Here is a 55,695-nt window from a genome sequence, read left to right as displayed (position 1 = left end):
CGAGCCGCGTCTTGTCGGCCGAGCCGAGGCGGGTCACCGGGATCCCGGTGGCACGTGAGACCACGGCGGCGATGTCACCTTCCGTGATCGAGGTGTCCGCGGACTCCGGCCGGGAGGCGCGGCTCGCGTCCGCCGACGAGGCGGCGGTGATCCGGGCCTCCAGTCCGACGATCTCGTCACGCAGGTCGGACGCTTCCTCGTAGTGCTCCTCGGCGACCGCGCGGTCCTTGCGGGCCGTCAGGTCGGCGACCTGCGCACGCAGTGCCTCGACGTCGACGTCGCCCGAGAGGGCGAGGCGGCGGCGTGCACCGGCCTGGTCGATGAGGTCGATGGCCTTGTCCGGCAGGTGCCGGTCGGTCACGTAGCGGTGCGAGAGTTCGACCGCCGCGCGGAGTGCCTCGGGCGTGTAGACGACGCCGTGGTGCTCCTCGTAGCGCGGGGCGAGGCCGGTCAGGATCGCGACGGCGTCCTCGACGTTCGGCTCCCCCACCGTGACGGGCTGGAACCGGCGCTCGAGCGCGGCGTCCTTCTCGATCCGGCGGTACTCGTTGAGCGTGGTCGCGCCGACCAGGTGCAGGTCGCCACGGGCGAGCCGGGGCTTGAGGATGTTGCCGGCGTCCATCGAGCCGCCCTCGCCGCCGCCACCGGCGCCGACGACGGTGTGGAGCTCGTCGACGAAGACGATGAGCTCGTCGGCGTGCGCCGCGATCTCGTCCATCGCCTTGGTGAGGCGCTCCTCGAAGTCGCCGCGGTAGCGGGTGCCGGAGAGCATGCCGGGCAGGTCGAGCGCGACGACCCGCTTGCCCTGCAGCAGGGCGGGGACGTCACCGTCGACGATGCGCTGGGCGAGGCCCTCGACGATCGCGGTCTTGCCGACGCCGGGCTCACCGATCAGCACCGGGTTGTTCTTGGTGCGACGGAGCAGGATCTCGACGGTCTGCTCGATCTCGTCGGCGCGGCCGATCACCGGGTCGACGTGCCCGTCACGGGCGCGCTGGGTGAGGTCGGTGCCGAACTGGTCGAGCGTCGGGGTGTCGCTGTCGGTGGCCTGATCGGCGCCGACGGCGTCGGGTGTTCCGGGCATGGGGCGCCCCTCTCGTGCTGCTGCCGCGGCCTGCTGGGCGTAGTCCTGCATGACCTGCGGGGTGATCCCGGCGCTGGCGAGCAGCTGACCGGTCACGGTCTCCTGGTCCATCACGAGCGCGAAGAAGACGTGCTCGGGGTCGGTGTAGGTGCTGCCGAAGCCCCGCGCGGCCTGCGTCGCCTCGACGAGGATGCGCTGGGCGGTGCCGGTCAGTGCCGGGCGGCCGGTCTGCTCGGCCAGCGCCTCGTGCGCCATCGGCAGGCGCTGCTCGATCTCCTCGGCGAGTCGCTGGGGGTCGACCCCGGCGGAACGCACGACGGCGTCGAACGGTTCGGTGCGGACGAGCACGTGCAGGATGTGCAGTGCGTCGATCTCGCGCTGCCCCTGCGCGACCGCGTACTCGGCGGTGTGCTGGAGCAGCTCGTGGGTCCGGCGGCTGAGCAGCCGGGTGATGTCGACCGGTCGACCGAACGCGCGGACGCGCTGCTGGTCACCGGTGCGCTGTGCCGCGAGCAGGCGGGCGAGGAACTCGTCGAACGAGTCGTTGCTACCGGTCGGGCCGAACGTCTCTGGCAAAGGGACCTCCTGGGGAACTTGAGTGCCTTCGACTCAATGCAACGCAGGAGGGCTCGGGTCATTCCCGGGTCCGGAAGAAACTTGCGGCGACTCGACTCAGGTCCGCGCGATGGCTGCGGAGACCGCCTCGGTGATCCGCGCGAGGTCCGTCGGCGCCACCTCGATGTCGAATCCGCGACGTCCGCCGGACACGAAGATGCTCGCGTACGACAGCGCCGACTCGTCGAGCACGGTGCGGAGCCGGGTCTTCTGGCCGACCGGGCTGATGCCGCCGACGACGTAGCCCGTGCGCTTCTCGGCGAGGGCCGGATCGGCCAGCGTCGCCTTCTTGCCCCCGACCGCGGCGGCGATCGCCTTGAGGTCGAGCCGGTTCGCCACCGGCACGATCGCGACGGCGAGGGTGCCGTCGACGGAGACGACCAGGGTCTTGAAGACCTGCTCCTCGCGCAGCCCGAGGGCGGCGGCCGCCTCTTCTCCGAAGTTGGTGGCGCTCTCGTGGTGCTCGTACACGTGCGGCGTGTACGGGACCCCGGCCGTCTCGAGCGCGACGGTCGCTGGGGTGCTCGGCGAACCTGCGGTCATGCCGTGATCCTCCCCCGCCGCACCTTCCGGTCCTCGACGGCACGCGGGCGTTACGCTGAACGGACCATGACCGCCGTCCTGCTGCTGCTCCGCGCCACCGCCGCGCTGGTGCTCGGCGACCCGGCCGCCGGGGTGCTGCCCCTGCTGGCGGTGGCGGCACTCGGGCTGACCGCGGTCGCCGTGACCGTCGTCTTCGCCCGGCTGCTCGTCGCGGTGCTCGCGGCCGTCCTCGGGGTCGGATCGGCAGCCGTGTCGGGTCGGTCGGCGGTCCCCGACCTGGTCACCCGGATCGGGTGGAGCCACCCCGACGCCGACGGACACGTCCGCTCACGGGCACCGGGGGTCGCGACCCCGGCCTGACCGCCGACCGGTGGTCGGGCCGCTCGCGCACCCCGCTGACCCACCACTGATCGGAACCGTCATGGACCTGTCCACCCTGCCCCTCGTCGGCCCGCTGCTGCACGGCGGCGCAGAGCTCGTCGCCGCCCTCACCGCGGCGCTCTCCCCCGTCGCCGGCTCGTTCGCCGCGGCGATCGCCGTCGTGCTCCTCACCCTGGCCGTCCGCCTGGTGCTCGTCCCGCTGTCCGTGCTGCAGGTGCGGGCCGAACGGGACCGCCGGCGCCTCGCACCCCGGCTCGCGGCACTCCGGAAGCGCCACGGCCGCGACACCCAGCGGCTGCAGCGAGCGGTGCAGCAGCTGTACACCGACGAGAAGGTCTCGCCGCTGGCCGGCTGCCTGCCCGTCCTGGCGCAGGCACCCGTGGTGTCGCTCGTCTACGCCCTGTTCACGCACGCCTCGATCGACGGCACCGCGAACGCCCTGCTGGAGGCGACGCTCGTCGGGGTCCCGCTCGGCCACTCGCTCGTCGTCACGCTCACGTCGCCGCTGTGGGTGCACGCCTGGGTGGTGCTGGTCCTGCTGGCGGTGCTGGCGGTCGTCGTCGAGCTCAGCCGCCGGTCGAACGCCCACTGGAACCCGATGCCGACGCCGGAACCGGGGGTCCCCGGGGCCGCCGCGACCGCCGCCGTGGGTCGGTACGTGCCGTTCATCACGGTCGTGTTCGCGGCGATCGCACCGCTCGCCGCCGCGCTCTACGTCGTGACGAGTGCGGCCTGGACCTTCGGCGAACGCGCCGTGCTGCGACGGGTGGTCCGCTAGCCGCCCTGGCCCTCCTGCTGCGGTCCCTGGTCGACCGGGTCGTACTCGGTGCCGCGGCCCTGCTCCTCGTCGGCGGTCGGCACGTGGCGTTCCGTGCCGGCACCGCCGGGGCTGGTCGCGACGTAGTCGGCCTCGCCGGACTGGGTGTCGTGGCTGAGCGGCTCGAGGGTCTCGGCGTCGGCGTCGTGCTGCGGCATGGGGTCGGTGCTCATGCACCACGCCTACTCCCTCGTTCTGGGTGCGCGCGCACGGCTGCGCGGTGCCACGATGGACCTGTCCACGCGACCGGCAGAGCGGGAGTGCGCATGGCCCACGACGACGTGGCAGCGGAACGGGCACGGCTCGAGGCCGTCGCCTGGGGAGCAGGATCGAGCCCGGCGGACGCTGCGCGCGCCCGGATCGCCCTGCAGGACCTGGAACGCGGACGGCGACCCCGCACGCGTGCGGTCGCGACGGCGCGGGATCCACTGCCGGGAGGCCCGGATCCGGCCCGCACGTCCCTCCCGTCCGCGACACGGTCGGGTCCAGAGCCCGCGTCCGCGCCCGAGCAGGTGCCCGCGGCCGGTCCCGTGTCCTTGCCCGCCAGCGGGGCTGCCCTGCCTGCTGCAGCCGAGGTGTCGGAGGTGACCGACGGCGGTGGGGGTGACCACTCCGATGACGGGACCGTCGAGGGCGGGGGTGAGCCGGGCCTCCAGGCCGTGCCCACCGCGCGGTCCCGGTGGCGTCGCTGGCTGTGGACGGAGCGTCCACGCGCGTGGATCGCGGGCGGTGCGGCTGCCGCGGTGGGCGTGGCGTTCGCGGCCGGAACACTCGTCGGGACCGCGCGCCCGGACGTCGCCGCGGCGCCGAGCGTCACGCCGACGGCGGGGACGGTGACGCTCGAGCAGCTGCTCGACGTCCCGCAGACGTACGCCGACCAGCTGCCGGGGCCGGTCGCGGCGCCGGTGAGTCTGCACACGACGCGACTGGTCTTCACGAACCGGGCGCTCGACGGCGGGACCGCCGAGACGCCCTGGAACGTCTGGGCCGGCATCGGGACGGACCGGTCGACGATCTGCCTGGTGGCGACGGCGGACCGCATCGAGTCGTCGACGGCGTGCTTCCCGCGGCAGGCGGCACTGCACGGATCGGTGTCGATGTCCGCGCAGTCCAGGAGCGGCACGCTGACGATCGAGCTGCGCGGCGGTGGAGTCCAGGGTCGGGTGACGAACGCGTACTGAGTGGCGGTGCTGTCCCTGTGACCGGAGCTGAGAGTTTCGTTGGAGCGCTCCGATGTATTTGCTGGAGGCCCTCGCGAGCGCCATTCCGTCGTGCAACACTGGAGCAGCGCACTCGTCGTGGAGTCGTACCCACATCATCCACATCCGCCAGCGAGCGCGCCCAGCAGACCCTCCCGGTCACCGCCGTCAGAACGATCGGCATCGTCGCGCGCTCCACCGTGCCTCGCAAGGAGGTCAGCAGCGTGTCCACCAACACCACCACCTCGGCCGTGTCGACCCACACGCGGCCGATCACCGTCACCACCCAGTCGATCGTCGGCATCGCCGTGCTCGGACTGGCCACGTTCTTCGCCATCACCACCGAGCTCATGCCCGTCGGGCTGCTCGGCACGATGAGCGCCGACCTCGGCGTGACCGAGGCCACCATGGGCATCGTCATCACCGTGTACGCCGCGGCCGTCGCACTCCTCGCGCTGCCGCTCACCGCGTTCACCGCGAAGCTGCCCCGCAAGACCGTGCTCGTCGCCACGCTCGTCGGCTACACCGTGTCGAACCTGATGGTCGCGCTCGCACCGTCCTTCGCGGTCGTCTGCGCCGGACGTGTCGTCGGCGGCATCGCGCACGCACTGTTCTTCTCGGTCGCCTCGGCGTACGCCACCCGGATCGTGCCGCCGCGGCTCGCCGGGCGGGCGATCGCCTTCGTGTACTCGGGCAGCTCGCTCGGGTTCGTGCTCGGCGTGCCCGTCGCGACCTGGGTCGCGCAGCACATCGGCTGGCGCCAGGCCGTGTTCTCCGTCGGTGTGGCCGCAGCGGCACTCGCGGTCGTCGCCCTGCTGTTCCTGCCCGCCGTCCGCGGTGCCTCGTCGCCGCACATCGGGTCGCCGAAGGCCTGGGCGCGCACCGGCCTGCTGTCCGTCGTGATCGCCGACATGCTCCTGTTCGGCGGGCACTACGTCGTCTACACCTACATCGGGCCGTACGCGATCGACGCCGGGCTCGACGCCGGCATGGTGAGCGGGGCGCTGCTCGTGCTCGGTGGCACCGGTGTCGTCGGGCTCTGGCTCGCCGGCATGTTCGTGGACCGTGCGCCCCGGCAGACGCTGATCGCCTCGGTCGCCGTGATGGCCGTGGCCTTCGCGACGATGCCGTTCGTGCACGGCTCCCTGATCGGGACGATGGTCGTCGCGGGGGTGTGGATGGCTGCGAACGGCACGACCGGCACGCTCTTCATGGCCGCGGCGATCCGTGCCGGAGGCGTCTCCCCCGACATCGCAGGCGCACTGGTCAACGGGGCGTCGAACATCGGCATCGCCGGTGGCGCAGCGTTCGGCGGGCAGGCACTCGGGATCGTCGGGCTGCAGTACCTGCCGTTCGCCGGCGGCGCGGTGCTGGTCGGGGCGCTCGGGGTCGTCGTGCTGGCGCGCCGCGGGTTCCCGGTGCACACGCACACGCAGGAGCACCTGTCGACCTCGTCCATCGAGGCCATCACGTCGTCGCTCGCGGTCGTCACCACGTCGGTGCCGGTCGTCGGGCGGGCGATCCAGACGGTCACCGGGTCGATCGGCGTCGTCACGGGTTCGGTGCGGCGCCCGCGGACGCGCTGAGGGCCGGCGCGGGCGGCGGCCGGTCGGCGCGGTCGGCGAGGTCGGCGCGGTGGGCAAGGTCGGCGCGTCGAGTGGTCGGTCGGCGCGGTGGGCGCGTCGAGTGGTCAGGACTTGCCGTTGGTGGGGCATCGGGGGCGCCTGAACTGTCGTCTGCGGGCTCGGCGGGCGACGGTTCGTGACCCCTCGGCGTACCCGGGCGGCGCGTTGTGCGACTGCGGCGGACGCGGGAGGTCGGCGCGTCGAGTGGTCAGGACTTGCCGTTGGCGGGGCGTCGGGGGCGCTTGAACTGTCGTCTGCGGGCGCGGCGGGCGACGGTTCGTGACTCCTCGGCGTACCCGGGCGGCGTGTTGTGCGACTGCGGCGGCGTGGGAGGTCGGCGCGTCGAGTGGTCAGGACTTGCCGTTGGTGGGGCGTCGGGGGCGCTTGGACTGTCGTCTGCGGGTTCGGCGGGCGGCGGTTCGTGACCCCTCGGCGTACGTGGGCGGCGTGTCGTGCGACCTCGGCGAACCCGCCCGCGAACGCCGCCGCTGCGCCCGCCGCGCCCGCCGCCCGGTCAGTCCTGCAGGTGGTCCGTACGGCGGCGGTTGCGCACCGCGCGGTAGGTCAGCAGCGCCGCACCGAGCAGCACGAGCACCCCGGCGGCGATGAGCCCCGGGCCGAGGTCCGCGCCCGTGGAGGCGAGCGGTCCACCGTCCCTCGCCTCGCCCTGGCCGGACACTGGTGCGGAGCCCGACCCGGCGGCGGGGTCGGTCGGAGTCGCCGAAGGCGCGCCGCTCGGCGACGGCGACGGCGCGGGAGCCGGAACCGGAGCCGGACTCGCTGCAGCCCGCACGACGAACGCCAGCGGCGTCGCAGCCCCCGACTCCGGGGTGACGACGGTCGCCGTCGGGGCCCCCTCGACGTCGACCGAGACGGCATACTCGGTCGTGGGTTCCAGTCCGGTCAGGTCGAACGCACCGTCGTCGTCCGTGACGACCGACACGGGATCGCCGGACTGCGGGTCCGTCGGAGCCGCGACGACCTCCACGTCGGGAACGGGTTCGCCGTTCGTGTCGACGACGGTGCCGGGCTGATCGGTCGTGACCTCGGCGGCGGGTGCTGCGGAGACGAACGGCAGGTCGGACGAAGAACGCTCGCCGGCGACGGCCGTCACACCGGTGTTCGACGTCGCCCCGGTCGCCCCCGGTTCGGGCCGTTCGGTCCGGACGGTGTACGTGCCCGCTGCGGTGGCGAAGACGTAGCGACCGTCGGCATCGGTCTGCGTCGCCGCGACCAGGGTGCCCTCGTCGTCGACGAGCTCGACGACGACTCCTGCGCGCACGGGTGAACCGTCGAGCGAGACCACGCCGGCGACCGTCGCGACGACCGCGGCCGGGGCGTCGATCTCGTCGGGGACCGCCGGTGCCGCGTCGTCGTCGCCGGTCGTGATGGTCACGGGCGGCTCGTCGGCGACCGACACGTCGAGCTCGATGTCCGCCGGCAGGTCCGAGCCGGTGTAGGCGCCGTCGCTGTTCGTCGTGGTGTCGAAGAGGACGCCCCCGGTGACCGGGTCGGTGATGACGACCTCGAGGTTCGAGACCGGTCGGCCGCCTTCGTCGACCACGGTGCCGATGACCGACGCGGTGTCCTCCGGCGACGTGAACGCGAAGTCGGCCTGCTGGTCCACGCCGCCCGGCGAGCCTGCCTGCGCGAGGGAGACCCTCGTGGGCTGGTCAGGACCCTCGGCGCCGTCCGGCGGGGTGATCTCGACGCGGTAGTTCGCGATGACCGGCAGCTGCGGGAGCGCGTAGGTGCCGTCGGCGTTGGTCGTCGTCGTGTACACGGTGCCGCGCGGAGCGGTGACGCGGACGATCGCGCCGGGGATCGGCGCTCCGTCGAGGGTCGCCGTGCCGGTGATCGCGGCGGTGCGGTTGGCGAACCAGGTCTGGTACACCGGGAACCCGCTGCGCTGCTGGTACGTGATCGTCAGGCTGGCGAGCGAGACGGTCGGCGTGAACCACGCCGTGGCGCCGGCGGTGTCGACGGCGCCGGTGTTCCCCGTCAGGGTCCGGGTGGCGGGGTCCCACGAGGGCAGGTCCTGCCCGGTGGTGCCGTCGGGGTCCGCGGTGCACGATGGCCCTCCGGCGACGGCGGCCGAGCACGAGTTGTAGGAGCTCTCGTAGCCGAGCTGCTCGGCGGTCGCGGCGCCGCCCCCGGAGAGGGTGGCCGAGATGGTCGCCCGGTCGGCGTCGACGTCGCCGAGCACGAACGACCAGCTCTGCGCGCCTGGCGTCGGCTCCGCGAACGTGTAGGTCGTCGTCGAGGCGCCGGACGTGGGTGAGTCGACGTTCGGCCGCTGGTTCATGTACGTCTGGCCGCGGCTCGTCCCGTAGACCTCGCCGGCCGGTGTCGCGGCGGACTGCCACGTCGATGCCCCGCTGACGACGGTCGACTGCCGGGAGTCGGACGTGAAGGTCGTCTCGGGGAACCCGGCCAGGGTCATCGTGCCGGTGTACGCCCGGCTCGCTCCGCTGAGGGTGAAGGTCCCCCAGTTGCCGACCGGCTCGGCCGATGCGCTGGTCACGCCGCCGATCGCGAATCCTGCGCCGAGTGCGAGGGCCGTCAGCCCACCTGTGACCGCGCTCCAGCGCCGCATGCGTACTCCCCTGCTGTCGGGCCGGAGAACCCGACACCCGCTCAGGCTATCCGGAGGACGCGGCTCGTGTCCGGTGTCCGACACGAGCAAGAGGGCCCCGCCGAGTGGTCACGACATACCGCGCGCCGATCGCCGGGTGGCCGAGAAGTGTCGCCTGGAGGCCCTCCGGACGACAGTTCGTGACCCCTCGACGAACACGAGCGGCGCGTCAGGAACCGCCAGCAGCGCGACCCAGCGCGACCAGGGCGTCGAGCGCCGCGACCTGCCCGGCCACCACCAGCTCCCGCGCCTCGTCGAGCCCGACCCACCGCGCGTCGTCCACCTCGGGCACCTCGACGAACCGCCCCGACCCGCGCGGCAGCTCGAGCCGCACGGTGTTGCTCCGCACGGTGTCGACCGAGAACTCCGACGCCCGTGCCGCGAAGACCCGCACCCGCTTGCCCGACGCCTGGCGGAACTCCCCCAGGTCGGTCAGGTCAGCGGCGGTCACCGGGGCGGGCACGCCGATCTCCTCGGCGAACTCGCGCAGCGCGGTGCCGAGCGGCTCCTCGCCCGCCTCGACCAGCCCCTTCGGGATCGACCAGGCACGCGGCCGGTTCCGCCAGAACGGCCCGCCCATGTGCGCGAGGAAGACCTCGGGCCCGGACGGACCGGTCCGGTGCAGCAACAGTCCGGCGCTCACGACCACGCCCCGAGACTACGCAGACCCGGCCGGGAGGCCCGGATCACCGCACACGCGCCGCGCACCACCCGACGTGCCCGGTTCCACCGCCGGTTCCCCTCGCCCTCGCCGGGAGTACCGTGTGGCGCACGGAGCGCCGTGTGACGCCCCCGGAGGACCTGCGATGGAGGAGGCCGATCGGGATGGACGAACGATGGACGACGGTGACGCTGGCCGCGGACGCCGCGATGCCGCACGACGAGGCGCTGCGGTGGATCGCCGCCCGCGCGGACAGCGGGATCGAGCGGATCCGGATCATCGGTGCCGACCCGGCGATCGAGGGACCCGGACCGGTCGCCGACCGCCTGGCCGAGGCCGCTCGCGCCGCCCTGCCCGGAGCCACCGTCGAGGTGCACCGGCACGCCGGGCCGTTCGCCAGTGCCCTGGTCGAGGAGTCCGACGGCGGTGACCTCCTGGTGATCGGGACCTTCCGGAGCCGACGGGGTTCGACCGCCGGCGGCGACCCGGCGCGCGTCGCGGTCCGCGCGGCCGTGCCGACCGTGATCGTCCCCGAGGGCCCGCACCCGATCGACGGCGACGTGGTGCTGGCCGTCGAGGAACCGATCGACGAACGGGCCGTCTCGATCGCCGTCGCCGAGGCGGTCCGGCTGCACCGACGACTGACGCTGCTCCGGGCGTGGGAGATGCCGGTGCTGACCCGGACCGGGCTCACCGACTTCGCCGAGGACCCCCTGCGGTGGCGCACCCGGAACGCCGAACTGCTGCAGCGCGTCACCGAGGACCTGACCGCGCGGTTCCCGGCGGTGCGGATCCGTCCGCTGCTCGTGGAGGGACACCCGGGGCACGCCATCGCATCGCGCACCCGGCGGGCGTCGCTCGTGGTGCTCGGACGGGGGCACGTGCGGGTGCTGTCCGGCGCACTGCTCCACGACGTCGTCCGTGAGACGGCGGCACCGGTCTGCGTCGTCCCACCGGCGGCCCACACGGACAGCGCGGGGTCCGGACGGGTCAGCCGGCGAGTTCCCGGATCGCGTCGGCCATCTGGTCGGTGAGGTACGCGACACCGCGGCCGTTCGGGTGGAGGGCGCCGGCCTTCAGGTCGATGCGTCGCAGGTCGCTCGAGCCGGTCAGGCTGACGCCGGCGACGTAGCGCTCGTCCCGCGGGGCGCAGGCCGAGTGGGCCTCGGTGCGTTCGAGGACGTCGACGAACCGGACCCCGGCGGCGTCGGCGGCGGATGCGGACACGGCGTCGAGCTCCTCCTGCACGCCGTGCAGGTACGCCACGTCGTCGTCGGTGAAGGGGAAGGTGTCCGAGGGGAACGACCCCGCGAGCGTGCCGAGGTCGAGCGCCGAGCGGAAGCAGCCCTTCGCCGGGGTGTGCTCGGTGTCCGGGAAGATCGCCGGGTACCCGAGGAACACGACGACGGCGTTCGGCGCGGCCCGTTGCACCGCTGCGAGGGTGTCGGCGATCCCGAGCGCGACCCGCGACTGGATCTTCACGCTGAGCTGGTCCTCACCGTCCTGCACGAGCGTGCTCTCGCACGACGGCGCGTCACGTCCGGAGAACACCGGGCCGTCGGCCGAGATCGCCAGGCACGACGCGGCCGTGCCGAACAGGTCCGCGTCGTTGCCGCCGATCGTCAGGGTCACGAGCCGGGTGCGCGACGACAGCGACTCGATCTGCGGGGGGACGCCCTTCAACTGGTGTCCGGTCGTGACGTCCTCGCTGGTGGCGCCCGCACATGTGACGTCGGTCAGGTCGAGGCCGAACCGTGCCGCGAGCCGGTGCGGGTAGTCGCGGGCCGACTGCACGCACGCGCTCGTGGGCAGCCGGGTCCGGTCGCCCAGGCCGTAGCCGGCGGAGTACGAGTCACCGAGGGCGACGTACTCGCTGCCCGGCGGGAGGTCGGCGAGCGGCTCGGTCGGGGCGTCCGGCACCGGGTAGGGCTGCGGGACGGGCCACATCGGCGCCGCCGACGCGGAGTCCACCGGCCCCGGCGCCGCGACACCGGCCACCACCAGCCCGACGACGGCGACCGCCGCCAGGGCGGCGAGCAGCGTCGTACGGGCGGTGCGGAGCAGTTGCGGCCTCCGGGCGGGTGCGGCGGATCGGTCGGTCGGATCGGGTCGGTCGGTGGGGCGGGACGGGCTCAGCGGCGTCCGAGTCGGCGTTCGCCACCGCTGCCGGTGCGGTACTCCAGCCCGTAGTGCTGGAACAGCTCCGGCTCGGTCGCGGCGTCGAGCTCGCCGTCGGTCGAGATCGACGGAGCGTCCTTGACGAGCTTCTTCGGGAACGTCACACGCAGGTGCTTCGGAGCGACGGTGGCGCCGAACAGCGGGACGAAGACGAGCTTCTGGAACCCGACCACGCCGGTGGTCAGGGCGCCGAACGCCGGCTCGGACGTGGCGGTGTCGTAGTAGATGCTCTCGAGCGTGCCGACCTTGTCGTCGGCCTCGTCGACGACCGGCAGACCGATCCAGTCACGGATGTTCGCGGCTTCGAACACGAAGGACTCCCTCCGAGCGTCCGGCAGGTCCGGGTGGCTCTCGCTCGACGCTACCGCCCGGCCGCCTGAGCGGTCACCCGGAGCCGGTCCACCGCGCCGAGCACGTCGTCCGCGGTCACGGCCAGGATCGCCGGGTCCGGGTCCTCGGCGAAGACGTCGCCGCGACGGACCGAGGCGTCGGTGAGCACGATGTGCGGGCCGGTCGCCGGGGGCCCCCACGCCTCGGGCGGCGCCGGGCCGAACAGCACGACCGACGGCACCCCGTAGGCGGTCGCCAGGTGCGCGGCGCCGGTGTCGACCGTGACGACCAGCCGCGCCGCGGCGATCACCGCGGCGAAGGCCTGCAGGTCCAGGGTGCCGGCCAGGACCGCCTCCGGCGCCAGGCCGGCTGCTTCGGCGACGGCACGGGCGCGCACGACGTCGTCCGAGCCTCCTGTCAGGACCACGTCGGCACCGCGCGCCCGGAGCCCGCGCACCACGTCGGCGAAGCGGTCCGTCGGCCAGTGCCGCGCACCGTGGAAGGCACCCACGTGCACGACGGCCGCGTCGGCGACCACCGGCGGATCGGCGGGGCGGTCGATGTGGACCTCGGTCGCGTCCGCGGGGATGCCGTGCCACGTGAGCAGGTCCGCCCAGCGGTCGCGCTCGTGCACGTCGTCCGGCCACTCCGGGCCCTCGTAGCCGTGGGTCGGGTCGGCGTGGCCGATGACCCGACGCGGGGCGAGCGCGGCGACGAGGTCCGAGGACTCCGGGCCGGCGCCGTGCAGGTTGACGGCGACGTCCACGGCACCGTGCGGCACCGCGATCGGGTGGTCGAGACCGTGCTGGGCCAGGTGGACGTCCACCGCCGGCACGAGTTCGACGACCGGCGCCAGCCACGCCGTGGTGGCCAGGGTGATGCGGTGGTCGGGGAACGCACGGCGGAGCGCGTGCAGTGCGGGGACGGCGACGAGCAGGTCGCCGAGCTTGATGGCCCGGAGGACGAGCAGTTCCGGGCGTCCGTCGAAGTCGGGCAGGTTCTCGAGGGCGGTCACCGCCGCGACGGTAGACCCGACACGCTGACGGTCCTGCCGGGACCGCGCTCCGCGGCTCTTCCTGGGGTGGTCCCCGGCCGCTGACCGGTAGTCACGGAGCATGGCCCTCGTACCGGACCGCGTCATCCGCGGCCTGCTCCTCGACCGCGACGACACCCTCGTGGTGGACGTCCCGTACAACGCCGATCCGCACCTGGTCGTCCCCGTTCCCGGTGCCCGCCGCGCCGTCGAACGGGCACGTGCCGCGGGGTTGCAGCTCGGCGTCGTCACGAACCAGTCGGTGATCGCGAAGGGCATGGCCACGCGCGAACAGGTCGACGCCACCAACGCCCGGGTCGACGAGCTCGTCGGCCCGTTCGACGTGTGGTGCGTCTGCCCGCACGACGCCGGTGACGACTGCGCCTGCCGGAAGCCCCGGCCCGGGATGGTCCTCGACGCCGCCGAGCGGCTCGGCATCCCGCCGGAGTCGATCGTCGTCGTCGGTGACATCGGCGCCGACGTGCAGGCCGCCCGGAACGCTGGCGCGCAGGGGATCCTCGTGCCCACCCCGCGCACCCGCCGCGAGGAGGTCGACGAGGCCGACACCGTCGCCGCGGACCTGGACGAGGCCGTCACCCTGGTGCTCGAGCACGTCGGCAGCGTGGCGGACCGGGCGTGAGCGCCGGTCCGCGCGTCCTCGTCGCCCGGCTCGACTCCTTCGGCGACGTCCTGGTCGCCGGCCCCGCGGTGCGCGCGGTGGCCGCCGGGGCCGCGCACGTGACGATGCTGTGCGGACCGCAGGGAGCGCCGGCCGCCGACCTGCTCCCCGGCATCGACCGGGTGCGGGTGTGGGCGGCACCGTGGGTCACCGAGACCGCGCGTCCGATCGACGACGCCCTGCTCGCCGAGTTCCGCGCGCTGGTCGCCGAGGAACAGCCCGACGAGGCCGTCGTCCTGACGTCCTTCCACCAGTCGCCCCTGCCCCTCGCGCTGCTCCTGCGCCTGGCCGGGGTCCCCCGGGTCTCCGGGGCCTCGGTCGACCACCCCGGGTCCCTGCTCGACGTGCGGCTGCGCCCCGGCGAGGACCTGCCCGAGGACCTCCCCGAGCCCGAGCGCGCGCTGCGGATCGCCGAGGCGGCCGGGTTCCGGCTGCCGCCGGACGACGACGGGAAGCTCGCGGTGCGTCACGACGCCGTCCTGCCCCCGCCCGTGGCCGGCCTCGACCGCTACGTCGTCGTCCACCCCGGAGCCAGCGTCCCGGCGCGGTCGTGGCCGGAGTCCCACCACCGTGCGCTGGTCGCCGCCTACGCCGAGCGCGGCGTCCCCGTCGTCGTCACCGGCTCCCCCGGCGAACGCGCTCTGACCGCCGCCGTGGCGGGCGACACCGGCATCGACCTCGGCGGCCGCACCAGCCCCGCCGAACTCGCGGCCGTCCTCGCCGGCGCCGAGGTCGTCGTCGTCGGGAACACCGGTCCGGCCCACCTCGCCGCCGCCGTCGGAGCGCCCATCGTGAGTCTGTTCTCGCCCGTCGTCCCCGCCGTGAAGTGGGCGCCGTACGCCCCGCTCGTCGAACTGCTCGGCGACCAAACCGCACCGTGCCGTCTCAGCCGCGCTCGCGAGTGCCCGGTCCCCGGCCACCCGTGCCTGTCCGGAGTGCGCATCGCGGACGTCCTGGAGGCCCACGAACGGCTCGTCCACCGCGTTTCGCGGACTGATCGGAGAAGTCTGCGGGGCGGCTCAGAAGGCGCTGCGTAGCGTGCGCCACTGCTTCTCCTGCTCCTTCTCCTGCTGCTCCGGCAGCGGCGGGGAGCGACCCCATCGACACCGACCGGAAGGCCCTGCATGCGGATCCTCGTGTGGCACGTGCACGGCGGCTGGATGGACGCCTTCGTCCGCGGCCCCCACGAGTACCTCATCCCGACCACCCCGGCCCGTGACGCCTGGGGACTCGGCCGCGGCGGGCGCGACTGGCCGGACTCCGCGATCGAGATCGACCCGGCCGACGTCGCCGAGGCCGAGGTCGACGTGGTGGTCCTGCAGCGCACCGAGGAGCTCGAGGAAGCCCGCCGTCTGCTCGGTGGCCGAGACGTACCGATCGTCTTCGTGGAGCACAACGCCCCCCGGGTCGACGTGCCGAACAGCCTGCACCCGATGCGCGACCGCGACGACCTGACGATCGCGCACGTGACGCACTGGAACGCCCTGATGTGGGACTGCGGCACCACCCGGACCACCGTCGTCGAGCACGGCGTCGTCGACCCCGGCCCGCTGTACACCGGTGCGCTCGAACGTCTCGGCGTCGTCATCAACGAACCCGTCCGGCGCAACCGTGTCGTCGGCACCGACCTGCTCCCCCGCTTCGCCGAGGTCGCCCCGGTCGACGTCTGGGGCATCGGCTCCGAACGACTGCCGGAGCTCGGCTTCGGCGACCGCGTGGTGGCGCTGGGCGACGTCAAGGCCGATCCCATGCACGCTGCGCTCGCCGAACGGCGGGCCTACGTGCACCCGAACCGCTGGACCTCGCTCGGCCTGTCGCTCATCGAGTCGATGCACATGGCCATGCCGGTCCTGGTGCTCGCGACGACGGACGCGGCCCGCACGGTGCCGGATGAGGCCGGGGCCATCGCGACGGACGTCGAGGAGCTGGTGCGGGCCTCCAGGCTGCTGCTGGAGGACCCGGACGAGGCGCGTCGACGGGGACTCGTGGCGCGGGAGGCCGTGCTCGCACGGCACGCGCTCGGTCGGTTCCTGGCCGACTGGGACGACCTGCTAGGCGACGCCGTCGCGCGCGGTGCGCGACGGAACCGTGCGGCGGGAGCCGCGCTCGAAGGGAGCCTGCGATGAAGATCGCCATGGTGTCCGAGCACGCGAGTCCGCTCGCCGTGCTCGGCGGGGTCGACGCCGGTGGGCAGAACGTCCACGTCGCCGAACTGTCCGGTGCTCTGGCCGACCGCGGCCACCACGTGACCGTCTACACGCGGCGCGACGACGCGTCGCAGCCGGTCCGTGTGCCCCTGCGTCCCGGGGTCGACGTCGTGCACGTCGACGCCGGTCCCGCGCGTACGGTGCCGAAGGACGAGCTGTTCCCGTTCATGGGGACGTTCGCGTCGGTGCTCGCCGCCGAGTGGTTCCTCGACCGTCCCGACGTGGTGCACGCGCACTTCTGGATGTCGGGTCACGCCGCCCTCGACGCGGTGACGCAGGTGCAGGCCCGGACCGGTGGGATGCGGATCCCGGTGGTGCAGACCTTCCACGCCCTGGGTGTCGTGAAGCGTCGGCACCAGGGTGCCGCGGACACCAGCCCGGCCGAGCGCGAGTGGGTCGAACCCGCCGTCGGCCGGAGCGTCGACCAGGTCGTCGCGACGTGCTCGGACGAGGCGTTCGAGCTCAAGGCCCTCGGCGTCCCGCTGCACCGCATCTCCGTGGTGCCGTGCGGGGTCGACGTGTCGCTCTTCCGTCCGGACGGCCCCGTCGAACAGCGCGACCGTCCGCTCCGGGTGCTCACCGCCTCACGACTCGTGCAGCGGAAGGGCGTCGGGACGACGATCGCCGCACTCGCCGCGCTCGTCGAACAGGGCCGTGACGTCGAGCTCGTCGTCGTGGGCGGTGCCGGTGTCGCCGGTGCCGACCTGGTGGACGACCCCGAGTACCAGCGCCTCGACTCCCTCGCCCGGTCACTCGGCGTGCGCGACCACGTGACGTTCCGCGGGCAGCTCGGGCAGCAGGACATGCCCGCCGTCTACCGCAGCGCCGACGTCGTCGTCTGCGCCCCCTGGTACGAGCCGTTCGGCATCGTGCCGCTCGAGGCGATGGCCTGCGGTCGCCCGGTGGTCGCGTCGAGCGTCGGCGGGCTCATCGACACCGTCGTCGAGGACGCCACCGGCCTGCACGTGCCGCCGCGCGACGAGACCGCGGTCGCCGAGGCCGTCGGCGCACTGCTCGACGACCCGGAGCGCCGCGAGGCGTACGGCCGTGCCGGTCGACAGCGCGCCGAGTCCCGCTACACGTGGCAGAAGGTCGCGGCCGACAGCGAGCGCGTCTACGAGCGCCTGCTCGCCGGCGCGACGTCGTCCGCCAGCACCACCGGGCCCGCCGTCGGCCGCTCGCGCACCACCCACGCCGGCCGGGTCACCCGCGCCGCGCAGTCGACGGAGAGGACCGCACGATGACCATCGACCAGCAGACCGGGCTCGAGGACCGCGCCGTCACCGACAGTGCCCGCGTCGTCGTCGACCACGTCGCGGCGTCGGTCCCCGTGATCGCCTCCCTCGTCGACCACAGGGACCACATCGCCGAGTGGGCGGACGACATCGCCGGCCGGCTCGTCGCCGGGCGTCGGCTGCTCGCCGCTGGCAACGGCGGCTCGGCCGCCGAGGCGCAGCACCTGACGTCCGAGCTCACCGGCCGCTTCGAGGGCGACCGACCGGCGTACTCGGCCATCTCGCTGCACGCCGAGACCTCGGCCGTCACCGCGATCGGGAACGACTACGGCTACGACCAGGTGTTCGCACGGCAGGTGTCGGCCCACGCCCGGGCCGGCGACGTCCTCGTCCTGCTGTCGACGAGCGGCAAGAGTCCGAACCTGCTGCGGGCCGCCGAGGCCGCTCGTGCCGTGGGTGCCCGTTCCCTCGCCCTGACCGGGTCCCGGCCGAACCCGCTCGCCGACCTGGTCGACGACGCGATCTGCATCGAGGGGCCGTCCGCCAACGTGCAGGAGGCGCAGCTCGTCCTGGTGCACGCGCTGTGCAAGGCGATGGAGCCGACGCTGCGTCGCGGGGGCCGTCGATGAGCGGGGCTGCTGACGCCGCTCAGCGTTCCGGCGCTGCCGGCGGCCGCGCCGCCGCCCCGCGCTTCCGCATCGCCGTCGTCGGGGACACCCTGCTCGACGTCGACGTGTCCGGCACGAGCGAGCGCCTGAGCCCGGACGCCCCCGTCCCCGTGGTGGACGTCGCCACCGACGACCGCCGAGCCGGTGGTGCCGGACTCGTCGCGACGATGCTCGCCCGCGACGGCCACGACGTCACCCTGGTCACCGTCCTGAGCGACGACGGCCGTGCGCAGGAGATCCGCGACCTGCTCCCCGACGTCACGATCGTCGCCGGGCCGTCCGGAGTCCCCACCCCCGTGAAGACCCGCGTGCGCGTCGTCGACCACGCCCTCGTCCGGATCGACGAGGGCTGCGCGACCCCGCCCGTGCCCGGAGCCACCGACGCGATGACCGCCGCACTCGACGGCGTCGACGCGATCGTCGTCGCCGACTACGGCCGCGGGGTCGCCGCTGCCCCGGCACTCCGTGACGCCCTCACCCGTGCGGCCGAGCACCTGCCGGTGGTGTGGGACCCGCACCCCAAGGGCGCCGCCCCCGTCCCCGGCACCACCGTCGCCACCCCGAACGCGGCCGAAGCACGACGCTTCACCGACGTCGAGGGACACGGTGTGCCCTTCGCCACCGTCGCCGCCGCCCGGCTCGTCGAACAGTGGCAGGCCGGTGCCGTCGCCGTGACGATGGGTGACCGCGGCGCGCTGCTCGCCGACGCGCAGGGCGACAGCCGCTTCGTGCCCGCTCCGTCCGTCAGCGCCGGGGACCCCTGCGGTGCCGGCGACCGGCTCGCCGCGGGCGTCGCCGTCGCCCTGGCATCCGGGGCGGACGTCCCCGATGCCGTCTCCGCCGGCGTGGTCGCGGCGTCCGAGTACCTGGCCGCCGGTGGCGTCACCGCGCTCTTCGCCGACGACGGCCCCGCGCCGCTCGCCGTCCCCGGGGCCGACCGGGACGCCATGCGCCTGGTGCACGACGTCCGCAGCGCCGGCGGCACCGTCGTCGCGACCGGAGGCTGCTTCGACCTGCTGCACGCCGGACACGCCCGCACCCTGTCGGCCGCCCGTGCACTCGGCGACTGCCTGGTCGTGTGCCTCAACTCGGACTCGTCGGTCCGCGCACTGAAGGGCCCCGACCGGCCCATCATGACCCAGGACGACCGGGTCGAGCTGCTCCTGGCGCTCGACTGCGTCGACGCCGTCGTGGTGTTCGACGAGTCCACCCCCGACGAGGCCCTTCGCCGCTTCCGCCCGGACGTCTGGGCGAAGGGCGGCGACTACACCGCGAGCGAACTGCCCGAGACGGCGACCCTCGCCGAGTGGGGTGGCCGCGTCGTCACCGTGCCGTTCCACCCGGGCCGCTCGACCACCCGGCTCGCCGCCGCGATCGAACGCGTCGGCTGAGCGTCCGCTCGCCGTTCCACACCGGCTCGACCACTTCCCGCACCACTACGCAAAGGACATCCATGCCCGTCCCCACCACCCCCATCGGCCGCGTCCTCGTCACCGGCGGCGCCTCCGGACTCGGCGCCGCCGTCGTGGCCGCCGTCGCCGAGGCCGGCGGCACCCCGATCGTCCTCGACCTGCGGATCGACGCCGTCCCCGAGGGCGTCGACGCCGTCGCCGTGGACGTCTCGGACACCGACGCCGTCGAGCAGGCGGTCCGTGACGCCGCCGAGCGTCACGGTGGCCTCGACGCCGTCGTCACCGCCGCGGGCATCGACACCCCCGCCCCGATCGACGCGATCTCGTCCGGCAAGTGGGAGCAGATCGTCGGCGTCAACCTGATCGGCACCGCCTCGACCGTGCGCGCCGCCCTGCCCGCCCTCGAGGCCACGCACGGCCGCGTCGTCACGATCTCCTCGTCGCTCGCCCTGCGCGGCGTCGGCGACGGCACCGCGTACTCGGCGTCGAAGTTCGGCGTCCGCGGGTTCTCGCAGGCGCTGGCCGCCGAGACCGCCGGTCGCATCGGCGTGACCAACATCATCCCCGCCGGGATGCGGACGAACTTCTTCGCCGACCGGACCGAGCAGTACAAGCCCGGCCCGGACGCGCAGCTCATCGAGCCGGAGTACGTCGCGAACTCGATCATCTTCGCGCTCTCGCAGCCGGCCGGCTGCGAGATCCGCGAGCTGTCGATCATGCCGGCGACGGAGCCGAGCTGGCCGTAGCCGCTCGCCGCTAACGGACGGGAGGCGCGGTGCCGGCTGGCACCGCGCCTCCCGTCCGTCAGCGTGTGCCGTGCGCGGCGCACGCTGTGCTCTGGTGCGAGCTTCCGCACGCCGTGCGGGGCCGACGCGTCGCACGGAGTGTCGAACCTCGCATCGGGCGCTCGTGGCGCGGCACGGGGCGGCCTGGAGGCGCGTGCCGGGCCGGCACCGCGCCTCCCGTCCGTCAGCCGGTCGCGTCCACGGCGCGGCGCGCGTCGCGTCGGACCGTGCGGAGCAGGTCCTCGACGTCGGCGAGGACGGCCTCCGGCTCGACCTGGTCGACGTAGGACGGGTCGTGCTCACACCGTTCGGCGGTCCAGCCGACCTGGGTGACGTCCGCGCCGCAGACCGGGCACTGGGTCACGAAGGACAGGTGCACCCGGTGCCGACCGCGGTCGAAGGGCCCGGCGTTGATCACGTTGCCGAACCAGAACACCCCGACCGTCGGGGTGCCGACGGCGACGGCGAGGTGCCGTGGACCGGAGTCGTCGCCGACCATGACGTCGGCCGCGGCGAGGACGTCGGGGAGTTCACGCAGCGGCAGTGACGCGGTGAGGTCGTGGACGCGCTCCTGCAGCTCCTGCGGCAGCGACGCGACGATGGCGGACGACGCCGGGACGTCGGAGTCGTCACCCACGAGCACCACGTCGTCACCGGCGGCGAGTCGGGCGCGGGCGACCTCGGCGAAGCGCGAGGGGCTCCAGCGGCGACGCGGGTCGGTGGCGCCGGGGTGGATCGCGACGAGTCGTCCCCGGACCCCGAGGCGCTGCCGGACCGCGGCACGCGCGGCCTCGGAGACGTGCAGTCGGGGGTCGAGGGTGACCGGTTCGGCGCCGGCCAGCGAGGCCACCTCGAGCGCCCGGACGACCTCGTGCTGGTAGTAGACGTAACGGACCCAGCGCTCCAGGACCTCGGCGTCCTCGGTGGCGGTGCCCACGGTGTGGCGGGCGCCGAGCCGGAGCAGGAACGGGTTCGAGTTGCGACCGCCGCCGTGCACCTGCACCGCGAGGTCGAAGCGCCCGTGCAGCCGGTCGAAGAAGTCCTGCTCGGTCGGTGCGCCGTCGCCGGAGTCCCGGACGCCGGGCACGACGGGGAGCTCCTCGAAGGCGTGGACGGCCTCGGTGCGACCCTCGAGCACCGGCCGCGCCGACGGTGCCCCGAGCAGCGTGATCCTCGCTCCGGGGTACGCGGCGGCCAGGGCCTCGACCGCCGGGAGGGCGAACATCAGGTCGCCCAGTCCCCCGCCGCGGAGCACCGCGATCTCGCTGACACCGTCGAACCGTTCTCCGCCCACACCGATTTGTTGCACAGCTCCACGTCTACCGGTCGGACCCGTCCGGACGCCCAGCAGCGCCCCCGGATGGACGAGAAGCGCGATGCCGTGACCGCACACAGCGGAGCACGAGCACCGTGTGAGGCCCCGCCCGCCTCCGGAAGGACCCCATGACGATCGCACCCCCCGCCGCCGACGACCTCGTGGTGACCGACCCCGTGAACGGATCGATCGCGTCCACCGTGCGCCGCTCGACCGAGGACGACGTCCGCAACGCCGTCGCCCGCGCCCGTGCCGCTGCCGGCGCCTGGGCCCGGACCGCACCGGCCGAGCGCGGTGCACTGCTGCACGCCGCGGCCGAGCACCTCCGTGCGCACGCGCAGGAGCTGGCGGACCTGAACACCCGCGAGACCGGCAAGGTGCCCGGCGACGCACTCGGTGGGGTCGAGGCCGGCATCGGCACGCTCGTGCAGTACGCCGAGCTCGGGCCGGTGCACCGGGGTGAGGCCCTGCGCGGGCAGTTCGGTGCCGCCGACTGGTCGGTGCCGCACCCGCGTGGCGTGGTGCTCGCCCTGACGCCGTGGAACGACCCGGTCGCCGTGGCCTGCGGGATCCTCGGCGCAGCGATCGTCACGGGCAACACCGTCGTGCACAAGGGCAGCGAACGGTGCCCGGCGACGTTCTCCCGACTCAACGCGCTCCTCGCCGAGGTCCTGCCGGACGGCGTGCTCATCGGCGTCGACGGCGACGCGACCACCGGCGAGCAGCTCCTGGCGCAGGAGGGCATCGACGTCTACGCGCACGTCGGCTCGACCGCGACCGGCGACCGCCTGAGCGAGGTGGCCGCGACCACCCGCGCCCACGTCATCCGCGAGAACGGCGGCAACGACCCGGTCGTCGTCGACGCGGACGTCGACCCGGAGTGGGCCGCCGCACAGGTCGCCCTCGGTGCCTTCGCGAACACCGGCCAGATCTGCACCAGTGTCGAGCGGGTGTACGTCCACCAGGACGTCGCCGAGCCCTTCGTCGCCGCGCTCGTCGCCGAGGCGGAGCGCCGCACGGCCGCACCCGCGGCCGAGTTCGGGCCGCTCGTGGACGACCGGCTGCGCGAGCTCGTGCAGAGCCACGTGGACGACGCGATCGCCCGCGGTGCCTCCGCCCGGACCGGTGGCGTCACGCCCGGGGGTCTCGGCTCGTTCTACCCGGCGACCGTCCTGACCGACTGCACGGACGAGATGCTCGTGCTGACCGAGGAGACCTTCGGCCCGATCGCCCCGGTGCGCGTCGTGTCGGACTTCGCGGAGGGCCTCCGGCTCGCCGCGGCCGACCGCTACGGCCTCGCCGCCACCGTGCTGACGAACGACACCGCGCACGCGCTCCGTGCCGCGGCCGAGCTGCCCGTCGGCACCGTCAAGGTGAACGCCGTGTTCGGTGGCGCTCCTGGCGGCAGTGCCCAGCCCCGCGGTGCCTCGGGTGCCGGGTTCGGGTACGGCCCGCACCTGCTCGACGAGATGACGACGACGACGGTGGTGCACCTCGAGGCAGCCCCGCCGCGGCGCACCGTGGAGCCGGAACGCGATGGCACCGGCCCCGCAGCCGCCGCCGGCGCCACCGCGGGCAGCGCTGACACCGTGGGAGGCTCCCGATGACCGCCGACGTCCGGCTGGTCCGTGACCTCGTCGCCACGATCGACGACCGCGAACCCCTCGTCGTCGTCATCGGCGACTGCATCCTCGACCGCTGGACCGTCGGCGAGGCCGAGCGGGTCTCCCGCGAGGCCCCGGCCCCCGTCGTCCGCGTCACCGAGACCATCGCGGTGCCGGGCGGCGCGGCGAACACGGCCGTGAACGCCCGCGCCCTCGGCGCCCGGGTCCGCATGGTGGGCCTCATCGGTGACGACGAGGCCGGTGACGTCCTGCGCCAGCGGCTCGAGGCAGCCGGCGTCGACACGTCGTTCCTGGTCGAGATCCCCGGGGCCCGCACCACGACGAAGTCGCGCGTGGTCGGCGGTGACCGCGTCGTGGTCCGGGTGGACGAGCTGGCCGCGACCCCGACCGCCGAGCACGGCGAACGCCTCGCCCGCTCGGTGGCCCGCGCCATCCGGTGCGCCGACGCCGCCGTCGTGTGCGACTACGGCCTGGGTGTCCAGGCAGAGGACGTCGTGCCGATGCTCGACCGTGACCGTCCCGGCGCCGTCGTGGTCGACGCGCACGACCTGACCCGCTGGGCCGCGCTGCACCCCGACCTCGTCACGCCGAACGCCGGTGAGACCGCGGCCCTGCTCGGCACGGAGCTCGGTACCGGTGCCGACCGCGTCGGCACCGTCGTCGCGGCCCGTGCCGACGTCCTCGCCCGCAGCGGTGCCCGTGCCGCGGTGGTCACGCTCGACCGTGACGGCACCGTGCTGCTCGAGCCGGGGTCCGACCAGGGGTTCCGCACGCGTGCGACGCCCGCCTCGGAGCAGCAGGCCTCCGGCGCCGGTGACACCTTCTGCGCCGCTGCGACCGTCGCCCTCGCCGTGCAGGCCCCCCTGCGCGACGCCGTCGCCGTCGCCCAGGCCGCTGCCGACGTCGTCGTCCGCGAGGCCGGCACGTCCGTCTGCACCGCCGCGGCCCTGCTCGACTCGGTGACCGCTCCGGCGGCGACCGTCGTCGACCACGACGAGCTCGCCACCGCGGTCGAGGCCGCACGGCAGGCCGGCCGCCGCGTCGTCTTCACGAACGGCTGCTTCGACGTCGTGCACCGCGGACACACCACCTACCTGCGGCAGGCCCGTGACCTGGGCGACCTGCTCGTCGTCGCCCTGAACGACGACGACTCGGTGCGTCGGCTGAAGGGCCCGGAGCGGCCGATCAACCCGGCCGAGGACCGCGCCGGCGTGCTCGCCGCGTTGGCCTGCGTCGACCTGGTCACGGTGTTCGCGACGGACACCCCCATCCCGCTCATCGAACGGCTGCGCCCCGAGGTCTACGTCAAGGGCGGCGACTACTCCCCCGAGATGCTGACCGAGACCGAGGTCGTACGCGGCTACGGCGGCGAGGTCGTCATGGTCGACTACGTGCCCGAGCACTCCACCAGCGCCGTCGTGCGCCGGATCCGCGAAGCCGCTGCGCGGTCCGAACCGGACCCGGCACCGTGACCGCCCGCTGGTCCGGGTCCTGGGCGAAGGCCCCCGATCCAGCGGACACGGGCACGGTCGACGTCGACGTGCTCATCCCGACCGTCGGCAGGCCGGCCGAGCTCGCCACGACGCTGGCCGGGCTCGCCGCCCAGACCGACGTCGACCTGCGCGTCGTGCTGAGCGACCAGTCCGCGGACGGGGACGCCGCCAGCGCGCCGGCGGTCGCCGCGATGCTGCGCGTCCTGGAGGCGCAGGGCCGGCCCGTCACGCTCCTCACCCACCCGGAACGGCGTGGCCTTGCAGAGCACCGGCAGTTCCTGCTCGACCACGCCGAGGCAGCCGCGGTGCTGTTCCTCGACGACGACGTCTGGCTCGAGCCGGGGTCGATCGCGCGGCTGCTCGACGCGCTGCGCACCCTGGGCTGCGGGTTCGTCGGCAGCGCCGTGCAGGGGTTGTCCTACCTGCAGGACCGCCGTCCGCACGAGACCTCGGTGTTCGAGCGGTGGGACGGCCCCGTCGTGCCCGAGGTGGTGCGCCGCGGGACCCCCGGCTTCGACCGCTGGTCCCTGCACAACGCCGCGAACCCGACGCACGTCGCCGCCGACCTCGACCTGCACCCCGGCGAGTGGGTGCCCTACCGCGTCGCGTGGGTCGGTGCCTGCGCGCTGTACGACCGTCGTGCGCTCGAGGAGGTCGGGGGCTTCCGGTTCTGGGACACCCTGCCACCCGAGCACGCCGGCGAGGACGTCGTCGCGCAGTGGCGGGTGATGGAACGCTTCGGCGGTGCGGGCATCATGCCCTCGGGAGCCGTGCACCTGGAGGCCCCGACCACCGTCGTCGACCGCCGGGTGGACGCACCTGACGTGGTGTTCGCGGACGGGAACGTCATACCGCGGTAGGGGGTGGTCGAGACCGCCGCGGGATGGCAGCCGCGCGCCGGCTCCGTAGCGTCGTCCTCGTCGACGAGTTCCGTCGGCGGGAGGGAGCACCCCGTGTTCGACCAGATCACCCCGCTCGTCGTCGAGCTGGCCGCGAGTCCGCTCGTCTACGTCGTCCTCTTCGCCCTGTGCCTGGTGGACGGCTTCTTCCCGCCGGTGCCGAGCGAGTCCGCCCTGGTCGCGATCGCCGCCATCGCCGCGACGTCCGGACAGCCCGTCCTCGCCGTGGTGCTCGTCGTCGCCGCCCTCGGAGCGATCGCGGGCGACTCGATCGCGTACTGGATCGGGCGCCGGATCGGGTTCGCCCGGCTGACCCGATCGAAGCGACCACGGATCGCGGCGGCCTTCGCGTTCGCCGAGCGGCAGATGCAGCGCCGGTCCGCCAGCCTCATCCTGACCGGGCGCTTCATCCCGGTCGGCCGGGTCGCCGTCAACACCACGGCCGGCGCGACCGGCCTGCCCTACCGCCGGTTCCTCGCGATCAGCGCGATCGCGGGGCTGGCGTGGTCGGCGGTGTCGATCGGCATCGCCCTCGCCGCGTCGAGCGTGCTGCACGAACCGATCGTCGCGGCCCTGGTGTCGATGGTGGTCGCCGCCGCGCTCGGGATCGCGGTCGACCGGGTGCTCGGTACCATCAGCCGCAGGCGTGACGCCCGCGAGGCCCGCGCCGCAGCCACACCCGACACCGCACGAGCCGACGCCGCGCCCGGACTCACCGATGCCGCGCCCGCCACCGCCCCCGCACCCTGCCTCGCCCGAACCGGAGAGATCGCCCGCCCGTGACCGTCGTCCCGAAGCCCCGCCCCAGCTGGGTCCGGCCTGCCGTGCAGATCGGCTTCGTCCTCGTCGTGGTGTCCCTGTTCGCCGTCGCGGCACCCGTGACCGCGGTGTTCTACGGCGTCCCCGTGCCGCTCGCGATGCTCGTGACCGCCGTGTTGTCAGCGAGCGTCGGCCTCGCACCGCTCGTCCCCCGCACGGCGTCGGTCGCGCACCTCGCCGCCCTCGCCGGCCTCGGGATCCTGACGGCACCCGGCACCGTCGGCCCCTGGCCGGTCTCGGTCACGAGCATCATCGGGCTGAGCGTGCTGCTCGTGGTCTTGGGCGTCCGCACCACCTGGCGGCTCACCGCGGTGGTCTGGGTCGCGGCGACGCTGCTCACCCTGCTGCTCATCGGCGTGACGCCCGACCGGTGGGGGCAGGTCGACGTCTGGGCGACGAGCTTCGTGGTGAGTGCCGGCGACACCCTCGTCGTGGCTGCCGCGGCGGTCGTCATCGGGCAGCGCCGGACCGTGCGCGAGGAGCTCGCCGCCGCCCGCCGCGACACCGAGCTCGAGCAGGCCCGACGGCGGAGCGTCGAGGAGCGCTCCCGGATCGCCCGTGAGCTCCACGACGTGGTCGCCCACAGCATGTCCGTCGTGCACATGCAGGCCGAGTCCGCCCCGTACCGCGTCGCGGACCTGCCGCCGGAGGCCCGCACCGAGTTCGCGGCCATCGCCGAGACCTCGCGCACGGCACTGCGGGAGATGCGGCAGCTCCTCGGCACCCTGCGTGGCGACGCCGACGCCGAGCGCGCACCGCAGCCGCGGCTCGCCGACCTGCCCGCGCTGGCGAACGCCACCCGCGCGGCCGGCATCCCCGTCGACCTCCGACTCGACCAGGGGATCGTCGACGACGTCGACCGGCTCGCACAGCTCACCGTGTACCGGGTCGTGCAGGAGGCGCTCGGCAACGTGGCCCGGCACGCGCCCGGCGCGACCACCGTCGTGACGGTCGGGAGGCACGGGTCGGCCCTCACGGTCGAGGTCGCCAACACCGCGCCACCGGTCGGCAGCGTGCCCGGTGCGCCGCCGGACGACGGTGGCTTCGGCCTGGCGGGGATGCGCGAGCGCGTCGCCGCGCTCCGCGGCACGATCGATCACGGGCCGGACCCGGCCGGCGGCTTCCGTGTCGCCGTGCGTCTGCCCACCCAGCCCGCCGCGACCACGTCGCAGCCGACGGCCGACGGAGGAAGCCGATGACGCGGGTGATGGTGGTGGACGACCAGCAGATGTTCCGTGTCGGACTGCGGGCGATCCTCCAGGCCCAGGACGACGTCGAGGTCGTCGGCGAGGCCGCGAACGGTGCCGAAGCGGTCGTGATGGCGATCCGACTCCGGCCGGACGTGATCCTGATGGACGTCCGGATGCCGGAGCTCGACGGGATCGAGGCGACCCGGCGGATCACCGCGGCACCCGCGGAGTCGCCCGTCCGCGTGGTGATGCTCACGACGTTCGACATCGACGACTACGTGTTCGACGCGCTGCGTGCCGGGGCGAGCGGGTTCCTGCTCAAGGACGCGAGCGCCGAGGAGCTCGTGCAGGCCGTCCGGACCGTCGCAGCCGGCGACTCCCTGCTCGCACCGAGGGTGACCCGGCACCTCGTCGAGGCCTTCGTCGCCGGCCCGCAGCCGGCGGCCGCGCGGACCGAGGTGCTCGACGTGCTGACCGACCGGGAGCGTGACGTGTTCCTGCTGATGGCGCGGGGGCGGTCGAACGGGGAGATCGCGGTGGAGCTGTTCATCGCGGAGCAGACCGTGAAGACCCACGTCGGCCGCGTCCTGGCGAAACTGCAGCTGCGGGACCGGGTGCACGCCGTCGTGCTGGCCTACGAGAGCGGGCTGGTCATGCCGTCCGCGTGAGGTGCGGGCCCGAGACGCGACCACAGACGGACGGGAGGCCCGGTGCCAGCTGGCACCGGGCCTCCCGCCAGAGGTGTGGTCGCGACTCAGGCGGCGAGGTGCGCCTGCAGGAACCAGCGGTCCTTGGTCAGCGCACGCTCGATCTCGATCGCGACGTCCTGGCTGTTGAGGTCGACCTCGTCGAGGCCGTCGACCGCACGGCGGACCTGCAGCAGCGCGGCGTCGATCTGGGCGATCACCTCGGTGATGGTGACGTCCGAGTTCTGGAAGCCCTGCGACAGCGGCGGCAGGGTGGTGTTCGCGGCGACGGTCGCGATGCGCGAGTCGACCGGCAGGCCGAGGGCGACGATGCGCTCCGCAGCCTTGTCCGCGTAGTCCTGCGCGTGCTCGACGATCTCGTCGAGGAGTTCGTGCACGCCGACGAAGTTGCGGCCACGGACGTGCCAGTGCGCCTGCTTGCCGTTGACGACGAGCGCCTCGAGGTCGATGACGACGGGGGCGAGGAACTGGGCGACCCCGGCTGCGAGCTCCGGCGTGGTCGAGAACGGGGACGTGGTGCTGGGGGTGGTGGTGCTGCTCTGCGTGGTCATGTCGTTTCCTCCTCCGTCGTGGCTACACCCGCGTGCCTGGCCCTGTCCGGACCGACGCGGTGCTGCCGATGGTCACAACCATGCCCGCCTCTTTTGCATGCCGCAAGGAAGAGCAGGCTGCCCTTACCCGCCGTACTCGACCTGGACCTGCTGGCCGGCGTCGGTGAGTTCGAGCTGCACCATGGACCGTGCGCGCTCGATCCACGGGCTGTCCGCACACCCGATCCACACCGAGGTGCGGGGCTCGCAGCCCGTCACGCACCACTCGGCGGCCCACCCGGTCAGGGCGTGGGCGAGGGCTTCGCCGTGGTCCGCGAAGACCAGCGGGGCGACGGCCGAGCTGCGGGCGCTCCGGACCAGCCAGGTCACGGTGACGCGCGGCGGGGCCGGCAGGATGCGGATCTGCTCGTCGAGGGCGACCTCGACGAAGACCTGCCCGTACGCGTTCTCGGGGAGTTCCTCGAGCTGGCGGTGGATCTCGACGAGGTCCTCGGCACCGCCCGCGATGAGGATGCGTTCGCTGGGCTGTCGCCGGGTCCGTGCCATGTGGCAACGGTAAGGGAAGCCTTACCTCATCACAAGGGGGAACGACCGGTTCCGGCGATGTCCACAGCGGGCACACTGAGTTCGTGCGACAGGAACCGCCACATCCACGACAGGGCGACCGTGTTCGTCAGCCCCGGGACGCCCTGGGCGATCTGGGTCGCGACGCCGTCGCTGTACGCGGCGAGCTGCAGCGCGACGGTGTCGGCGTCCACCGTGTCCCCGTGCCCGTCCCGTTCGCCGGCCCCGTCCGCGGTGGCCCCGAACACCCCGGCGTCCACCCCGCGCCGGATCACCCGCACCAGGCACGCCTCCCAGACGCGGATGCGTTCGGCGTACTCGGCGGCGACCTCGGGCCGCCGGACCACCGCGGTCCAGTAGTCGGACCAGATCCGCCAGTGCTGCCGGACCTGCTCGGTGTCGCCGAACAGCGGGGCCACGAGCATCCGCAGCCCCACCAGCACGTCGGGTTCGGCGTCGACGGCCGCGACGATGGCGCCGTAGAAGCGCTCGGTCTCGAGCACCACGACCTCGTTGAGGATCTCCGCGACGCTGCCGAAGTGGTAGGTCACGGTGCCGACGGAGACGCCGGCCTCGGCCGCGATGTCGCGCAGTCCGGTGGCACCGACGCCGTTCCGGACGATCACCGCGCGGGCGGCCTCGACGATCATCGCGCGTCGGACCTCCGGGCGCTGCCGGACGCGTGCGGCCGCGGTCATGCCGAGGTCCGCGGGACGTCCTCGACGAAGGTCCTCTCGGTGACGAGCACCTCGGGTTCGTCGGGTCCGCCATCGCGGGCCCAGGCGCGCACCGTGTTGACGACGTGGAAGGTGTCGGCGTCGGCGCTGACCTCGGACGTCGTCTCGAGGCGCGCGGCCCACTCCGGCTTCGTCAGCCCGATCGCCCAGCGGGAACTCGCCCGTGCGCTGGTCGGGTCGTCGGAGCGGATCCGGTACGTCTCGCGGGCGTCCTCGGTGAACACGAGGCCGTCCGGGTAGACGCGCCCGCCGCCGTACCCGGGGTCGACGTCGAGCGTCCACTCCCCCGTCTCGACGTCGTGCGTCACCGTGCGCTGCGGCAGCGGGTCGGCCGGCGCCACGGGTTCGATCACGAGGGGCTCGGACCGTTCGGGCCCGGCGAAGGCCACCCCGTCGTCGGTCGACCGGGTCCAGGTGGGCAGGGTGACGCTCGAGGCGGTCGGGTCGATCGTCACGGTGGCCTCGACACCGTGCGGCCACACCCACGGCCAGTAGGACGACGAGACCGCGATGCGCAGCCGGTGTCCGGCGGCGAACCGGTGTCCGGTCGAGACCAGGCGCACGGGCAGGTCGGCAGGCGTCCCGGGCACGAGCACGTCGTCGCGGTCCATCCCGTCGCGCTTGGCGGCGTTCAGCACCCCGCGCGTGACGAGCGTCGACGAGCCGTCCGGTGCGACGTCGCAGAGCCGGACGGTCAGGGTGGCCCGGGGTTGGTCGCTCGTGACGGACAACCGCACGAGCACGTTGCCGAGCAGGTCGAACGCCTTGCCGACGGGCAGGTCGAAGGTGACCGAACGGCCGTCCTCGGCGCGCTGGTCCGGCGGCAGGTCGGTGGCGTTGCCGAACGGGAAGAAACGCCCGGCGTCCACCCCGGTGTGCTGCGGCGACCGCACGACGACCGGTCCGAGGTCACCGCCCCGCAGTGCGGCGAGGGGCAGGACGCGCTCGTGGGTCGCGGCGGAGGGCCACGCCTCGGCACCGATCCAGCGACCGCGACGATCGGCGTAGTACGGCGCGGGGGCTTCGCCCTCGTTGATCCAGGCCCGCAGTGCGGGGTCGTCGTCGACGCCGGTGTCGACCCCGCGCAGCCAGCGGTCCCACCACCGCAGGGTCTCCTGCAGGAACCCGATCGACGGCCCCGGCGCGAGCCCGCGGTCCGGGTACTGGTGCGACCACGGGCCGATGATGCCCTTCACGGGGGCGCCGACGTGGTCGACGAGCCGGAGCACGGCGTCCCGGTAGGGGTCCGCCCAGCCGCCGACGGCGAGCACCGCGGCGCGGATGCCGTCGTAGTCCTCGGCGGCGCTGCCGTGCCGCCAGTAGTCGTCGCGTTCCTGGTGCGCCAGCCACACCGGCGTCAGCGGGCGGTTCGCCTCGAGGCGTTCCCGCCAGCGGTCGATCCACCCGGCGCCGACGACCTCGGGCCGGGGCGGCCGGGAGTTGAAGGCGAACATGGTCGCGCCCCAGGCCGCCATGTCGATGCCGAGCACGGCGCCGCCGACGTAGTGCACGTCGTTGTCGTACCGGTCGTCCGTCGAGCACACCGTCACGATGGCCTTGAGCGCGACGGGTGCCCGGGCCGCGAGCTGCAGCGCGCTGAAGCCGCCCCACGAGATGCCGAACATGCCGACGGCGCCCGTCGACCACGGTTGCTCGGCGAGCCAGGCGATCACGGCCTCGCCGTCGAGCAGCTCCTGCTCGCTGTACTCGTCGTCGAAGAACCCGTCGGACGACCCGGTGCCGCGGATGTCGACCCGCACCGAGGCGTACCCGTGCTGGGCGTACCAGGGGTGCCGCTCCGAGTCGCGCGGTGCGGTCCAGTCGTCGAGCCGGTACGGCAGGTACTCGAGCAGCACCGGCGTCGGACCGCCCGGCCCACCCGGCTGCGTCGGCGACTGCGACGGTGCCCAGATCCGGGCGTGCAGCCGCACGCCGTCGGGCATCGGGATCCACTCGTCGCGGACCGTCACGCCCGCGGGCAGCGAGCCGGGGTCGCCGATGGCGGTGAAGGTGGCGGCGGCGGTGCCGTGGTCGGTGCCGTCGTCGGTCGTCATGCGTCCTCCCAGTTGCGGGTGCGGTGTCCGTCGCCGTGGTCGGTCCAGCCGTCGGTGTGCCGCCAGCGCGGCACCCCGTCACCGACGTCGGGCAGGGTCGTGCTGCCGGGTTCGAGCGTCGCCGCGAGCAGCGTCGACGTGTACGGGTGGTTCGGGCCGGTGAACACCCGCTCGGTCGGTCCGATCTCGACGATGCGGCCACCGGTCATCACCGCGACCCGGTCGGCCACGCCCCGGACCACGGCGAGGTCGTGGCTGATGAACAGGCAGGCGAGGCCCCGCTCGCGCTGCAGGTCGGCGAGCAGCGCGAGGATCCCCGCCTGCACCTGCACGTCGAGCGCGGTGGTGATCTCGTCGGCGATCACGAGCGACGGCTCCGCGGCCAGTGCGCGGGCGATCCCGACGCGCTGGCGCTGCCCACCGGACAGCTGCGCGGGCAGTCGGTCGGCGAACTCCGGCCCGAGCCCGACCTGGCTGAGCAGGGCACCCACGCGCTCCCGCGAGGACGAGCCGCTGAACAACCGCAGCGGCCGCGCGACGGCCGCGCCCACGGTGCGCCGCGGGTTGAGCGACGTGTCCGCGTTCTGGAAGACGAGCTGCACGGCGCGCCGCAGGTCGGGCGCCCGTCCGGCGATCGGCTCGCGCAGGTCGCCGCGGGTCGTGCCGTCGTCGTACGTGAACGTCCCCGACTCGGCCGGCACCAGTCCGGCCAGCGCCGTCGCGAGCGTCGACTTGCCGCTGCCGGACTCGCCCACGACGGCGAGCGTCTCGTGCGCGGCGATCGTGAACGAGACGCCGTCGACGGCGGCCGGCAGACCGCGGCCGTAACGGATCACCAGGTCGTCCGCGGTCACCACGGGGCGGGCGGCGCGCTCGGGAGGTGCGGTGCGGGTGGCCGTGGAGCCGACCGTCCCGGGGACGGACGGGTCCAGGGCGTCGCGATCCCTCCCTCCAGGCCGTCGTCCGTCCGGCACCGCGGCCAGCAGGGCACGCGTGTACTCGTGCTGCGGAGCGGCGAAGAGCGCCGCCGTGGCGGCGTGCTCGACGACCTCGCCGTCGCGCATCACGGCGATCTCGTCCGCCATGGCGGACACCACCCCGAGGTCGTGGCTGACGAGCAGGACGGCCATGCCGAGCTGCCGACCGAGGTCGGCGACCAGGTCGAGGACCGCGGCCTGCGTGACGACGTCCAGGGCGGTGGTCGGTTCGTCGAGGACGAGCACGCGCGGCCGGGCAGCGACGGCCATCGCGATGGCGATGCGCTGCTGCTGCCCGCCGGACAACTGGTGCGGGTACCGGCGGACGATCGCGTCGGGGTCCGGCAGCCGGACCAGCCGGACCAGCTCGGCGACCCGTTCGGGGCCGTCGGGCTCGCCGTGGGCGCGGAGGGCCTCGCGGATCTGCTCACCGACGCGCATCGACGGGGTGAGTGCCTGCCCGGCGTTCTGGGCGACGACCGAGGCGGTGCCGCCGCGGAGCGCCCGGCGGCCGGCCGGCGACAGGGCGAAGACGTCGGCCCCGTCGACACGGACCGTCCCGGCGTCGATCGCCGACCCGGCGCGCAGGTGTGCCAGGAGCGTCCGCGCGACGGTGGACTTGCCGCTGCCGGACTCGCCGACCAGGCCCAGGGTGCGACCTGCCTCGATCGTGAACGAGACACCCCGGACGACGGGGACGCGTCGCTTGCCGGCGGCGTACGAGATGGACAGGTCGTCGACGCGGACGATCGCGTCGGGCACGGTCGTCGTCGGGGCGGACGTCGTGCCGGTGTCGGTGCGGGTCATGCGCTGACTCCCTGCTTCGCACGGTCGACACCGAGCGACTTGCTCAGCCCGTCGGCCGCGAGGTTCAGTCCGATCACCAGCGTGGCGAGTGCCACGATCGGGGCGAGCGTGCCGAGCGGCACCACGGTGAGCGCGGTGCGGTTCTCCTGCACCATCAGGCCCCAGTCCGGGGTCGGTGGATTCGCGCCGAAGCCCAGGAAGGACAGCGACGCGACGAGCAGCACGATCCACGAGGCCCGCATCGCGTACTCGACGAGCACGACGTCCAGCACGTTCGGCAGGATCTCGCGGAACACGATCGACAGCGGCCGCTCCCCCCGGGCGCGGGCCGCGGTGACGTAGTCCTGGGTGATCACGGTGCGGGCGGCGCCGCGGACGACCCGGGTCACCGCGGGGGCGTAGACGACCGTGACGGCGAGGACGATGACCCAGAGGCCGGCGTCGAAGACCGTCACGACGACCAGGAGCGCCAGGATCGACGGCACGCTGAGCAGGGCGTCGACGACGCGCATGACGACCTCGTCGAACCAGTTGTCGGCGTAGGCCGTGACGCAGCCGAGCACGGTGCCGACCGCGACGGCGATCGTGGTGGCGAGGAAGGTCACGGACAGCGCGTAGCGACCGCCGTTCAGGGTGCGGGAGAGCACGTCACGGCCGTACTGGTCGGTGCCGAGCCAGTGCGTCCACGTCGGACCGGCGAGCACGTCGCCGGCGTTCGTGGCGACCGGGTCGTGACCGGCGATGACCGGCGCGAGCAGGGCGAGGACGACGTGCAGGGCGATGAGGCCGAGGCCGATGCTCAGCGCCGTCGACCCGCGCAGGGGTGCGAGCGCGCCGGCGAGCACGTCGCGTCGGGCGCTGCGGCGGGGTGCGGTGGCGGTCATGCGGCGGCCTTCCTGGTGCTGCGGGCGCCGCGGGTGCGCGTGCGCGGTCGTCGCTGGCGGGTCCGCAGCTTCGGGTCGAGTGCGAGCGCGACGAGGTCGGCGGCCAGGTTGCACACGACGTAGATCAGGGCGCTCAGCAGGGCGATCGCCTCGATGGTGGGCAGGTCGCGGTTGAACACCGACTCGAGCATGAGCTTGCCCATCCCCGGGTAGTTGAAGACGTTCTCGACCACCACGACACCGCCGAGCAGCCACGCGACGTTGAGCGCGACGACGTTCAGCGTCGGGAGCAGGGCGCTCGGGACCGCGTGCTTCCAGACCACCCGGCGCATCGTCAGGCCCTTGAGCTCGGCCGTCGTGACGAACTCCGACGCCATCACGTCGATGGTCGACGAGCGGGCCGTCCGCACGATGTAGGCGGCCATCGCGAGGGTCAGCACGATGATCGGCAACCAGATGGTGGGCAGCAGCTCGGCGACGGGGGCGTCGCTCCCCCGCAGCACGACGGCGGGGAAGACCGGCAGGCCGATCGCGAACAGCAGCACCAGGACGGTGGCGACCATGAACTCCGGCACGCTCATCACGACCAGGCTGACGATCGAGATGACCCTGTCGCTCGGACGGCCGCGGCGGACACCGGCGACGACCCCGAGCGTCAGGGACACCGTGACGCCGACGAGCATCGCGGGCACGGCGACGAGCATGCTGTTCCGGAAGGCCGTGAACAGCGTCGGGGCGACCGGTTCGCCGCTGACGAGCGAGGTGCCGAAGTCGCCGTGCACCGCGCCGCCGAGCCACTGCAGGTAGCGGAGCCAGACGTTCTGGTCGAGGCCGAGGGTCTCGCGCAGCTGCTTGACGGCGTCGGGGGTGGCGTTCTGCCCGAGCAGCTGCTGGGCGACGTCGCCGGGGAGCGCCTGCACCGCGAGGAACACGAAGAGCGAGGCGAGCACCACGGTCAGCACGGCGATGCCGACCCGGCGGAGGACGGGGACGAGGACGTCCGACGGCGTGTTCGTGGTCGTCATCGGCGCAGTCCGATCCGCAGGTAGTCGAACTCGAAGCCGTACTCCGAGTAGTTCACGACGTCGCGGGACAACCCCACGAGCCGGTCGCCGAACATCGGCGTCATGTCGGCGCCGTCCTCGACGACGAGCCGCTGGGCGTCCTGGTACAGGGTGAGCCGCTTGGCGTCGTCCATCTCGGCGCGGGCGTCGTCGAGCAGCCCGTCGAAGGTCTCGTTCGACCAGGCGCTCTCGTTGTACGACGACCCCGAGCGGAAGATCTGGTTGAGCAGCTGGTCGATCGGCCGCCCCGTGAACCAGTAGCTCACCATGAGCGGCTTCTGCATCCAGATCTGCGTGTAGTACGAGTCCGAGCTCGCGTTGCGGACAGTCAGACGGATCCCCGCGTCGGCGACGGCGTCGCGGTAGGCGACGGCCATCGGGGTGAACACCGACTCGTAGCTCGACGTGTAGATCGCGGCGCGGAAGTCCTCACGCCCGGCCTGCTTGAGCAGCGCCCGGGCCTTGTCCGGGTCGTACTCGCGGTGGTCGTCGACGAACGCGGCGAGCTGCGGCGGCACGGGGTTGTCCCAGCCTGCCGAACCGGTGCCCTGCAGCGCGGTGTCGACGATCTTCCGGGGGTCGTAGGCGAGCTTCATCGCCTGGCGCACCCGCGGGTCGCTGAACTCGTCGCTCGTGGCGAGCATCGGGATCGTGTACCACTGGGCGTTCTTCGACCGGGCGACGGTGGCGCGGTCGGACGCCGAGACCACCCGGGCCGTCGCGAAGTCCAGGTTCGTCTGCGAGATCAGGTCGATCTGCCCGGCGAGCAGGGCGTTCACCCGCGCGGTGGTGTCCTGGATCGAGTAGAAGTCGATGCCGTCGAGCGCCGGGCGGCCGGCGAAGTGGTCCGGGAACGCCTCGACGCTGCCGGCACCGGCGGGGGTGAACGACGACAACCGGAACGGCCCCGTCCCGATCCCGGTGCGGCCGATGTCGGCGATGGCGTCGGCCGGCACGATGTAGCACTGGTAGGCGGTGAGCAGCGACGGGAACTCGGCGTTCGGCTTCGTCAGCGAGAAGCGCAGCGTGTACGGGTCGACGGCGCGCATCGAGTCGGCGTCCATGACCTCGCCGAGCACGCCGGCCTGCGGGCTGCCGGTCCTCTCGTCGAGGATGTGTCGGATGCTCGCGACGGCGTCGTCGGCGGTGAACCGGGACCCGTCGTGGAAGGTCACCCCCCGGCGGAGCGCGAAGGTCCACTCGGTGCCGTCGGTGTTCGCGGACCACTCCTCGGCCAGGTCCGGCACCGGGGTGCCCTGCTGGTCGAGCTTGACGAGCCGGTTGTACAGCGCGCCGAGGTACTCGTAGGCCGACAGCGAGCTCGCGGAGTCGAGGGTCTCGGCGGCGGACGCCGCGGGCCGTGCGATGCGTAGGCGACCACCGCGACGGGCGACGCCGGTGGCCGCGGCCTCGGGGATCGTGGGGGTGCCGGCGGACGCGCCGGAGCTGCATCCGGCGAGCGTGAGCAGGCCGAGGCCGGCCAGGCCGGCGGCGCCGGTGATGAGCGCCCGACGGCTCGGACCGTGGGCATTGCGGGGTTCGGGGACGATGGGCTGCATTCGGGGTGACCCCTCCTGTAATCGTTCCGGTGAACGATAGAGGTCCCGAGCCGATCCCCCAAGCCCGCTCCCGACGCACGGGCCACCACCGCGTCCGACCCGATCCGCGAGCCCGCGCGGATCCGCCGCCGCGCACGACCGTTCCGTCCACACGTGGAACGTTTACCAACCCGTTACACGGGCGCGCCCGGTTCGCGGCATGATCGGGAACGCACCGACGTCCGACGAGGAGGACCATGGCCACGTTCACCCGCGGGTTCGGCGGTCGACGCGACGACCGCGACGACACCCGCATCCCGCCCGGTCAGACCCTGGTCCGCGACTGGCCCGTCCTGTCCGCCGGAGCGACGCCCGACATCGAGCCGACCGACTGGGCCTTCTCGATCCGCACCGAGTCCGGCCTGCACCAGTGGACCTGGGACGAGGTGCGCGCGCTCGGCGTCGAGGACGTCACCGTCGACATCCACTGCGTCACGCACTGGACCAAGCTCGACATGCCCTGGCGGGGTGTCCCGCTCGACCGCCTGTTCGAGGACGTCGAGACCGAACTCGACTACTGCATGGTGCACAGCTACGGCGGTTACACGACCAACGTCCCGCTCGACGAGCTGCTCGACGGCAAGTCCTGGATCGCGTTCGAGGCCGACGGCGAGCCCCTGACGCCCGAGCACGGCGGGCCCGCCCGCCTGCTGGTGCCCCACCTGTACTTCTGGAAGAGCGCCAAGTGGGTGCGCGGCATCGTCATGCAGTCCGACGACGAGCCCGGCTTCTGGGAGAACGCGGGCTACAACCTGCACGGCGACCCGTGGAAGGAAGAGCGGTACTGGTGACGCTCCCCGACACCGGCCTGGAGGCACGGATCACCCCCGTCGCTCGTCCCGCCACGCGCAGGCGACCGGCCTGGCACGCCGCCACCGTCGCGTCGGTCGGCCGCGAGACGACGAACGCGCGCCGGATCGTCCTCGACGTCCCCACCTGGCCGGGCAACGACCCCGGGCAGCACCTGGACCTGCGGCTGACCGCCGAGGACGGCTACCAGGCACAGCGCTCGTACTCCATCGCATCGGCCGGCCCCGCGACCGACGTCGTGCTCGCGGTCGACCGGGTGGACGGTGGCGAGGTCTCGCCGTTCCTCGTCGACGCCGTCGAGGTCGGCGACGCGCTCGAGGTCCACGGCCCCCTGGGCGGCTGGTTCGTCTGGCGGCCGGGCGAGTCCAGCCGTCCGGTCCAGCTCATCGCCGGCGGCTCCGGCATCGTGCCGCTCGTCGCGATGGTGGCCGCCCACGCCGAGGCGGACGACCCAGCACCCTTCCGGCTCCTCGCGGCCGTCCGCACACCGGACGACGTGTTCTTCCGTGCGGAACTCGACCAGGCGCTCGCGAGCCGGGCACCGCTCGAGGTGACCCACGTGTACAGCCGCACCGCGCCTCCAGGCTCGTCCGTGCCGGCCGGCCGGCTGACGCGGGACGCGCTGGCTGCCGCGGTGTTCCCGCCGGACGCGGGTGCCGTGGTCTACGTGTGCGGGTCGACGCCGTTCGTCGAGCAGGTGCTGCGCTGGCTCACCGAGCTCGGACACGACACGAGTGACGTCCGCGCAGAACGGTTCGGGGGCAACTGATGGTCGTCGTGGACGGCAACGCGCTGGCCGGGACGCTGGCCGACAGCCTCGGTCCGGAGCCGACCGGCGTCACTCTGCGCTGCGCGGGGTGCGGTTCGCTCGGGGTGCTCGGGCAGACCACCGTCTACCGCACCGCGATGGGGTCGGTGGCGCGCTGCCGCGGGTGCGACACGGTGCTCGTCACGGTCGTCGAGTCCGGAGCCAGGCGGTGGGTGGGGTTGCCCGGCGCACGCACGATGTCGGCGGCAGTACCGGACGGCATCGAGTAACACAAGGCTCGAGCGGCGGGTCGTGCGGGTTCCTTGCGGGTTCCCGCAACCCTGGATCCGGTTCCCACCCGAACGGGGGACGGCTCCGGATACATCCTCGGAACTGCACCGGGCCACCCACCCGGCGCGTACCAGTGGGGGCAGGGTCGCCTCCGCGCCCGGTGGGCGCGGGTACCCGAAGCCTGCGCCCGCCGGGGCCCCACCCCTTCGTCGCCAGGCCGCCCGGGAACGACGGAACCCCCGCCGCTCTGGCGAGCGATCGGGGGTTCCGGTGGTGCTTCGTTGCTTTGTTCTCGTGTTCTTGGTCGTGTGAGACCCGAGCGGATGACGAGATTCGAACTCGCGACCCTCACCTTGGCAAGGTGATGCGCTACCACTGCGCCACATCCGCATTCCACACGCCGTGCCGGCCGTGCGGAGACGACTCTACCCGATGACTGGCGGCATCACCGGTTCCGGTCCGGTTCCGGGCGTGTCCGGCGCGGCGCGGGCCGTCCGTCAGGTCGACGGAGTTCTATCGGACCATGAGCTACGTGCACGACAATCCCGGCGGGGCCGAGGCCCACGGCGTCGACCTGGTCGACGGCGACGCCCCCGCGATCCGGATCCTGGTGCACGGCGACCTGCCGACCACGATCGAGCACGAGGGCCGCACCTGGCTCGCGACGGGCGACGCCCACGACGCGGGCGACGACGACACCCCGCCGATCGCGATCTACCGCCCGGTCTGAGCCGGCGGGTCCGGCTGGGCTGACCGATCCGGGTGCGCCGGGTGCGCCGGGCCGTGTGCCAGGTGCGCCAGGTCGTGTGCCAGGTGCGCCAGGCCGTGTGCCGGGTACGCCGGGCCGTCAGTGGCCGCGGACGTCACCCGTCAGGATCGCGTGCTCGACACCCGCTGACAGCTCGTCGTGCAGGGCGTCCGCGAAGAACTCGCCGGCACCCAGGCTGATGAGGTGCGCGACCGCGGCCTCCGCGGCCGGGAACCCGGGCTCCCACTCGTCGTGCAGGAACGCGCGGACGTGTCCGGACTCGTGCACGACGACCACGCCGATGTGCTCGTGCCGGGTGCCGTCCTCGAGGACGGCGTCGAAGACGATGGGCTCCGTGTCCTCACCGAGCTCCTCGAGCAGGACGGTGCCGGTGCCCGGCCACTCCGTCCGGTACGGCGGCAGGTCGGGTGCGTGCAGGTGACCGGCGAGCTCGTCCGACGCCGACTCGATGTGCCCGGTGGACAGGTACTCGTCGACGACGTCGTGGATGCGGGCGTGCAGGTCCGGCTCGTACTGCCACCAGCGCTGGTGCACGGTGCGGAGCCACTCCTGGGTCGCGGCGTCGGCCGAGGCCGAGATCCCCACGAGCTGCGGTGCGGTCCCCGGTGACCCGACGACCTCGAGCTGTTCGTCGTGCGTCTCGACCGTGATCGACCCGGTGGTCTCGTCCGGGTGCACGCCGTGGACGTCCTCGGGCGCGGCGGCCCAGATGCTGGCGGGGAGCTTCGGCGGCAGGTCGAACGGCACCGCGATCGCCGGCTGCGTCATCGCGTGGTCGATCGCATCGCCGAGGTGCACCTCGTCCGACCGGGACCCCATCACGATGCCACCGGCCGGCGGCACGAGCGACAGGCGTTCCAGGTCGTCAGGCGCAGCGTTCATCGACGTGAGCACCGCGGTGTCGGCCCACTGCACGAACGCGCCGACTGACCGGTCGTCCTCGCCGAACGGCACGTCCCACACCGTCGGGTCCGTGAGCACCCACGATGCGGTGCGACCGGCCGGTCCGTGGCGGACGGCGTCGACGATCGCCGGCACCAGCCCGGGCAGCCCCTGGTACGCGGGACGGACCGTGAGCCGGTCGACGGCGAGCAGGTCGGGCTTGCCGAGCATCTCGGCGGCGTGGGTCTGCAGCGAGAAGAACGTCTCCCCCGTCGCGTCCTGCGCGGCGACGGCGGACGCGAAGGACCCGGCGACGTCGGAGACCTGGTAGCCGAGCACCAGCGCCTCGAGCGACTCCGGAGCACGGCTCGTGAACGCGGTGACCTCGGCGACGGAGACCGCCTCGGTCTCGTCGTCGTCGGTGATCGGGACGCGGACGTCGATCACCCACCGGTCGACGTCCTGCCCGGGGTAGGCGTCACCGTCCTCGTCCGAGATCGTGATGTGCACCAGGCGCAGGGAACCGTCCCAGGCGTCGTGGACGTGCTGGGCGATGGCGGCATCGGGGTCGTCGTTCACGGACGCAACGGTACCGGTGCGCCCGGCATGAGCGCGCCGGTGTGCCTCGCCGCGACGGTCGCCGCTCAGATCAGGGCGCGGGCGGCGAGCACGACGGCCGTTCCCCCGACGGTCAGCGCCGCGAGCACCGACAGCACCACCGCGACGGTGTCCCGCCGGGCCGGGGCACTCGAGCGGACGGCACCGGTGACGAGCTGCTGAGCCGCGGCCAGGGACGCTGCGCTCCCGAGCGGCCGGTCGTCCTGGTCGAACGCCAGGAACCGCTCACGGACGTGCAGCACGAGCCCCAGGCTGGTCCCGTGGTCGCGCGCCACCCACGACTTCGGTCCCTGTTGCTCCCAGCGGACGGCGGTGTGCATCGTCCGGACTCACGCTCGGTGGACGACGACGGGGCAGGTGGCGTGTTGCGCGCACTCCTGGCTGACCGAGCCGATGAGCAGCCCGCGGAACCCTCCGAGCCCGCGGTTGCCGAGCACGAGGAACGCTGCGTCGCGACCGGCTTCGATGAGGACCTCCGCCGTGGGTCCCTCGGCCGTCTCGCTGGTGACCTGGACGTCGTCGCCGACCAGGTCCGCCGCGACGTCGAGCGCCCTCGCCGCCGTTGCCGTCGCGTCCGCGTCCGGTGACCAGTGGTCGAACGGGGGTTCGTCACGGTTCAGTGCCGTCGGCCACTCCCAGCTCGTGACGGTGCGGACGGGGGAACCAAGGCGTCCGGCCACGGTCAGCGCGAACCGGAGCGCGTCCCAGGACTCCCCCGATCCGTCGACCCCGACCACGATGGTCCCCGACCCGGTGACGGGCCGCGTCGGGTTCCGGTGGATCATGACCGGGCAGGGGGCGTGCTGCATGCAGGCCGTGCTCACCGAACCGAGGAGCAGCCCGCGGAACCCTCCCCGACCCCGACTGCCGACCACGAGGAGAGCCGCGCCGGACGCCGAGTCGACCAGGACCTGCGCGGCGCCGCCTTCGACGCTGCGGGTCGTGACCGTGCCGGCGTCCAGCCGTTCCCGCCCGATCTGCTCCTCCGCGTGCCCACGGATCTCCTCGGCATCGTGCAACGGCGACCAGCTCGACCCGGTCGGTGGCGCACTCCAGCTCGTCGGCCACCGCCACGTGGTCACGACGTCCACCGATGCCCCGACCCGGTCCGCCATCGTCAACGCGGCGTCCAGTGCTCCGACGGAGGCGTCGGAGCCGTCGTAGCCGACGACGATCCGGTTGCGTCCTCGTTCTGCCATCACGTTCGGTCCTTCGTTCTCGATGTGCTCGATGTGCTCGGTGGGCGTCCTGCACCGCGTCCTGCACGGCGTCGTCACGGCGTCGTCGCGGCTCGGAGGGTCATGGTCGCGGTGTGCTCTCGGCCGTCACGGACGAAGGTGACGGCGAACCTGTCGCCGCTCGCGTTGGTCGCCTCCAGGAAGGTGACCGTCTCCGGATGGAGTACGTCGACGCCCTCGATGGCGGTGATCACGTCCCCGACGGCGATGCCCGCACGGTCGGCGGCGCCGCGCGCGGTGACCTCGGTGACCTGCAGACCCGGACTGACGACGCCGGTCTGCTGTCGGACGACCACGGGCACCGTCTGCATCCCGAGGGTCGGGTGGGCGACCTCGCCGTCGCCGCGGAGCGCCTCGGCGATCGGCCTGGCCACGGCTGCCGGGACGGCGAAGCCGATGCCGATGCTGCCGCTGCCCTCGCCGTTCGTGGTCGGGACGGTCGCGATGGCCGTGTTGATGCCGACGAGACGCCCGTCGCAGTCCACGAGTGCACCTCCGGAGTTGCCGGGGTTGATCGACGCGTCCGTCTGGATCGCACCGGTCAACAGCGTGGTGCCGGTGCCGTCCGCCGTCGGCACCGGGACGCTGCGCCCGAGTGCGCTGACGACCCCCGTGGTGACCGATCCTGACAGCCCCAGCGGAGCGCCGAGTGCGACCACGGGTTCGCCGACGACGAGCCGGTTGGAGTCGCCCCAGTCGAGCGCCGGCAGCCGGCGGTCCGGTTCGGTGCGCAGGACCGCGAGGTCGGTCCGCGGATCACGACCGACGATCTCGGCGGGGAGTTCCGTCCCGTCGTCGAGACGCACCGTGATGCGTCCACCGCTTCCCTCCGCGATGACGTGGTCGTTGGTCAGCACGATCCCGGACGGGTCGATGACCTCGCCGCTGCCCGAGCCCTCGCCGCTCGCGGAACTGACCTCGATGGTCACGACGCTCGGTAGCACCCGTCGAGCGACGTCCGCGGCGTTGCAGACCGCCGCGGTGGTCGTGCGTCCGGCCCCCGTCTGTTCCGTCCTCGCCTCGTTCCGCGACCCGATCCAGCCGGCGAGGGCGCCGACGGCGAGCACGGCGACCACACTCGCTCCGAAGAAGAGCCAGGAACGGGCCCGGCCGGGTTCGGCACCGGACCGTGGAGCGCTCATGCGGGCAACGGGTCGCGCAGGAGCGGACACGTCATGCAGTGACCACCCCCTCGTCCGCGTCCGAGCTCGGCCCCCCGGATGGTGCGGACCTCGACACCGGCCCGGGAGAGCAGGTCGTTGGTCAATGTGTTCCGGTCGTAGGCGCAGACCACACCCGGTTCGAGTGCGACGACGTTGTTCGCACTGTCCCACTGCTGTCGTTCCGCGGCGTACTCGTCACCGCCGGTGTCCACCACGCGGAGGCCGTCGATGTGCATCGCGGCAGCGACCACGTCGAGGAACGGTTCCGTCTCCTCGACGACGTGCACCGATCCCGTCCGGCCGGGCAGCAGGGTGAACGGTTTGATGTGGTCGACGATCTGCCGGTAGACGGTCACGACGTCGACGTCCGCGAAGGTGAGGACGGTGTCGAGGTGCATCGCTGCCCGGAGCTTCGGCATCCCGGCGACGATCACCCGTTCCGCCTCGCCCCGGTCGAACAGAGCAGCGGCGACCTGCGTGATCGCCTGCCGTGACGTCCGTTCGCTCATGCCGATCAGCACGACTCCGTTTCCGACCGGCAGGACGTCGCCACCCTCGAAGGTCGCGAGCCCCCAGTCCTGCTCGGGGTCGCCCCACACCACGTGGTCGAGCGCCGGGGCGAAGGCCGGGTGGAAGGAGTAGATCGCCTTCATCAGCAGCGTCTCGTCGTGTCGAGCGGGCCAGTACAGGGGGTTGAGCGTCACAGCGCCGTTGATCCAGCAGGTGGTGTCGCGGGTGTAGAGCATGTTCGGCAACGGCGGCATGAGGTAGTCCGCAGCCGAGGCGTTCCCGTGCAGGCGCAGGTAGTCGGGACGACCGTCCGGCTCCAGGTCCTCGACGTTCAGCCCCCCGATGAGCACCTCGGCCAGGCCCTTGTCGGTGTACCCGCTGAGGTGCTGCAACGTGGCGTCGACGAGGAGCGGACCGACCTCGTTGGGCGTGATCTTGCGCTCGAGGAGCCAGTCCCGGGCCCCCGGGACGCCGAGGGTCTCCTCGAGGACACGGTGGAGTTCCAGCACCTCGACGCCCTGGCCCTCGAGGTCGCGGACGAACGCACGGTGGTCCTCCTGCGCGTTCTCCACCCACAGGACGTCGTCGAAGAGCAGTGCGTCGTTGTTGCTCGGGGTCAGTCGCGCGTGTGCCAATCCCGGCTCGCACACCAGGACCCTCCGCAGCCTGCCCACCTCGGAGAACGCGCCGAACGCGGGGGCGGCGGACGTCTCGTCGCCGGTGGTGGTGGTCTCCGTGGTCATGGGGGTTCCCTTCTCAGAGTGTGATGGAGCCGGTGCTGAGCCCGATGATCGCCGCGACCGCACCGACCACCGACAAGACGCAGAGGACCCGTTCGGCGGTCGTGAACACGCGGAGTGCGCGCTCCCGACGTGCGATCACGTAGAGGATCGTCGCGGGTGCGTAGATCAAGAACGACAGGAGCAGGTACTGGGGGCCGGCCGCCACGACGAGGAACACCGTGTAGACGACCGCGACGACGGCTGCGACGAGCTGCCTCCGGGTGAGACCGCCGACCGCTCCGGCGGGTTCGACCCCGCCGTGCGCGCGCCGCGACCAGCGGGGGATGCCGAACTGCACGGCGTACAGGGCGGAGAGGAAGTACGGGATCAGCGACAGCGAGCTGCAGAGCTCGAGCATGGACGTCAGCGCGTCGTCGGAGAACATCGTGACCACCAGGAAGACCTGGATGAGGCCACTGGTGAACAGCAGCGCCATCCACGGCGTGCCGTGACGGTTCACGCGGGTCAGGAACCGGGGTGCGTCCTCCTGCCGAGCGGCCTGGAACAGCACCTCGCTCGACATCAGGGTCCACGCCAGGTACGCACCGAGGACCGAGACGACGAGTCCGACGTTGATCAGCACGGCTCCCCACGGACCCACGATCGCGCCGAACACACCGGCCATCGACGGCTGCCGCAACCCCCGCAGCTCGGCGGCGGGCAGCGCGGCGAACGAGACCAGCGTGACGAGCGCGAAGACGGCGAGGACCCCGAGGAACCCGCTGAGCGTCGCCCGCCCGATGTCCTCGCGCCGACGTGCGTACCGGGAGTAGACGGTCGCCCCCTCGACGCCGAGGAAGACGAACACCGTGATGAGCATCGTCGAACGGACCTGGCTGAACAGCTCACCCGCGCTCGGCTCGGCGCCGCCCCAGAGGTTCAGCTGGAAGGTGTCCCAGTGCGTGCCGACGATCGCACCGACGACCAGGAACAGCACGATCGGGACGAGCTTCGCGACGGTCACGATCGTGTTCAGCGCCGCGGCGTTCTTCGTCCCGCGCAGGACGAACAGGTGGAACGCCCAGAGCATGGCCGAGGTGACCGCCACGGACAGCAGCGTGTCCCCTTCACCGAAGGCGGGCAGCACGGAGCCGATGGTCGAACCGATCAGGACCCAGTAGGTGACGTTGCCCACACAGGCGCTCGCCCAGTACCCGAAGGCGGAGAAGAAGCCCAGGTAGTTGCCGAACCCCGCTTTCGCGTAGGCGAAGATGCCGGCGTCGAGGTCGGGCCGGTGCGTCGAGAGCGCCTGGAACACGAACACGAGCATCAGCATCCCGACGCCCGCCACCACCCACGCGATGACGGTCGCGATGACGCCGGCTCCGGTGGCGAAGTTGCGCGGGAGCGAGAACACGCCCGCCCCGACCATCGACCCGACCACCATGGCGGCGAGTGCGACCACCGACAGCGTGCGGTCCTCGCTGGTGACGGGCGCCTGTTGCTCCTGCACTGCCATCTGCTTCCCTCTCTCGTGGGTCGCTCGGAGTCGGTCGTCCGGCTACCGATCGGCTTCGACGGTCGCTTCGGGTGTGGTGGAGGCGGAACGGCCCCAGCTGAACGCGGCGGTGAGCTGGACGACCCCGAAGACGATGAGCACGCTGCCCACGGCGGCGACGGTCAGCAGCGCCCCGAGGAAGGGCAGGTTGATCACGAGGATCCCGCTCAGCACGCTCAGGACGGCGAGCACCGCGGTCAGGGCACGATGCCCCTGCGCCGGCGAGTACACCATCGCGATGCCTTCGAGGATCCAGGCGAACCCGATGAGCAACGCCACCCAGCGCACGCCGATCGGTGGCAGGACGATCGCGACGATGCCCCCGGCTACGACGAGCAGCCCGAGCACGACCAGCCCGAGGCGTCGCCACCACATCCTCGCTGACGTCGTCGCGGCGCGGAACACCATCGCTGCCCCGGACACCACCAGGTAGGTCCCGAACACCCACGCGACCGCGAAGAGCGTCGCGTGCGGCAGGACCAGCGCAGCCAGCCCGGTGAGGATCCCGACGACCCCGACGACGCCGATCGCCACGCGAAGCCTGCTGCCGACCGCCCCCGACGACCCCGCCCCGTCGTCGACCGCTCTGTCGACACTCATGTCCGCTCGACCTTCCCTGGAGGTCCCGACTGGTGCTGGTGGTGCTGGCGGTGCGAGACCGCGCTCGAAGTCCGTGTTGCGGACAGGCCTACACCCGAACATGAGGGGTCGTCCACCTTCGATGCGCACGCATGAGAGCGAACCCGACCAGGCGAAGCGGTGTACGAACCCCGTCAAGGAGCAACGCCGCTCCGCACGGGCGGGAGGCACGGAGATGTCGAGGACAGGCGAGGAACACGTCGGCGCCGGAGCCCGAGCGCGTGGTGGCCCGGCCGAGCGACGGGCACGGCAGGGCATGGTGCTCGTGATCACCGGGATCGCCGGGTTCATCATCGCGATCCTGATCCTCACCCGCCCACCCGCTGCGCTCGACGCCGAGGTGCACCTGCTCGGCTCGTACATGGTGCTGTCGGGCCTGCTCCGCATCGGCCGGGCGCAGGCCGGCGACGGGATGGCCCTCGTCCGTCGCGTCATCCACGGGGTCCTCGGCACACTCGTCCTCGTCGCCGGCGTCGTCGCCGTCGTCCACCCACCCGGCCAGCTCACCGCCTGGGTCACGCTTATCGCGATCGCCTGGGTGCTCGAGGCAGCCGTCATCCTCACCGGCTCCACGTTCTCGGTCGCGAGGGGGTTGACGCTCATCGCCGCGGTCCTCTGCATCTGCATCGCCGTCGCACTGGTCTCCTACCCGGTCATCGGTGTGGGTGCCGCGACGGCCTCGAGCGCTGTGTTCCTCGTGCTGTTCTCCGCGGCCCAGCTCTTCGAGGGGATCCTCGTCTGGCTCCCGCCGCGCTACGAGACGATCACCATCGGCGGCGAGGACACCCCGCACCGACGACGATGACCGACCACGGGGAACGCCGGACCGCGACGACGACGTTCGCCGTCGTCGCCGGGGTCGTCCTGGGTGTCGCCGGGGTCAAGGCACTCTCGTGGCTGGTCGCGCCGTGCCTGCTCGCCGTGGTGATCGTCGTCCTGACCCGCCCGCTGTCTCGTCGGCTCGGTGCACGCGGCGTCCCCGTGTCGGTCGGGATCGCGGCCGCCTTCGTCACGGGGCTCGGCATGATGGTGGTGCTCGTGGCCGTCGTCACCTTCGCGGCCGTGCGGCTCACCACGGTCGTCCGCGCCTACCGCTCCGACCTCGAGACGCTGGTCCTCAGAGCGCACAGGGTGCTGACGGAAGCCGGTCTGACCGACGCACAGTCCCACAGCCTCACCGACGTCATCACACCGGACCGCCTGCTGCGGTGGTCCGCCGCGGTCGCGCCGTCGCTGGTCAGCGTGGGCGCGACGGTCGTCTTCTTCCTCGGACTGCTCCTGTTCCTGTCGATCGAAGCGACCCAGGTCGACCAGCGGCTCGCGGGCATCCGACGTGCTCGGCCGGCGATCGCGGCTGCCCTGACGGACTCGGCGCGGCTCACCCGACGGTACTTCGCGGTCACCGCCGTACTGGCCGTGGTGGTCGGGGCACTCGATGCGGTCCTGCTCGCTGCGCTCGGGGTCCCGTACCCCGTCCTGTGGGGGGTGCTGGCCGCCGTGTGCAACTTCATCCCCTACGTCGGGTTCGTCATCGGCCTGGTGCCGCCGGCGTTGATCGCTCTTCTCGACAGCGGGCCCGAGGTGGCGATCGTGATCGTGATCGTCTACGTCGTGCTGAACTCCGTCGTCACCACGATCGTCCCGGCCAAGGTCGTCGGCGACGTGGTCGGGATCAGCATGTCCGCGACGGTGGTCTCCCTGGTGTTCTGGGCTTGGGTCCTCGGTCCGATCGGTTCGGTCCTCGCCGTACCGTGCACGCTCGTGGTCAAGGGCGTCCTCGTGGACGCCGACCCGCGCGCACGGTTCCTGGCGCCGCTGCTGAACTCCCGGAAGAAGAACACGTCGGAACAGCGCGCCCGGTGAGCGACGCGTCCTCACTCGGGTGGAACGGGACGGAACGGCACCTCGACGGAATCGGTGCCGATCGTCACCGCCGTGCCGGCCGGGACCTCACGCCAGAGTCCCGGGAGCGCGACCAACGGCTCGGAGACGACCACCCGCGCGTTCTCGGGCATGTGCGCCAACCGTTCCACCTCCGGGTACAGCTGCCTGACCGATCCGACGTCCGAACTGACGAACAGCGAGTTCGCGGTCCCCGAGCTCGCGTAGCGGACGGCCGTCAACGTCTCGCCGTCGGTGAGCCCGATCGTCATCTGCAGGGCCCCCTCGATGCCGGCCGCACTCGCGACCGACTCCACGAACCCCGCCATGCGTTCCAGCCCACCGACCGGGTCCTCCTCGAGGCCGAAGGTCAGTGCGAGATGGAACATGAGCTCGGAGTCGGTGGACCCGAGGATGCACGGGAACAGGTCGTCGCGGACCGCGGCGAGCAGCTGCCGACGCACCACGGCGAAGTCCCTGATGAAGCCGTTGTGCACGAACAGGCGGTTGCCGTACCGGAACGGGTGACTGTTCGTCTCCTGGATCGGGGTGCCGGTCGCCGCCCGGACGTGCGCCAGGAACAGCCCGCTCGACACCTCGGACGCGAGTTCGCGGAGGTTCTCGTCCCCCCACGCGGGCGCGGCACTCCGGAAGAGCGTCGGCCGGTCGCGCCGTCCGTACCAACCCAGACCCGTTCCGTCGCCGTTCGGTGCGGGAGTCTCCGGCGAGTGGAAACGACTCTGCTCGATGAGCGAGCGCTCGGTGTCGTAGACGAGCTCGCGCGGCTCGATCGGATCTCCCACGTACCCCAGCCACCGACACATGCGAGCCTCCCCGGCTTCGTCGCCCGACGCCCTGAGTCAAGCACCATCGTGTACCCAGCGCCCGCCCGCGCCCCGGTAGCCTGACCGGCACGGCCGCGATCGAGCGATGGCGCCGACGTACGACGGAGGACCACGGTGCCAGCACTCGGAGACGGCCGCGCCGACGGCGTGTGGTGCACGCTCGGCGAACCCCGGACCACCGCGCAGATCGCGCAGAACGGGTTCGCCTGGCTCGGCCTCGACGCCCAGCACGGCGCCTTCGACGACGCCACGCTCCTGGCGACGATGCCGGCGCTCGCCGCGGTCGCACCGCAGGTCCCCGTCGCCGTCCGGGTCGCCGAGGGCTCGGACGCAGCGATCGGCCGTGCGCTCGACCTCGGCGCCGACATCGTGATCGTCCCGATGATCGAGACCGTCGAGCAGGCCGAGCACGCCGTCCGTGCCGCGCACTACCCGCCGCGGGGCCGACGGAGCTGGGGGCCGATGGCGGGCATCTGGGGCGGCGCGGCACCGTCCGCAGCCGCTGCCGACCCCGAGGTGTGGGTGATGCTCGAGACACCCGAGGGCCTCCGTGCCGCCGAGCAGATCCTGGCGGTGCCGGGCGTCACGGCGGTGTTCGTCGGCCCCTTCGACCTGTCGATCGGGCTGGGCATCGAGCTGAATGCACTGCTCGCAGCCGACGACGACAACGCAGACGCAGCCGACGCCGATGCCGACGGCCACCACCGCCCGGCCGCGCTCCCCGCGATCGTCGCCGCAGCCCGCCGCGCCGGCAAGCGCACCGGCGCCTTCGCCGGCGACCTGGCCCGCGCCGAACGGCTCCGCGCACTCGGGTTCGACCGCGTCGCCGTCGTCACCGACGGGACCCTGCTCGCCCACGGTGCGGCCGCGGTGCTCGGCTCCGCAGCCACCGGTCGCACCTCGTACTGACGGGTCGTCAGCGGCGACCGCGCCAGCGAGCGGTCCTCGTCCGCGTCCTCGGCGCCGCTGAGAGGGCGTGCCCGCGCCCCGGTCCACACTCGGTCGGGAACCCGAGCCGACCGCGACCGCAGAGAGGACGAGACCCGTGACCGACGTCTCCAGCCAACCGCCCGCCGAGGGCGACGACCGCCGGATCCTGACGAACCGCCAGGGCCACCCCGTCTACGACAACCAGAACCAGCGCACCGTCGGGGCCCGTGGCCCGGCGACGCTCGAGAACTACCAGTTCCTCGAGAAGATCAGCCACTTCGACCGCGAACGGATCCCGGAGCGGGTCGTGCACGCCCGCGGTGCCGTCGCGTTCGGGTACTTCGAGGCCACCGGCACGTGGGGTGACGAACCCATCGCGCAGTACACCCGCGCGAAGCTGTTCCAGGAGCCGGGCAAGCGCACCGACCTGGCGATCCGGTTCTCCACCGTGATCGGGGGCCGTGACTCCTCCGAGGCTGCCCGCGACCCGCGCGGCTTCGCCGTGAAGTTCTACACCGAGGACGGCAACTGGGACCTCGTGGGCAACAACCTCGGCGTCTTCTTCATCCGCGACGCCATCAAGTTCCCCGACGTCATCCACTCCCTCAAGCCCGACCCGGTGACCTTCCGGCAGGAGCCGGCGCGCATCTTCGACTTCATGTCGCAGACCCCCGAGTCGATGCACATGCTCGTCAACCTGTTCAGCCCACGCGGCATCCCCGCGAACTACCGAACCCAGCAGGGCTTCGGCGTCAACACCTACAAGTGGGTGAACGCGGACGGCGACACCAAGCTCGTCAAGTACCAGTGGATCCCGTCGGTGGGCGTGTCCTCGATGACCGAGGCCGACGCCGCCGCCGTGCAGGCCGGCGACCTCGGGCATGCGTCGAAGGACCTGTACGAGGCGATCGAGCGCGGTGAGTACCCCGAGTGGGAGCTCCGCGTGCAGCTCATGGACGACCACGAGCACCCGGAGCTCGACTTCGACCCGCTCGACGACACGAAGGTGTGGCCGGAGAACGAGTTCCCGCCCAAGCCCGTCGGCAAGATGGTCCTGAACCGCAACGTCACGAACCACTTCGCCGAGAACGAGCAGCTGTCCTTCGGCACCGGCGTGCTCGTCGACGGCCTGGACTTCTCCGACGATAAGATGCTCGTCGGCCGCACGTTCTCGTACTCGGACACGCAGCGCTACCGCGTCGGTCCGAACTACCTGCAGCTGCCGGTGAACGCACCGAAGAACGGCAACGTCGCGACCAACCAGCGCGACGGGCAGATGGCGTACCACCAGGACCACGGTGGCGAGAACCCGCACGTCAACTACGAGCCGTCGATCACCGGTGGCCTGCGCGAGGCGGAGTACCCGACCCACGACGACCAGGGGCCGGAGATCGTCGGGCGCCTCACGCGCAAGCGGATCCCCCGGACGAACGACTACACCCAGGCCGGCCAGCGGTACCTGCTCCTGCAGGACTGGGAGCGCGACGACCTCGTCGCGAACTTCGTCGACCTCATCTCGCAGGCCGCCCGTCCGGTGCAGGAGCGCATGCTCTGGCACTTCTACATGGTCGAGGACGACCTGGGTCGTCGCGTGGGCGAGGGGCTCGGCATCACCCTCGACGAGGTGCGGGACCTGCCCCCGCTGCAGTCCCAGACGCTCAGCGACGACGAGCTCGCCCGCCTGGCGAACCTCGGCCACAACGGCTCTCGCGACGTCGAGGGCCTGATGATGACGCACTGCGTCCCGGACGAACGCGCCGTGCGCGTCTGAGACGCGACCCCAGGTCGGACGGGAGGCCCGGTGCCAGCTGGCACCGGGCCTCCCGTCCGTCCGAGGCGGAGACCGACGCGTCCGCTCGCCACCCGGGGTCAGGCCGGTTCCGGCACGTCGAGGTCACGCAGGTCGAGCACGAAGCGGTATCGAACGTCTCCGCGCGCCAGGCGCTCGACGGCCGTGGCGACGGCGGCGGCGGGCAGGACCTCGACGTCCGCGACGATGCCGTGCTCGCCGCAGAAGTCGAGCAGGTCCTGGGTCCAGCGATGGCCACCGCTGCCCGCCGACGCCAGCCGCTTACGGCCGATCAGCAGGTCGGTCGTCGCGATCGTCACGGGGCCGAGGTGTCCGAGGTTGAAGAGCGTGCCGTCGAGGTCGAGCCCCCCGAGGTACGGGCCCAGGTCGTGCTCGACGGCGACGGTGTCGAGGACGACGTCGAGGGAGCCGCGTGCGGCCTGCATCGCCGCCGCGTCGGTCGAGACCACGACGTGGTCGGCCCCGAGCCGCTCGGCGTCCGCGGCCTTGGCCGGCGTCGTGGTGAACGCGGTGACCTCGGCACCGAGCGCTCGCGCGAGCCGGACCGCGAGGTGCCCCAGACCGCCGATCCCGACCACGCCGAGGCGGGTCCCCGGGCCGACCCCGACGGAACGCATCGGTTCCCAGACCGTGATGCCGGCGCACATCAGGGGCGCCACGGACGCCGGGTCCAGCGCGGCCGGACGGTGGTACACGAACCGGTCCCGCACGACGTACCGGCCGGCCCAGGCACCGGCCGTGACGGAGCCGTCGACGCGGTCCCGCCCCGCGTACGTCAGCGTCGGGAACTCGACGCAGAAGTTCTCCTGCCCGCGGCGGCACATCGCGCAGGTGCCGCACGAGTCGACGACGTTGCCGACCGCGACCGGGTCCCCGGCGCGGAAGTCGGTGACCGCCGTGCCGACGGCCACGACCTCTCCGACGAACTCGTGGCCCGGCACGATCGGGAACGTCCCGCCCTGCTCCGGCGGCGTGGCGAGGGCGTGCAGGTCGCTGTGGCAGACCCCGCAGAACGTCACGCGGACGTCGACGTCATCGGGACGGAGGTCGCGGCGGAGGAGCGGGACCGGGTGGAGGGGATCGTGGAGCGCGTCGGACATGAGTGCGGTGGTGAGCATGGGCCCGATACTACCTACTAGTTGGTAGCCACGTAGGATCGGTGGCGTGAGCACCGCAGACGACACCCGCGCCCGCATCCTCGACGCGGCGACCACGGAGTTCGCGGCGCACGGCATCGCGGGCGCCCGGGTAGACCGCATCGCCGAGCGTTCCGGCATGAGCAAGCCGATGATCTACACGTACTTCGGCGGCAAGAGCACGCTCTTCGACGCCGTCTTCCGCGCCCACGTCCTCGGCAACGGCGACCGCGTGCCGTTCGACGCCGCCGACCTGCCCGGGTACGCGGCACGGTTGTACGACGACTACCTGGCCGACCCGGCGCTCGTGCGACTGCTCATGTGGAAGCGCCTCGAGCAGGACGGCGCCGGGTACCTGTACCCGGGGTTCGAGGAGCACGACGAGCAGCACCTGCGCGAGATCGCGGCCGAACAGCGCGCCGGACGGGTGCGCGACGACCTCGAGCCGGTTGACCTCTGGGCACTGCTCATCGCCAGTGCGGCGACCTGGGCCCAGGGCTCCATCACCGTGGTCGCGACTGCCGAGGACCCGCCCGCCGAACACGATCGGCGGCGGAGTGCCCTCGTCCACTACGTCCACGGGGCGGTGCGGCCACCGGCGTGAGCCTCGATCACCGGAGCGCGGAGGTATCCTCGGCGTCCCTCGACCTCGACTCTGAGCACCGGCCGTCGATCGCTACCCTGACCGTGCGGGGAACGGTGATGACGTCTCGACGCTGCTCCGGCCACGGGTTCGCACCCGACGGTGCCGAGTCGGCGTTCGGGCCCGTCCCGCGGACCGTCCGCCTGGTTCGCTGAAGCGTCAGCCCACGGCCGGCGCCGAGATGTCCCACACGGTGGTCTCCTCGTACTGCTCCGACCAGCCGCGGCGCATCCGTGCAGCGGCGCGGTCGAACGCGTCGACGACGTCGGTGTCCGGCGTCAGGAGCGCCTGCAGGCGGATGCCGTCGTAGAGGGCGAGCAGCTGCTGCGCCCCGCGGATCGGGTCCATCGTCGCCGGTTCGCGACCGGCGCGGACGTCCTCCTGCAGCGCGGTGCGGACGGTCTCGCGGAACTGCAGGTACGCGGACCGGTAGTAGTCGGCGCCGTCCGTAGACGGGTCGGTCGAGATGGCGAGCGTCGCGGCGATGAGCCGCATGAGGGACGGGTCCTCGGCGTGGGCGGAGAGCAGCGCGTGCAGGAACGCCACCGTGCCCTTCTCGCCGGCGAGGGGCAGCAGCGGTGCCGACACCGCACGGGTCCACCGCATCACCGCGGCGGCCAGCAGTGCGTGTTCCGAGGGGAAGAGCTCGAGGATCTCGGCCTGCCGCATCCCCGCCCGGGACGCGACGCCCTCGAGTGAGAAGCGTGACAGTCCCCCGTCGTGGATGACCGCGATCGCACCGTTGACCGCCCGCGTACGCGGCACCGCTTCGTCGGCGGCGTTCTGGTTCGTCAGCGGTGCCAGCGGGTGCTTCCGGAACCAGTCCAGGAGTGCGCGAGCGCGGGAGGCCCCGAACGCCGGATCAGTCGGGAGAGCCGGGCTGAACAGGTCGCTGAACCCCGGAACGTCGTGCATCAGGGGGTCGAGGGACTGGAACGCCATCGACCAGTCCGGGAACGAGCGCCGGGTGATCGGCTCGTCGAGCAGCACCCGGACGTTCGTGTGCCTCGGGTCGGCCCGGACCTGGTCGAAGCGCTCCCGGACGACGTCGTCCTCGCCCTCGATGATCCCGATGCAGTTGTCGTCGCGGTGCGCGAGCATGCCGGTGACGCCGAGCCGGGTGTTCTTCTC

General features: G+C 72.9%; 54 protein-coding genes and 1 tRNA gene (2 of these 55 cut by a window edge). 27 read left to right on the top strand and 28 right to left on the bottom strand.

Annotation, left to right across the window (positions count from 1 at the left end):
• Together DEJ30_RS07380 and ybaK are read right to left on the bottom strand one after the other, a co-directional pair.
• Window positions 1-1,660, bottom strand: partial view of an ATP-dependent Clp protease ATP-binding subunit gene (locus DEJ30_RS07380; protein ID WP_110860002.1) — the 5' portion only. The gene continues 947 nt to the left of window position 1, outside the view; the window shows 1,660 of its 2,607 coding nt (coding positions 1-1,660); it begins with the start codon at window positions 1,658-1,660; its stop codon lies off the left edge, out of view.
• A gap of 96 nt (window positions 1,661-1,756) precedes the next feature.
• A complete protein-coding gene (gene ybaK, locus DEJ30_RS07375; protein WP_110860000.1) occupies window positions 1,757-2,242 on the bottom strand; it encodes a Cys-tRNA(Pro) deacylase in 486 nt (161 codons plus the stop codon).
• 66 nt (window positions 2,243-2,308) lie between these two features.
• On the opposite strand from ybaK, the gene DEJ30_RS07370 reads away from it, so the two are divergent.
• Window positions 2,309-2,602, top strand: a complete 294-nt coding sequence (locus DEJ30_RS07370; protein ID WP_110859998.1) for a hypothetical protein — start codon at window positions 2,309-2,311, stop codon at window positions 2,600-2,602.
• Window positions 2,603-2,663: 61 nt separating this feature from the next.
• Entirely contained in the window at window positions 2,664-3,401 is a 738-nt protein-coding gene (locus DEJ30_RS07365; protein ID WP_110859996.1) for a membrane protein insertase YidC, read from the top strand.
• Here the strand turns inward: DEJ30_RS07365 and DEJ30_RS07360 are convergent.
• On the bottom strand, window positions 3,398-3,613 hold the full coding sequence (locus DEJ30_RS07360; RefSeq protein ID WP_027465592.1) for a hypothetical protein: 216 nt from the start codon (window positions 3,611-3,613) through the stop codon (window positions 3,398-3,400). The two genes, DEJ30_RS07365 and DEJ30_RS07360, sit on opposite strands and share 4 nt — an antisense overlap.
• A gap of 411 nt (window positions 3,614-4,024) precedes the next feature.
• Here DEJ30_RS07360 and DEJ30_RS07355 point away from each other — a divergent pair, with 411 nt between their 5' ends.
• Complete coding sequence (locus DEJ30_RS07355; RefSeq protein WP_146244682.1) at window positions 4,025-4,621, top strand: hypothetical protein; 597 nt, start codon at window positions 4,025-4,027, stop codon at window positions 4,619-4,621.
• Between the two features lie 242 nt (window positions 4,622-4,863).
• Window positions 4,864-6,225 (top strand): MFS transporter, encoded by a 1,362-nt coding sequence (locus DEJ30_RS07350; protein WP_146238519.1) that lies wholly within the window; start codon window positions 4,864-4,866, stop codon window positions 6,223-6,225.
• A 553-nt stretch (window positions 6,226-6,778) separates the two neighbouring features.
• On the opposite strand, the gene DEJ30_RS07345 is transcribed toward DEJ30_RS07350, so the two are convergent.
• Window positions 6,779-8,860 carry a collagen binding domain-containing protein gene (locus DEJ30_RS07345; RefSeq protein ID WP_110859990.1) on the bottom strand — a complete coding sequence of 694 codons (2,082 nt, stop codon included), beginning with the start codon at window positions 8,858-8,860 and terminating at the stop codon, window positions 6,779-6,781.
• A gap of 208 nt (window positions 8,861-9,068) precedes the next feature.
• Window positions 9,069-9,548, bottom strand: coding sequence for an NUDIX domain-containing protein (locus DEJ30_RS07340; protein WP_110859988.1), 480 nt, complete (start codon window positions 9,546-9,548; stop codon window positions 9,069-9,071).
• Between the two features lie 176 nt (window positions 9,549-9,724).
• Here DEJ30_RS07340 and DEJ30_RS07335 point away from each other — a divergent pair, with 176 nt between their 5' ends.
• On the top strand, window positions 9,725-10,594 hold the full coding sequence (locus tag DEJ30_RS07335) for a universal stress protein (RefSeq protein WP_110859986.1): 870 nt from the start codon (window positions 9,725-9,727) through the stop codon (window positions 10,592-10,594).
• Here DEJ30_RS07335 and DEJ30_RS07330 read toward each other — a convergent pair.
• The 3 genes from DEJ30_RS07330 to DEJ30_RS07320 all read right to left on the bottom strand — a co-directional run bounded on the left by DEJ30_RS07330 (window position 10,551) and on the right by DEJ30_RS07320 (window position 13,083).
• The gene (locus DEJ30_RS07330) at window positions 10,551-11,507 is read right to left on the bottom strand and encodes an SGNH/GDSL hydrolase family protein (RefSeq protein ID WP_146238518.1); all 957 of its coding nucleotides are present in this window, start codon (window positions 11,505-11,507) and stop codon (window positions 10,551-10,553) included. The genes DEJ30_RS07335 and DEJ30_RS07330 overlap by 44 nt on opposite strands.
• A gap of 185 nt (window positions 11,508-11,692) precedes the next feature.
• The gene (locus DEJ30_RS07325; protein ID WP_110859982.1) at window positions 11,693-12,049 is read right to left on the bottom strand and encodes a PRC-barrel domain-containing protein; all 357 of its coding nucleotides are present in this window, start codon (window positions 12,047-12,049) and stop codon (window positions 11,693-11,695) included.
• Between the two features lie 50 nt (window positions 12,050-12,099).
• Window positions 12,100-13,083, bottom strand: a complete 984-nt coding sequence (locus DEJ30_RS07320) for a glycosyltransferase family 9 protein (RefSeq protein ID WP_110859980.1) — start codon at window positions 13,081-13,083, stop codon at window positions 12,100-12,102.
• 100 nt (window positions 13,084-13,183) lie between these two features.
• Between DEJ30_RS07320 and DEJ30_RS07315 the strand changes: the two genes are divergently transcribed.
• From DEJ30_RS07315 to DEJ30_RS07285, 7 genes are all read left to right on the top strand, one after another.
• Window positions 13,184-13,741, top strand: coding sequence for an HAD-IIIA family hydrolase (locus DEJ30_RS07315; RefSeq protein WP_110859978.1), 558 nt, complete (start codon window positions 13,184-13,186; stop codon window positions 13,739-13,741).
• Entirely contained in the window at window positions 13,738-14,817 is a 1,080-nt protein-coding gene (locus DEJ30_RS07310) for a glycosyltransferase family 9 protein (protein WP_110859976.1), read from the top strand. The genes DEJ30_RS07315 and DEJ30_RS07310 overlap by 4 nt, the downstream gene beginning before the upstream one ends.
• A gap of 87 nt (window positions 14,818-14,904) precedes the next feature.
• A complete protein-coding gene (locus DEJ30_RS07305; RefSeq protein WP_110859974.1) occupies window positions 14,905-15,906 on the top strand; it encodes a glycosyltransferase in 1,002 nt (333 codons plus the stop codon).
• The gene (locus tag DEJ30_RS07300) at window positions 15,903-17,231 is read left to right on the top strand and encodes a glycosyltransferase (protein WP_110859971.1); all 1,329 of its coding nucleotides are present in this window, start codon (window positions 15,903-15,905) and stop codon (window positions 17,229-17,231) included. Before DEJ30_RS07305 ends, DEJ30_RS07300 begins: the two co-directional genes overlap by 4 nt.
• Window positions 17,228-17,851: an SIS domain-containing protein gene (locus tag DEJ30_RS07295; protein ID WP_110859969.1), complete on the top strand. Its 624-nt coding sequence runs from the start codon at window positions 17,228-17,230 to the stop codon at window positions 17,849-17,851. Before DEJ30_RS07300 ends, DEJ30_RS07295 begins: the two co-directional genes overlap by 4 nt.
• Complete coding sequence (locus DEJ30_RS07290) at window positions 17,848-19,281, top strand: PfkB family carbohydrate kinase (RefSeq protein WP_258369858.1); 1,434 nt, start codon at window positions 17,848-17,850, stop codon at window positions 19,279-19,281. The genes DEJ30_RS07295 and DEJ30_RS07290 overlap by 4 nt, the downstream gene beginning before the upstream one ends.
• Window positions 19,282-19,343: 62 nt before the next feature.
• Complete coding sequence (locus tag DEJ30_RS07285) at window positions 19,344-20,048, top strand: SDR family oxidoreductase (RefSeq protein ID WP_110859967.1); 705 nt, start codon at window positions 19,344-19,346, stop codon at window positions 20,046-20,048.
• 223 nt (window positions 20,049-20,271) lie between these two features.
• Here DEJ30_RS07285 and DEJ30_RS07280 read toward each other — a convergent pair whose 3' ends face one another.
• Complete coding sequence (locus DEJ30_RS07280) at window positions 20,272-21,381, bottom strand: glycosyltransferase family 9 protein (protein WP_258369857.1); 1,110 nt, start codon at window positions 21,379-21,381, stop codon at window positions 20,272-20,274.
• A gap of 149 nt (window positions 21,382-21,530) precedes the next feature.
• On the opposite strand from DEJ30_RS07280, the gene DEJ30_RS07275 reads away from it, so the two are divergent.
• From DEJ30_RS07275 to DEJ30_RS07250, 6 genes are all read left to right on the top strand, one after another.
• Window positions 21,531-23,009, top strand: a complete 1,479-nt coding sequence (locus DEJ30_RS07275; protein WP_110859963.1) for an aldehyde dehydrogenase — start codon at window positions 21,531-21,533, stop codon at window positions 23,007-23,009.
• Complete coding sequence (gene rfaE2, locus DEJ30_RS07270) at window positions 23,006-24,499, top strand: D-glycero-beta-D-manno-heptose 1-phosphate adenylyltransferase (protein ID WP_110859961.1); 1,494 nt, start codon at window positions 23,006-23,008, stop codon at window positions 24,497-24,499. Before DEJ30_RS07275 ends, rfaE2 begins: the two co-directional genes overlap by 4 nt.
• On the top strand, window positions 24,496-25,380 hold the full coding sequence (locus DEJ30_RS07265; RefSeq protein WP_110859959.1) for a glycosyltransferase family 2 protein: 885 nt from the start codon (window positions 24,496-24,498) through the stop codon (window positions 25,378-25,380). The genes rfaE2 and DEJ30_RS07265 overlap by 4 nt, the downstream gene beginning before the upstream one ends.
• A 93-nt stretch (window positions 25,381-25,473) precedes the next feature.
• Complete coding sequence (locus tag DEJ30_RS07260; RefSeq protein ID WP_110860100.1) at window positions 25,474-26,202, top strand: DedA family protein; 729 nt, start codon at window positions 25,474-25,476, stop codon at window positions 26,200-26,202.
• Complete coding sequence (locus DEJ30_RS07255) at window positions 26,199-27,437, top strand: sensor histidine kinase (RefSeq protein WP_110859956.1); 1,239 nt, start codon at window positions 26,199-26,201, stop codon at window positions 27,435-27,437. The genes DEJ30_RS07260 and DEJ30_RS07255 overlap by 4 nt, the downstream gene beginning before the upstream one ends.
• Window positions 27,434-28,096, top strand: coding sequence for a response regulator transcription factor (locus DEJ30_RS07250; protein ID WP_110859954.1), 663 nt, complete (start codon window positions 27,434-27,436; stop codon window positions 28,094-28,096). The genes DEJ30_RS07255 and DEJ30_RS07250 overlap by 4 nt, the downstream gene beginning before the upstream one ends.
• Before the next feature lie 86 nt (window positions 28,097-28,182).
• Here the strand turns inward: DEJ30_RS07250 and DEJ30_RS07245 are convergent, their stop codons facing one another.
• The 8 genes from DEJ30_RS07245 to DEJ30_RS07210 all read right to left on the bottom strand — a co-directional run bounded on the left by DEJ30_RS07245 (window position 28,183) and on the right by DEJ30_RS07210 (window position 37,332).
• The gene (locus DEJ30_RS07245) at window positions 28,183-28,686 is read right to left on the bottom strand and encodes a Dps family protein (protein ID WP_071244661.1); all 504 of its coding nucleotides are present in this window, start codon (window positions 28,684-28,686) and stop codon (window positions 28,183-28,185) included.
• A 123-nt stretch (window positions 28,687-28,809) separates the two neighbouring features.
• The gene (locus tag DEJ30_RS07240; RefSeq protein ID WP_071244660.1) at window positions 28,810-29,232 is read right to left on the bottom strand and encodes an SIP domain-containing protein; all 423 of its coding nucleotides are present in this window, start codon (window positions 29,230-29,232) and stop codon (window positions 28,810-28,812) included.
• Window positions 29,233-29,261: 29 nt separating this feature from the next.
• Window positions 29,262-29,948: a TetR/AcrR family transcriptional regulator gene (locus tag DEJ30_RS07235; RefSeq protein ID WP_110859952.1), complete on the bottom strand. Its 687-nt coding sequence runs from the start codon at window positions 29,946-29,948 to the stop codon at window positions 29,262-29,264.
• Window positions 29,945-32,041: a CocE/NonD family hydrolase gene (locus tag DEJ30_RS07230; protein WP_110859950.1), complete on the bottom strand. Its 2,097-nt coding sequence runs from the start codon at window positions 32,039-32,041 to the stop codon at window positions 29,945-29,947. The genes DEJ30_RS07235 and DEJ30_RS07230 overlap by 4 nt, the downstream gene beginning before the upstream one ends.
• On the bottom strand, window positions 32,038-33,825 hold the full coding sequence (locus DEJ30_RS07225; RefSeq protein ID WP_110859948.1) for an ABC transporter ATP-binding protein: 1,788 nt from the start codon (window positions 33,823-33,825) through the stop codon (window positions 32,038-32,040). The genes DEJ30_RS07230 and DEJ30_RS07225 overlap by 4 nt, the downstream gene beginning before the upstream one ends.
• Window positions 33,822-34,709 carry an ABC transporter permease gene (locus DEJ30_RS07220; RefSeq protein ID WP_110859946.1) on the bottom strand — a complete coding sequence of 296 codons (888 nt, stop codon included), beginning with the start codon at window positions 34,707-34,709 and terminating at the stop codon, window positions 33,822-33,824. Before DEJ30_RS07220 ends, DEJ30_RS07225 begins: the two co-directional genes overlap by 4 nt.
• Window positions 34,706-35,734 (bottom strand): ABC transporter permease, encoded by a 1,029-nt coding sequence (locus DEJ30_RS07215; RefSeq protein ID WP_110859944.1) that lies wholly within the window; start codon window positions 35,732-35,734, stop codon window positions 34,706-34,708. The genes DEJ30_RS07220 and DEJ30_RS07215 overlap by 4 nt, the downstream gene beginning before the upstream one ends.
• Entirely contained in the window at window positions 35,731-37,332 is a 1,602-nt protein-coding gene (locus DEJ30_RS07210) for an ABC transporter substrate-binding protein (RefSeq protein ID WP_110859942.1), read from the bottom strand. Before DEJ30_RS07210 ends, DEJ30_RS07215 begins: the two co-directional genes overlap by 4 nt.
• Window positions 37,333-37,568: 236 nt before the next feature.
• Between DEJ30_RS07210 and DEJ30_RS07205 the strand changes: the two genes are divergently transcribed.
• The 3 genes from DEJ30_RS07205 to DEJ30_RS07195 are packed head-to-tail and all read left to right on the top strand — an operon-like array spanning window position 37,569 to window position 39,219.
• The gene (locus DEJ30_RS07205) at window positions 37,569-38,162 is read left to right on the top strand and encodes a molybdopterin-dependent oxidoreductase (protein ID WP_110859940.1); all 594 of its coding nucleotides are present in this window, start codon (window positions 37,569-37,571) and stop codon (window positions 38,160-38,162) included.
• Window positions 38,159-38,950 (top strand): ferredoxin reductase, encoded by a 792-nt coding sequence (locus DEJ30_RS07200; protein ID WP_110859938.1) that lies wholly within the window; start codon window positions 38,159-38,161, stop codon window positions 38,948-38,950. Before DEJ30_RS07205 ends, DEJ30_RS07200 begins: the two co-directional genes overlap by 4 nt.
• A complete protein-coding gene (locus DEJ30_RS07195) occupies window positions 38,950-39,219 on the top strand; it encodes a DUF6510 family protein (protein WP_110859936.1) in 270 nt (89 codons plus the stop codon). Before DEJ30_RS07200 ends, DEJ30_RS07195 begins: the two co-directional genes overlap by 1 nt.
• Window positions 39,220-39,538: 319 nt before the next feature.
• Here DEJ30_RS07195 and DEJ30_RS07190 read toward each other — a convergent pair.
• Window positions 39,539-39,610: transfer RNA gene (locus tag DEJ30_RS07190), tRNA-Gly, on the bottom strand.
• 133 nt (window positions 39,611-39,743) lie between these two features.
• On the opposite strand from DEJ30_RS07190, the gene DEJ30_RS07185 reads away from it, so the two are divergent.
• Window positions 39,744-39,950 carry a hypothetical protein gene (locus tag DEJ30_RS07185; protein WP_110859934.1) on the top strand — a complete coding sequence of 69 codons (207 nt, stop codon included), beginning with the start codon at window positions 39,744-39,746 and terminating at the stop codon, window positions 39,948-39,950.
• 117 nt (window positions 39,951-40,067) lie between these two features.
• On the opposite strand, the gene DEJ30_RS07175 is transcribed toward DEJ30_RS07185, so the two are convergent.
• The 7 genes from DEJ30_RS07175 to DEJ30_RS18100 all read right to left on the bottom strand — a co-directional run bounded on the left by DEJ30_RS07175 (window position 40,068) and on the right by DEJ30_RS18100 (window position 47,280).
• Window positions 40,068-41,450, bottom strand: coding sequence for a hypothetical protein (locus DEJ30_RS07175; RefSeq protein ID WP_110859932.1), 1,383 nt, complete (start codon window positions 41,448-41,450; stop codon window positions 40,068-40,070).
• Between the two features lie 65 nt (window positions 41,451-41,515).
• The gene (locus DEJ30_RS07170; RefSeq protein WP_110859929.1) at window positions 41,516-41,809 is read right to left on the bottom strand and encodes a hypothetical protein; all 294 of its coding nucleotides are present in this window, start codon (window positions 41,807-41,809) and stop codon (window positions 41,516-41,518) included.
• A gap of 9 nt (window positions 41,810-41,818) precedes the next feature.
• Complete coding sequence (locus tag DEJ30_RS07165; RefSeq protein WP_146238517.1) at window positions 41,819-42,688, bottom strand: universal stress protein; 870 nt, start codon at window positions 42,686-42,688, stop codon at window positions 41,819-41,821.
• A gap of 74 nt (window positions 42,689-42,762) precedes the next feature.
• Entirely contained in the window at window positions 42,763-43,869 is a 1,107-nt protein-coding gene (locus DEJ30_RS07160) for a S1C family serine protease (protein ID WP_110859925.1), read from the bottom strand.
• Window positions 43,866-45,143, bottom strand: a complete 1,278-nt coding sequence (locus DEJ30_RS07155) for an arginine deiminase (RefSeq protein ID WP_110859923.1) — start codon at window positions 45,141-45,143, stop codon at window positions 43,866-43,868. The genes DEJ30_RS07160 and DEJ30_RS07155 overlap by 4 nt, the downstream gene beginning before the upstream one ends.
• A gap of 13 nt (window positions 45,144-45,156) precedes the next feature.
• A complete protein-coding gene (locus tag DEJ30_RS07150) occupies window positions 45,157-46,641 on the bottom strand; it encodes a basic amino acid/polyamine antiporter (RefSeq protein ID WP_110859921.1) in 1,485 nt (494 codons plus the stop codon).
• 42 nt (window positions 46,642-46,683) lie between these two features.
• Window positions 46,684-47,280 (bottom strand): HdeD family acid-resistance protein, encoded by a 597-nt coding sequence (locus DEJ30_RS18100; RefSeq protein WP_181420041.1) that lies wholly within the window; start codon window positions 47,278-47,280, stop codon window positions 46,684-46,686.
• A gap of 214 nt (window positions 47,281-47,494) precedes the next feature.
• Between DEJ30_RS18100 and DEJ30_RS07140 the strand changes: the two genes are divergently transcribed.
• Both DEJ30_RS07140 and DEJ30_RS07135 read left to right on the top strand, forming a co-directional pair.
• Complete coding sequence (locus DEJ30_RS07140) at window positions 47,495-48,124, top strand: DUF308 domain-containing protein (RefSeq protein ID WP_181420040.1); 630 nt, start codon at window positions 47,495-47,497, stop codon at window positions 48,122-48,124.
• Entirely contained in the window at window positions 48,121-49,182 is a 1,062-nt protein-coding gene (locus DEJ30_RS07135) for an AI-2E family transporter (RefSeq protein WP_110859917.1), read from the top strand. Before DEJ30_RS07140 ends, DEJ30_RS07135 begins: the two co-directional genes overlap by 4 nt.
• A gap of 11 nt (window positions 49,183-49,193) precedes the next feature.
• Here the strand turns inward: DEJ30_RS07135 and DEJ30_RS07130 are convergent, their stop codons facing one another.
• Entirely contained in the window at window positions 49,194-50,003 is an 810-nt protein-coding gene (locus DEJ30_RS07130) for a class II glutamine amidotransferase (RefSeq protein WP_258369856.1), read from the bottom strand.
• A gap of 156 nt (window positions 50,004-50,159) precedes the next feature.
• Between DEJ30_RS07130 and DEJ30_RS07125 the strand changes: the two genes are divergently transcribed.
• Both DEJ30_RS07125 and DEJ30_RS07120 read left to right on the top strand, forming a co-directional pair.
• Window positions 50,160-50,954 (top strand): HpcH/HpaI aldolase/citrate lyase family protein, encoded by a 795-nt coding sequence (locus DEJ30_RS07125; protein ID WP_110859913.1) that lies wholly within the window; start codon window positions 50,160-50,162, stop codon window positions 50,952-50,954.
• A gap of 136 nt (window positions 50,955-51,090) precedes the next feature.
• Complete coding sequence (locus tag DEJ30_RS07120; protein WP_110859911.1) at window positions 51,091-52,746, top strand: catalase; 1,656 nt, start codon at window positions 51,091-51,093, stop codon at window positions 52,744-52,746.
• A gap of 98 nt (window positions 52,747-52,844) precedes the next feature.
• Here the strand turns inward: DEJ30_RS07120 and DEJ30_RS07115 are convergent, their stop codons facing one another.
• Entirely contained in the window at window positions 52,845-53,903 is a 1,059-nt protein-coding gene (locus tag DEJ30_RS07115) for an NAD(P)-dependent alcohol dehydrogenase (RefSeq protein ID WP_110859909.1), read from the bottom strand.
• A gap of 46 nt (window positions 53,904-53,949) precedes the next feature.
• On the opposite strand from DEJ30_RS07115, the gene DEJ30_RS07110 reads away from it, so the two are divergent.
• Window positions 53,950-54,525, top strand: a complete 576-nt coding sequence (locus DEJ30_RS07110) for a TetR family transcriptional regulator (RefSeq protein WP_110859907.1) — start codon at window positions 53,950-53,952, stop codon at window positions 54,523-54,525.
• A gap of 198 nt (window positions 54,526-54,723) precedes the next feature.
• Here the strand turns inward: DEJ30_RS07110 and DEJ30_RS07100 are convergent, their stop codons facing one another.
• On the bottom strand, window positions 54,724-55,695 hold the 3' portion of the coding sequence (locus tag DEJ30_RS07100) for a BLUF domain-containing protein (RefSeq protein ID WP_181420039.1). It continues 81 nt past the right edge of the window; the window shows 972 of its 1,053 coding nt (coding positions 82-1,053); its start codon lies beyond the right edge, outside the window; it ends in the stop codon at window positions 54,724-54,726.

Origin of the sequence: Curtobacterium sp. MCPF17_003 (genome assembly GCF_003224385.1) — a bacterium.
Taxonomy (GTDB): Bacteria; Actinomycetota; Actinomycetes; order Actinomycetales; family Microbacteriaceae; genus Curtobacterium; species Curtobacterium flaccumfaciens.
Note: the sequence above shows the minus strand (reverse complement) of the source record. Positions and strands in the feature narration are given on the sequence as shown.

Excerpts from the sequence above, each read along its gene's own strand:
- ybaK (WP_110860000.1), bottom strand. The coding sequence starts at position 2,242 with ATGACCGCAGGTTCGCCGAGCACCCCAGCGACCGTCGCGCTCGAGACG.
- DEJ30_RS07370 (WP_110859998.1), top strand. The coding sequence starts at position 2,309 with ATGACCGCCGTCCTGCTGCTGCTCCGCGCCACCGCCGCGCTGGTGCTC.
- DEJ30_RS07365 (WP_110859996.1), top strand. The coding sequence starts at position 2,664 with ATGGACCTGTCCACCCTGCCCCTCGTCGGCCCGCTGCTGCACGGCGGC.
- DEJ30_RS07360 (WP_027465592.1), bottom strand. The coding sequence starts at position 3,613 with ATGAGCACCGACCCCATGCCGCAGCACGACGCCGACGCCGAGACCCTC.
- DEJ30_RS07345 (WP_110859990.1), bottom strand. The coding sequence starts at position 8,860 with ATGCGGCGCTGGAGCGCGGTCACAGGTGGGCTGACGGCCCTCGCACTC.
- DEJ30_RS07335 (WP_110859986.1), top strand. The coding sequence starts at position 9,725 with ATGGACGAACGATGGACGACGGTGACGCTGGCCGCGGACGCCGCGATG.
- DEJ30_RS07330 (WP_146238518.1), bottom strand. The coding sequence starts at position 11,507 with ATGTGGCCCGTCCCGCAGCCCTACCCGGTGCCGGACGCCCCGACCGAG.
- DEJ30_RS07315 (WP_110859978.1), top strand. The coding sequence starts at position 13,184 with ATGGCCCTCGTACCGGACCGCGTCATCCGCGGCCTGCTCCTCGACCGC.
- DEJ30_RS07305 (WP_110859974.1), top strand. The coding sequence starts at position 14,905 with ATGCGGATCCTCGTGTGGCACGTGCACGGCGGCTGGATGGACGCCTTC.
- DEJ30_RS07300 (WP_110859971.1), top strand. The coding sequence starts at position 15,903 with ATGAAGATCGCCATGGTGTCCGAGCACGCGAGTCCGCTCGCCGTGCTC.
- DEJ30_RS07295 (WP_110859969.1), top strand. The coding sequence starts at position 17,228 with ATGACCATCGACCAGCAGACCGGGCTCGAGGACCGCGCCGTCACCGAC.
- DEJ30_RS07290 (WP_258369858.1), top strand. The coding sequence starts at position 17,848 with ATGAGCGGGGCTGCTGACGCCGCTCAGCGTTCCGGCGCTGCCGGCGGC.
- DEJ30_RS07285 (WP_110859967.1), top strand. The coding sequence starts at position 19,344 with ATGCCCGTCCCCACCACCCCCATCGGCCGCGTCCTCGTCACCGGCGGC.
- DEJ30_RS07275 (WP_110859963.1), top strand. The coding sequence starts at position 21,531 with ATGACGATCGCACCCCCCGCCGCCGACGACCTCGTGGTGACCGACCCC.
- rfaE2 (WP_110859961.1), top strand. The coding sequence starts at position 23,006 with ATGACCGCCGACGTCCGGCTGGTCCGTGACCTCGTCGCCACGATCGAC.
- DEJ30_RS07250 (WP_110859954.1), top strand. The coding sequence starts at position 27,434 with ATGACGCGGGTGATGGTGGTGGACGACCAGCAGATGTTCCGTGTCGGA.
- DEJ30_RS07245 (WP_071244661.1), bottom strand. The coding sequence starts at position 28,686 with ATGACCACGCAGAGCAGCACCACCACCCCCAGCACCACGTCCCCGTTC.
- DEJ30_RS07240 (WP_071244660.1), bottom strand. The coding sequence starts at position 29,232 with ATGGCACGGACCCGGCGACAGCCCAGCGAACGCATCCTCATCGCGGGC.
- DEJ30_RS07235 (WP_110859952.1), bottom strand. The coding sequence starts at position 29,948 with ATGACCGCGGCCGCACGCGTCCGGCAGCGCCCGGAGGTCCGACGCGCG.
- DEJ30_RS07230 (WP_110859950.1), bottom strand. The coding sequence starts at position 32,041 with ATGACGACCGACGACGGCACCGACCACGGCACCGCCGCCGCCACCTTC.
- DEJ30_RS07225 (WP_110859948.1), bottom strand. The coding sequence starts at position 33,825 with ATGACCCGCACCGACACCGGCACGACGTCCGCCCCGACGACGACCGTG.
- DEJ30_RS07220 (WP_110859946.1), bottom strand. The coding sequence starts at position 34,709 with ATGACCGCCACCGCACCCCGCCGCAGCGCCCGACGCGACGTGCTCGCC.
- DEJ30_RS07215 (WP_110859944.1), bottom strand. The coding sequence starts at position 35,734 with ATGACGACCACGAACACGCCGTCGGACGTCCTCGTCCCCGTCCTCCGC.
- DEJ30_RS07210 (WP_110859942.1), bottom strand. The coding sequence starts at position 37,332 with ATGCAGCCCATCGTCCCCGAACCCCGCAATGCCCACGGTCCGAGCCGT.
- DEJ30_RS07205 (WP_110859940.1), top strand. The coding sequence starts at position 37,569 with ATGGCCACGTTCACCCGCGGGTTCGGCGGTCGACGCGACGACCGCGAC.
- DEJ30_RS07195 (WP_110859936.1), top strand. The coding sequence starts at position 38,950 with ATGGTCGTCGTGGACGGCAACGCGCTGGCCGGGACGCTGGCCGACAGC.
- DEJ30_RS07185 (WP_110859934.1), top strand. The coding sequence starts at position 39,744 with ATGAGCTACGTGCACGACAATCCCGGCGGGGCCGAGGCCCACGGCGTC.
- DEJ30_RS07170 (WP_110859929.1), bottom strand. The coding sequence starts at position 41,809 with ATGCACACCGCCGTCCGCTGGGAGCAACAGGGACCGAAGTCGTGGGTG.
- DEJ30_RS07165 (WP_146238517.1), bottom strand. The coding sequence starts at position 42,688 with ATGGCAGAACGAGGACGCAACCGGATCGTCGTCGGCTACGACGGCTCC.
- DEJ30_RS07160 (WP_110859925.1), bottom strand. The coding sequence starts at position 43,869 with ATGAGCGCTCCACGGTCCGGTGCCGAACCCGGCCGGGCCCGTTCCTGG.
- DEJ30_RS07155 (WP_110859923.1), bottom strand. The coding sequence starts at position 45,143 with ATGACCACGGAGACCACCACCACCGGCGACGAGACGTCCGCCGCCCCC.
- DEJ30_RS07150 (WP_110859921.1), bottom strand. The coding sequence starts at position 46,641 with ATGGCAGTGCAGGAGCAACAGGCGCCCGTCACCAGCGAGGACCGCACG.
- DEJ30_RS18100 (WP_181420041.1), bottom strand. The coding sequence starts at position 47,280 with ATGAGTGTCGACAGAGCGGTCGACGACGGGGCGGGGTCGTCGGGGGCG.
- DEJ30_RS07140 (WP_181420040.1), top strand. The coding sequence starts at position 47,495 with ATGTCGAGGACAGGCGAGGAACACGTCGGCGCCGGAGCCCGAGCGCGT.
- DEJ30_RS07135 (WP_110859917.1), top strand. The coding sequence starts at position 48,121 with ATGACCGACCACGGGGAACGCCGGACCGCGACGACGACGTTCGCCGTC.
- DEJ30_RS07115 (WP_110859909.1), bottom strand. The coding sequence starts at position 53,903 with ATGCTCACCACCGCACTCATGTCCGACGCGCTCCACGATCCCCTCCAC.